Annotated in this window: 55 protein-coding genes (1 of these 55 cut by a window edge); 6 read left to right on the top strand and 49 right to left on the bottom strand. The window is 71.4% G+C overall.

The genetic code is table 11. From position 1 onward, the window contains the following. Positions 1-100 precede the first annotated feature (100 nt). The 4 genes from rsrA to ABZ192_RS24880 all read right to left on the bottom strand — a co-directional run bounded on the left by rsrA (position 101) and on the right by ABZ192_RS24880 (position 2834). A complete protein-coding gene (rsrA, locus tag ABZ192_RS24895) occupies positions 101-412 on the bottom strand; it encodes a mycothiol system anti-sigma-R factor (RefSeq protein WP_033314427.1) in 312 nt (103 codons plus the stop codon). Continuing rightward, positions 409-1095, bottom strand: coding sequence for an RNA polymerase sigma factor SigR (gene sigR, locus ABZ192_RS24890; protein WP_356926659.1), 687 nt, complete (start codon positions 1093-1095; stop codon positions 409-411). Before sigR ends, rsrA begins: the two co-directional genes overlap by 4 nt. Before the next feature lie 256 nt (positions 1096-1351). After that, positions 1352-2017, bottom strand: coding sequence for an alpha/beta family hydrolase (locus tag ABZ192_RS24885; protein ID WP_356926658.1), 666 nt, complete (start codon positions 2015-2017; stop codon positions 1352-1354). Position 2018: 1 nt separating this feature from the next. Beyond that, complete coding sequence (locus tag ABZ192_RS24880) at positions 2019-2834, bottom strand: SOS response-associated peptidase (RefSeq protein WP_356926657.1); 816 nt, start codon at positions 2832-2834, stop codon at positions 2019-2021. A 1100-nt stretch (positions 2835-3934) separates the two neighbouring features. Here ABZ192_RS24880 and ABZ192_RS24875 point away from each other — a divergent pair. Beyond that, positions 3935-4645 carry a response regulator transcription factor gene (locus ABZ192_RS24875; protein ID WP_356926656.1) on the top strand — a complete coding sequence of 237 codons (711 nt, stop codon included), beginning with the start codon at positions 3935-3937 and terminating at the stop codon, positions 4643-4645. A 24-nt stretch (positions 4646-4669) separates the two neighbouring features. Here the strand turns inward: ABZ192_RS24875 and ABZ192_RS24870 are convergent, their stop codons facing one another. From ABZ192_RS24870 to ABZ192_RS24855, 4 genes are all read right to left on the bottom strand, one after another. Further along, positions 4670-5446: a class I SAM-dependent methyltransferase gene (locus ABZ192_RS24870; RefSeq protein ID WP_356926655.1), complete on the bottom strand. Its 777-nt coding sequence runs from the start codon at positions 5444-5446 to the stop codon at positions 4670-4672. Positions 5447-5563: 117 nt separating this feature from the next. Beyond that, complete coding sequence (locus ABZ192_RS24865; RefSeq protein ID WP_356926679.1) at positions 5564-7306, bottom strand: ABC transporter ATP-binding protein; 1743 nt, start codon at positions 7304-7306, stop codon at positions 5564-5566. Positions 7307-7407: 101 nt separating this feature from the next. Then, entirely contained in the window at positions 7408-9129 is a 1722-nt protein-coding gene (locus ABZ192_RS24860; protein WP_356926678.1) for an ABC transporter ATP-binding protein, read from the bottom strand. Positions 9130-9209: 80 nt separating this feature from the next. After that, a complete protein-coding gene (locus tag ABZ192_RS24855) occupies positions 9210-10067 on the bottom strand; it encodes an NAD(P)H-binding protein (protein ID WP_356926654.1) in 858 nt (285 codons plus the stop codon). Positions 10068-10187: 120 nt separating this feature from the next. Between ABZ192_RS24855 and ABZ192_RS24850 the strand changes: the two genes are divergently transcribed. After that, positions 10188-10949, top strand: coding sequence for a TetR/AcrR family transcriptional regulator (locus ABZ192_RS24850; RefSeq protein ID WP_356926653.1), 762 nt, complete (start codon positions 10188-10190; stop codon positions 10947-10949). Between the two features lie 18 nt (positions 10950-10967). On the opposite strand, the gene ABZ192_RS24845 is transcribed toward ABZ192_RS24850, so the two are convergent. The 28 genes from ABZ192_RS24845 to ABZ192_RS24710 form a co-directional block, all read right to left on the bottom strand. After that, positions 10968-11765 (bottom strand): SDR family oxidoreductase, encoded by a 798-nt coding sequence (locus ABZ192_RS24845; RefSeq protein ID WP_356926652.1) that lies wholly within the window; start codon positions 11763-11765, stop codon positions 10968-10970. Beyond that, positions 11762-12730, bottom strand: coding sequence for an NAD(P)-dependent oxidoreductase (locus tag ABZ192_RS24840; RefSeq protein WP_356926651.1), 969 nt, complete (start codon positions 12728-12730; stop codon positions 11762-11764). The genes ABZ192_RS24845 and ABZ192_RS24840 overlap by 4 nt, the downstream gene beginning before the upstream one ends. Before the next feature lie 47 nt (positions 12731-12777). After that, on the bottom strand, positions 12778-13824 hold the full coding sequence (locus ABZ192_RS24835) for an NAD-dependent epimerase/dehydratase family protein (protein WP_356926650.1): 1047 nt from the start codon (positions 13822-13824) through the stop codon (positions 12778-12780). A gap of 44 nt (positions 13825-13868) precedes the next feature. Then, positions 13869-15131: a nucleotide disphospho-sugar-binding domain-containing protein gene (locus tag ABZ192_RS24830; protein WP_356926649.1), complete on the bottom strand. Its 1263-nt coding sequence runs from the start codon at positions 15129-15131 to the stop codon at positions 13869-13871. A 63-nt stretch (positions 15132-15194) separates the two neighbouring features. Beyond that, on the bottom strand, positions 15195-16358 hold the full coding sequence (locus ABZ192_RS24825) for a nucleotide disphospho-sugar-binding domain-containing protein (RefSeq protein ID WP_356926648.1): 1164 nt from the start codon (positions 16356-16358) through the stop codon (positions 15195-15197). A 59-nt stretch (positions 16359-16417) separates the two neighbouring features. Further along, on the bottom strand, positions 16418-17602 hold the full coding sequence (locus ABZ192_RS24820) for a nucleotide disphospho-sugar-binding domain-containing protein (RefSeq protein WP_356926647.1): 1185 nt from the start codon (positions 17600-17602) through the stop codon (positions 16418-16420). Then, positions 17587-18846 (bottom strand): nucleotide disphospho-sugar-binding domain-containing protein, encoded by a 1260-nt coding sequence (locus ABZ192_RS24815; RefSeq protein WP_356926646.1) that lies wholly within the window; start codon positions 18844-18846, stop codon positions 17587-17589. Before ABZ192_RS24815 ends, ABZ192_RS24820 begins: the two co-directional genes overlap by 16 nt. After that, positions 18831-20171, bottom strand: coding sequence for an activator-dependent family glycosyltransferase (locus ABZ192_RS24810; RefSeq protein ID WP_356926645.1), 1341 nt, complete (start codon positions 20169-20171; stop codon positions 18831-18833). The genes ABZ192_RS24815 and ABZ192_RS24810 overlap by 16 nt, the downstream gene beginning before the upstream one ends. A gap of 70 nt (positions 20172-20241) precedes the next feature. Continuing rightward, on the bottom strand, positions 20242-21075 hold the full coding sequence (locus tag ABZ192_RS24805; RefSeq protein WP_356926644.1) for a hypothetical protein: 834 nt from the start codon (positions 21073-21075) through the stop codon (positions 20242-20244). A gap of 94 nt (positions 21076-21169) precedes the next feature. Next, on the bottom strand, positions 21170-21919 hold the full coding sequence (locus ABZ192_RS24800; RefSeq protein ID WP_356926643.1) for a class I SAM-dependent methyltransferase: 750 nt from the start codon (positions 21917-21919) through the stop codon (positions 21170-21172). Then, positions 21916-23454, bottom strand: a complete 1539-nt coding sequence (desII, locus tag ABZ192_RS24795; RefSeq protein WP_356926642.1) for a dTDP-4-amino-4,6-dideoxy-D-glucose ammonia-lyase — start codon at positions 23452-23454, stop codon at positions 21916-21918. The genes ABZ192_RS24800 and desII overlap by 4 nt, the downstream gene beginning before the upstream one ends. Then, positions 23451-24650, bottom strand: a complete 1200-nt coding sequence (locus tag ABZ192_RS24790) for a dTDP-4-dehydro-6-deoxyglucose aminotransferase (protein WP_356926641.1) — start codon at positions 24648-24650, stop codon at positions 23451-23453. The genes desII and ABZ192_RS24790 overlap by 4 nt, the downstream gene beginning before the upstream one ends. Further along, a complete protein-coding gene (locus ABZ192_RS24785; RefSeq protein ID WP_356926640.1) occupies positions 24647-25639 on the bottom strand; it encodes a Gfo/Idh/MocA family oxidoreductase in 993 nt (330 codons plus the stop codon). Before ABZ192_RS24785 ends, ABZ192_RS24790 begins: the two co-directional genes overlap by 4 nt. Continuing rightward, entirely contained in the window at positions 25636-27042 is a 1407-nt protein-coding gene (locus ABZ192_RS24780) for an NDP-hexose 2,3-dehydratase family protein (protein ID WP_356926677.1), read from the bottom strand. The genes ABZ192_RS24785 and ABZ192_RS24780 overlap by 4 nt, the downstream gene beginning before the upstream one ends. Next, positions 27042-28034 carry a dTDP-glucose 4,6-dehydratase gene (gene rfbB / locus ABZ192_RS24775; protein ID WP_356926639.1) on the bottom strand — a complete coding sequence of 331 codons (993 nt, stop codon included), beginning with the start codon at positions 28032-28034 and terminating at the stop codon, positions 27042-27044. The genes ABZ192_RS24780 and rfbB overlap by 1 nt, the downstream gene beginning before the upstream one ends. 105 nt (positions 28035-28139) lie before the next feature. Further along, on the bottom strand, positions 28140-28745 hold the full coding sequence (locus ABZ192_RS24770; protein WP_356926638.1) for an NAD(P)H-dependent oxidoreductase: 606 nt from the start codon (positions 28743-28745) through the stop codon (positions 28140-28142). Positions 28746-28748: 3 nt separating this feature from the next. Next, positions 28749-29984, bottom strand: coding sequence for an MFS transporter (locus ABZ192_RS24765; RefSeq protein WP_356926637.1), 1236 nt, complete (start codon positions 29982-29984; stop codon positions 28749-28751). Between the two features lie 14 nt (positions 29985-29998). Further along, on the bottom strand, positions 29999-31975 hold the full coding sequence (locus tag ABZ192_RS24760; protein WP_356926636.1) for an SDR family oxidoreductase: 1977 nt from the start codon (positions 31973-31975) through the stop codon (positions 29999-30001). Positions 31976-31977: 2 nt separating this feature from the next. Next, positions 31978-32916: an aromatase/cyclase gene (locus ABZ192_RS24755; protein WP_356926635.1), complete on the bottom strand. Its 939-nt coding sequence runs from the start codon at positions 32914-32916 to the stop codon at positions 31978-31980. A 49-nt stretch (positions 32917-32965) separates the two neighbouring features. Continuing rightward, positions 32966-33751 (bottom strand): 3-oxoacyl-ACP reductase FabG, encoded by a 786-nt coding sequence (gene fabG / locus ABZ192_RS24750; protein WP_356926634.1) that lies wholly within the window; start codon positions 33749-33751, stop codon positions 32966-32968. Beyond that, positions 33744-34025 (bottom strand): acyl carrier protein, encoded by a 282-nt coding sequence (locus ABZ192_RS24745; RefSeq protein ID WP_356926633.1) that lies wholly within the window; start codon positions 34023-34025, stop codon positions 33744-33746. Before ABZ192_RS24745 ends, fabG begins: the two co-directional genes overlap by 8 nt. After that, positions 34022-35305, bottom strand: coding sequence for a ketosynthase chain-length factor (locus ABZ192_RS24740; protein ID WP_356926632.1), 1284 nt, complete (start codon positions 35303-35305; stop codon positions 34022-34024). The genes ABZ192_RS24745 and ABZ192_RS24740 overlap by 4 nt, the downstream gene beginning before the upstream one ends. Further along, complete coding sequence (locus ABZ192_RS24735; protein WP_356926631.1) at positions 35302-36573, bottom strand: beta-ketoacyl-[acyl-carrier-protein] synthase family protein; 1272 nt, start codon at positions 36571-36573, stop codon at positions 35302-35304. The genes ABZ192_RS24740 and ABZ192_RS24735 overlap by 4 nt, the downstream gene beginning before the upstream one ends. Beyond that, positions 36570-36896: a TcmI family type II polyketide cyclase gene (locus ABZ192_RS24730; RefSeq protein WP_356926630.1), complete on the bottom strand. Its 327-nt coding sequence runs from the start codon at positions 36894-36896 to the stop codon at positions 36570-36572. Before ABZ192_RS24730 ends, ABZ192_RS24735 begins: the two co-directional genes overlap by 4 nt. 53 nt (positions 36897-36949) lie before the next feature. After that, on the bottom strand, positions 36950-38434 hold the full coding sequence (locus tag ABZ192_RS24725; RefSeq protein ID WP_356926629.1) for an FAD-dependent monooxygenase: 1485 nt from the start codon (positions 38432-38434) through the stop codon (positions 36950-36952). A gap of 213 nt (positions 38435-38647) precedes the next feature. Then, on the bottom strand, positions 38648-39568 hold the full coding sequence (gene rfbA, locus ABZ192_RS24720; protein ID WP_356926628.1) for a glucose-1-phosphate thymidylyltransferase RfbA: 921 nt from the start codon (positions 39566-39568) through the stop codon (positions 38648-38650). Then, complete coding sequence (gene rfbC, locus ABZ192_RS24715; protein WP_356926627.1) at positions 39565-40197, bottom strand: dTDP-4-dehydrorhamnose 3,5-epimerase; 633 nt, start codon at positions 40195-40197, stop codon at positions 39565-39567. Before rfbC ends, rfbA begins: the two co-directional genes overlap by 4 nt. 83 nt (positions 40198-40280) lie before the next feature. Continuing rightward, a complete protein-coding gene (locus ABZ192_RS24710) occupies positions 40281-41390 on the bottom strand; it encodes a DegT/DnrJ/EryC1/StrS family aminotransferase (protein WP_356926626.1) in 1110 nt (369 codons plus the stop codon). A 412-nt stretch (positions 41391-41802) separates the two neighbouring features. Here ABZ192_RS24710 and ABZ192_RS24705 point away from each other — a divergent pair, with 412 nt between their 5' ends. Continuing rightward, positions 41803-42654, top strand: coding sequence for a hypothetical protein (locus ABZ192_RS24705; protein ID WP_356926625.1), 852 nt, complete (start codon positions 41803-41805; stop codon positions 42652-42654). Between the two features lie 62 nt (positions 42655-42716). On the opposite strand, the gene ABZ192_RS24700 is transcribed toward ABZ192_RS24705, so the two are convergent. The 10 genes from ABZ192_RS24700 to ABZ192_RS24655 form a co-directional block, all read right to left on the bottom strand. Beyond that, the gene (locus ABZ192_RS24700) at positions 42717-43685 is read right to left on the bottom strand and encodes a PDR/VanB family oxidoreductase (protein ID WP_356926624.1); all 969 of its coding nucleotides are present in this window, start codon (positions 43683-43685) and stop codon (positions 42717-42719) included. Next, positions 43682-45148 carry a cytosine permease gene (locus ABZ192_RS24695; RefSeq protein WP_356926623.1) on the bottom strand — a complete coding sequence of 489 codons (1467 nt, stop codon included), beginning with the start codon at positions 45146-45148 and terminating at the stop codon, positions 43682-43684. The genes ABZ192_RS24700 and ABZ192_RS24695 overlap by 4 nt, the downstream gene beginning before the upstream one ends. Continuing rightward, positions 45145-45426, bottom strand: coding sequence for a Rieske (2Fe-2S) protein (locus ABZ192_RS24690; protein WP_356926622.1), 282 nt, complete (start codon positions 45424-45426; stop codon positions 45145-45147). The genes ABZ192_RS24695 and ABZ192_RS24690 overlap by 4 nt, the downstream gene beginning before the upstream one ends. Then, positions 45426-46283, bottom strand: coding sequence for an iron-containing redox enzyme family protein (locus tag ABZ192_RS24685; protein ID WP_356926621.1), 858 nt, complete (start codon positions 46281-46283; stop codon positions 45426-45428). The genes ABZ192_RS24690 and ABZ192_RS24685 overlap by 1 nt, the downstream gene beginning before the upstream one ends. Continuing rightward, positions 46280-47068: a dihydrodipicolinate synthase family protein gene (locus ABZ192_RS24680; protein WP_356926620.1), complete on the bottom strand. Its 789-nt coding sequence runs from the start codon at positions 47066-47068 to the stop codon at positions 46280-46282. The genes ABZ192_RS24685 and ABZ192_RS24680 overlap by 4 nt, the downstream gene beginning before the upstream one ends. Positions 47069-47079: 11 nt before the next feature. Then, complete coding sequence (locus ABZ192_RS24675) at positions 47080-47583, bottom strand: DUF6190 family protein (protein WP_356926619.1); 504 nt, start codon at positions 47581-47583, stop codon at positions 47080-47082. Then, entirely contained in the window at positions 47573-48784 is a 1212-nt protein-coding gene (locus tag ABZ192_RS24670) for an aminotransferase class I/II-fold pyridoxal phosphate-dependent enzyme (protein ID WP_356926618.1), read from the bottom strand. The genes ABZ192_RS24675 and ABZ192_RS24670 overlap by 11 nt, the downstream gene beginning before the upstream one ends. Positions 48785-49042: 258 nt before the next feature. Then, positions 49043-49735, bottom strand: a complete 693-nt coding sequence (locus ABZ192_RS24665) for a DsbA family protein (RefSeq protein WP_356926617.1) — start codon at positions 49733-49735, stop codon at positions 49043-49045. Positions 49736-49826: 91 nt separating this feature from the next. Continuing rightward, positions 49827-50627, bottom strand: a complete 801-nt coding sequence (locus ABZ192_RS24660; RefSeq protein ID WP_356926616.1) for an MBL fold metallo-hydrolase — start codon at positions 50625-50627, stop codon at positions 49827-49829. Positions 50628-50648: 21 nt separating this feature from the next. Beyond that, the gene (locus ABZ192_RS24655) at positions 50649-51587 is read right to left on the bottom strand and encodes a DMT family transporter (protein ID WP_356926615.1); all 939 of its coding nucleotides are present in this window, start codon (positions 51585-51587) and stop codon (positions 50649-50651) included. Positions 51588-51691: 104 nt separating this feature from the next. On the opposite strand from ABZ192_RS24655, the gene ABZ192_RS24650 reads away from it, so the two are divergent. Then, entirely contained in the window at positions 51692-52321 is a 630-nt protein-coding gene (locus ABZ192_RS24650; protein WP_356926614.1) for a helix-turn-helix domain-containing protein, read from the top strand. A gap of 74 nt (positions 52322-52395) precedes the next feature. Here the strand turns inward: ABZ192_RS24650 and ABZ192_RS24645 are convergent, their stop codons facing one another. The 3 genes from ABZ192_RS24645 to ABZ192_RS24635 all read right to left on the bottom strand — a co-directional run bounded on the left by ABZ192_RS24645 (position 52396) and on the right by ABZ192_RS24635 (position 54622). Continuing rightward, positions 52396-53064: a TetR family transcriptional regulator gene (locus ABZ192_RS24645; RefSeq protein ID WP_356926613.1), complete on the bottom strand. Its 669-nt coding sequence runs from the start codon at positions 53062-53064 to the stop codon at positions 52396-52398. Positions 53065-53287: 223 nt separating this feature from the next. Beyond that, complete coding sequence (gene thyX / locus ABZ192_RS24640; RefSeq protein WP_356926612.1) at positions 53288-54064, bottom strand: FAD-dependent thymidylate synthase; 777 nt, start codon at positions 54062-54064, stop codon at positions 53288-53290. A gap of 69 nt (positions 54065-54133) precedes the next feature. After that, positions 54134-54622, bottom strand: coding sequence for a MarR family transcriptional regulator (locus ABZ192_RS24635; RefSeq protein WP_356926611.1), 489 nt, complete (start codon positions 54620-54622; stop codon positions 54134-54136). Positions 54623-54978: 356 nt separating this feature from the next. Here ABZ192_RS24635 and ABZ192_RS24630 point away from each other — a divergent pair, with 356 nt between their 5' ends. Both ABZ192_RS24630 and ABZ192_RS24625 read left to right on the top strand, forming a co-directional pair. Next, positions 54979-55872, top strand: a complete 894-nt coding sequence (locus ABZ192_RS24630; protein WP_356926610.1) for a UbiA family prenyltransferase — start codon at positions 54979-54981, stop codon at positions 55870-55872. Between the two features lie 132 nt (positions 55873-56004). Continuing rightward, on the top strand, positions 56005-56248 hold the start of the coding sequence (locus ABZ192_RS24625) for a response regulator (protein ID WP_356926609.1). The gene runs 1466 nt beyond the window's last position; only the first 244 of its 1710 coding nucleotides appear in the window; its start codon is at positions 56005-56007; the stop codon falls past the right edge of the window.

Genomic DNA, 56248 nt, shown 5'->3' with positions numbered 1-56248 from the left:
CGGATTAGCACGTTCGAGTGATGCGTTCGAGGATGACTACACCCTCGGGAGACAGGGGACTACCCCCTCGAAGAAGGGGTAGTTGAAACGCGCGGGAGTCTCAGGACTCCTGCGGCGTGGCCGGCGAGGCCGTGACGTCCTGCTCGGGGACGGCCTGGCCGGAGCGGATCAGCTCGATCCGCCCCATGACCTTGTCGCGCAGATCGCCCGGCACGTCGTCATGCCCGCAGCAGCGCTTGACCAGCTTCTTCACGGCCTGTTCGAGCCCGTACTTCTCCAGACAGGGCGAGCACTCCTCGAAGTGGTGCTCGAACTTCACGCAGTCCGAGTCCGGCATCTCACGGTCGAGGAACTCGTAGAGATGATCGAGGATTTCGCTGCAATCCGTCTCGTGCGGCTCTCCGCAGCTCATGACCCCGAGCCTTTCGCTTCGTTCGACTCTCCGGCGCCGGCCGGGACCATCCCGCGGTCACGGGCGTAGTCCTCCAGCATGCCGCGCAGCTGGCGGCGGCCCCGGTGCAGCCGGGACATCACCGTACCGATGGGTGTCCCCATGATGTCGGCGATCTCCTTGTAGGCAAAGCCCTCGACATCCGCCAGATAGACGGCGATGCGGAACTCCTCGGGGATCGCCTGGAGTGCTTCCTTCACGTCCGAGTCGGGCAGGTGGTCGAGCGCCTGCGACTCCGCGGAGCGCAGACCCGTCGACATGTGCGACTCGGCGCGGGCGAGCTGCCAGTCCTCGATCTCCTCGGCCGCCGAGCGCTGCGGTTCCCGCTGCTTCTTGCGGTACGAGTTGATGAAGGTGTTCGTGAGGATCCGGTACAGCCACGCCTTGAGATTGGTGCCCTCGCGGAACTGGTGGAAGGACGCGTACGCCTTCGCGTACGTCTCCTGCACCAGGTCCTCGGCGTCGGCCGGGTTGCGCGTCATGCGCAGCGCGGCCGAGTACATCTGGTCGAGGAACTCGAGCGCGTCCCGCTCGAAGCGCGCGTTGCGCTCCGTGGCCGTCTCCGCGCCCGTGCCACCCTGGCCCTCGGGCTGCTCCGCCTGGCCGTGTTCGGTCCCTGCGTCGGTCCCTGTGACCGGACCCACCTCCTCCAGTGTTCTCGTGAGACCGAGACCGGTCTCACCCGAATCGGAGGATAGACGACGATCCGGTCCGCCCGCCGCCCGAATGGGGGCGGTCTTGGCCGCGTGCAGCACCGTCCAGTCCAGGTCGGCACGGCTGCTGCGACTCGGGCAGTAGATCGAACCCATGCGGCGGACTCCCTCTCCTACGGCGTCGGTGCTGGTCTCCAGCACGTACGTCCCGCACAACAGTGCTCGCCGCCCCGGCATTCCCGGAGCTTTACCCGAGTGACCCGGTCCACTCCACGACCGCGTCCGTGATGACCGCCACTGCCTCCTCCTGCGTGATCTCCGCCCGCTTGGGGACGGCGAAGCCGTGATCGCCGTACGGCACCTCGACGAGCTCGTACGGCCCCTCGGGGAACTCCCCGGGCCTGCCGAAGGGGTCGTTCCCGCCCTGGACGACCAGGGTGGGCACCCCGGAACCCAGCAGCTCGGCGGCGCGGGACTTCTCGGGCTTGCCGGGCGGGTGGAGGGGAAAACCGAGGGCGAGGACCGCGCGGGCGCCGAGTTCCGTGGCGGTGCGGCAGGCGACCCGGGCCCCGGCGCTGCGGCCGCCGGAGACGACCGGCAGGCCGGGCCCGGCCAGCGCGGGCCAGATGCCCCGCCAGCCGAGGTCCAGGGTCCTGGGCGCGGGCGCGAGCTTCTTCCCGGCCACTCGCCAGGGCTGCTCCACCCGGGCCACGGTGACGCCGTGGGTGGGCAGGACGGCGGCCAGGGCCTTCAGGTCGCGGGCCTCGATGCCGCCACCCGCGCCGTGGCTGACGGCGAGCACGAGCCGGGCCTTCCTCGCCGGGTGCCAGGTGATGCGAGCGGGGCCGGCTTCGGTCTCGACGGTCTCGACGCTCTCACTGGTCGCGTCGGACCCTTTCGTCACATTGCTCACGTCAGAAGAGTGTGCCCTCTTCGGGCCCTTCCAGCTCCTTCAGCAGCTCCGGCCCGTTGTTGCGGACGTTGCTGACGGCCGTGGTGACGGGGTAGGCGCGCATCAGCCCGGCGGGCGGCGGGGCGAGCAGCTCGCGCAGCTCGTCCGGGTCCGTGCGGGACGGATCGAGCCAGGCGTCCCAGCGGTCGGGCGTCAGCATCAGCGGCATCCGGGGGTGGATCTCGGCCAGGGCCCGGGGGCCGTCCGCCAGGGAGACCGCCAGGGGGCTCGTCTCGGCCTCGGTGGTGATGACGGAGCACGTCACCCACCAGGCCTGCGGGTGGTCGTCCGGCAGCGTCTTGTCACGCCAGAACTCGTACAGGCCGGCCATCGCGAAGACCGACCCGTCCGCCGGGGTCACGAAGTAAGGCTGCTTGCGGGGCCGCTTCTTCTTGCCCTCGACCTCCAGGTCGCGTTCCTGCTTGCCGGTGACCCACTCGTAGTAGCCGTCGGCGGGCAGGATGCAGCGCCGGGAGGTGAAGGCGCGGCGGTAGGACGGCTTCTCGTGGACGGTCTCCGCGCGGGCGTTGATCATCCGGGCGCCGCCCTCGGGGGTCTTCGACCAGGAGGGGACCAGCCCCCACTTCAGCGTGCGCAGCTGCCGGACCGGGCGCGGCTCGTCCGCATCCTTCAGCGGGCGGTCGAGGACGGCGTAGACCTCTTTGGTGGGCGCCACGTTGTAGTCGGGCTCCAGGGTCTCCTCGGGCTCCCACTTCTCGATCTCGAAGATCCCCGCGAGATCCTCCGGCCTACGACTCGACGCATACCGTCCGCACATATGCGATCACCCTCCGACCTGCGAAACGGCCACTTCAGTCAGCGCCAGACCAGGGGGCGAGTCGGCGCCGTGGCGTACCAGTGTCGCAGGTCGTGCGTCCCGCCCAAGGCGCGGGAGGCGAACGGCGCCGGACACGACTGGATCGTGGGGGACGGTCGGCATTCCAGGCTCCCCTCGACGCGCCTGTTCACCCCGCATTCCTTGGCCGGATCAACCGCATTTGCAGGCCTGCCGCCATGGCTGCAATCGCCACTCAATATGACCCATTTCAGAGAGTGGTCTATTCTCAAAGGGAGAGAATTCTCTCGCGCGGAGATATGCGAACCCTCATCACGCGCCCGCCGGGATCGCAATAGTCCAGTCAAAGCGGAGGCGCTATTCAACCCACTCGCGAAGCCTCCGCCGGTCATACCCGACCCACGCCGCTCCCGATCACCGACGTGACGGTGCGCCCGCCATAACTTCGTCGCCTTGGCAGCTTACGTCCAGATCAGCCCACTCGCGGTTGCTTTTCGGCCAACCCTCGGCGCGCTCGGCGCCCCGCAGCGGAACACAGGGAGAACCGGGGCATTCCCCACTCCGCACCCGACCCTCCACATGCAAAGCATGAGTAAAGTCACAATCAACCCATCACGCTGCGTCGAGCGTCCGCAGCCGGTCTTACACGCACAGCGATCATGGTGCCCATGGAGGCCGACCCGGCCCGCTGGACTCACCCTTGATTGATAGCGAAACCTTGCTTAGATTCGTGTCACCAGCGGGAGCCGGCTGACCTTCGGCACCCGCTCGACCGGAACGGGGAAATCGCAGTGCGAATCAATGGCAATCCACTGGTTTGGCAGAGAGCTCTCCCCGTTGACCACTCCAGGCACTCAGGGGTCGCGGCCCTGCCAAGCCCGCCCGGATCTCGGGCACACCCCTGAGACGACGAGCGCTGAGACCTGGACATCCGAACGACTCACCGCGGCCATGGGCCTGGCGACGCCCATGGTCATTTCGCGGTGAGGTTTCGCTGATTGCGTGAGAGCGGGCCCGCGGGCTCCAGCGGCCGGGTGCGGCGCCCCCGCCCGGCCGAATGCCAACTGGGGGAAGACTTTTTCATGCGCATACTCGTGGTGGAGGACGACGACCAGCTCGCCGAGACGCTGGTGCACCGGCTCGGCGAGGCAGGTCACGAGACGATCCGTGTCCGTACCGGGGCGAGAGCCCTGGAGCTGTTCGAGGACGTCGAACTCGTCATGCTCAGCCTGGAGCTCGAGGACCTCGACGGGCTCGACGTCTGCCGCCGGATCCGGGCGGCCGGTGATCTGCCGATCATTGCGTTCACCGACCGCGGCTCCGAACTCGACCGGGTGCGCGGACTGCGGGCCGGCGCGGACGACTGCCTCGGCAAGCCGTACACCTTCCGGGAGTTGATGGCCCGTGTCGACGCCGTGATGTGGCGAGTGCGTTTGTCCGCCCCGCACGCGAGGCGGGAGGCGAGCAGCACGATCACCTGCGGGCCGCTCGCCATCGACACGGCCACGCGGGAGGTCCGCCTCGACGGCACGGTGATCGAGGTCACCCGCAAGGAGTTCGACCTCCTGCACTATCTCGCCAGCCGGCCCGGTACCGTCCTCACCCGGCAGCAGTTGATGGCCGAGATCTGGGACGACCCGATGACCCACGTCTCCGGACCGCAGGCCAGCCGCACCATCGACACCCACGTCAGCGCACTGCGTGGCAAGCTCGGCGACAACCGCTGGATCCGCACGGTGCGCGGCGTCGGATTCCGCTTCGAGGAGCCCGTGGGCACCGCCCGACGGGCCTGAGCCGACCGGACCGGCCCGAGGCGCTCAGTCCTCGCCCCACACCAGATAGAGAATCGGATTCTCCCGGCTGGCCAGCTGGTGCAGCCGGACACTGCCGAGGTCCAGGAAGTCGCTCAACGCCTTCGTCTCACCGGGCCACTTGGGATGGGCGAGCTCGTCGAAGGCCAGGATGCTGCCCTTCGCCAGGTGCGGGCGGATCGCCTCCAGCGTGTCCCGCGTCGGCCGGTACAGGTCGAGGTCGAAATAGGCGAGGGCGATGACGGTCTCCGGGTTCTCCTGGAGGTATTGGGGAACGGTCTCACGTACGTCGCCCTGCACCACGAAAGTGCGCTGCGTGTGCCCGAACGGCTCGCCCACCTCGTGCGCGGCCAGCACCGCGCGCAGGTGCTCCACCTCGCCGTCGGGCACCGCGAACCGGCCGACGGCGGCGCTGGGCGTCGCCCGGTCGATCTCGGCGGTGTCGGGGAACCCCGTGAACGTGTCGAAGCCGATGACCCGGCGCAGCGAGTTGTAGGGCTCGTAGATGCTGCGCAGGGCGGTGAAGGCGGCGAGGTGACGGCCGTGCAGGACGCCGAACTCCATGATCACGCCGGGTACGTCGGCCAGCATGCGGTACAGGGTGTCCATGGCCAGAAGGTCGGCGAGCTGGTGCCGGCGCAGATAGACCGGAAGGTTGTCGATCAGGTATTCGGGCGGCATCGGCGTCTCGGTCAGCAGCTTGGTCAGACGGAGCCGGGAGTCACGTTCCTGCGCCGACTCGTGGGGTACGACCAGCGGGTCCCGGAACTGGCTGTCACTCATGAGGTTGTCCCTTTCTGGTGATCGGCGGCCCGGCCGCGCACCCGTGCGCGGCCGGGCCGTGCGGTGCGCACGGCGAGTGGAAGGGGCTCGGGGGCCGAAGGCGGTTCGGCGGGAAGGTCACTCCACGGACTGCGCCACCGGTTGAGCGAACTGCGTCGCGTACAGGCGGGCGTAGGCACCGTTCGCGGCCAACAGCTCGTCATGGCTGCCCTGTTCGACGATCCGTCCGGCCTCCATCACGACGATCGTGTCGGCCTCACGGACCGTGGACAGACGGTGGGCGATCACGAAGCAGGTGCGGCCTTCGCGCAGTCTCCGCAGTGCCCGTTGGACGAGCAGCTCCGTCCGGGAATCGACGAGACTGGTGGCCTCGTCCATGGCGAACACCGGTACGGGGGCGAGAAAGGCGCGGGCGATGGTGATCAACTGCCGCTCCCCGGCGCTGACGTTCTCCCCCTCCTCGCCGATGAGGGTGTCGTAGCCGTCGGGGAGGGTGCGGACGAAGTGGTCGACGTGGGTGAGCACGGCCGACTCGACAACCCGCTCACGCGGTGTGCCCGGGGCACCGTAGGCGATGTTCTCGGCGATGGTGCCGTTGAAGAGCCAGGGGTCCTGGGGGACGAGGCCGATGTGGCAGCGCAGTTCGGCGCGCGGGAGCTCGGCGATGTCCCTTCCGTCCAGCGTGATCCGACCGCCGTCCACCTCGTAGAACCGCATCAGCAGGTTCACCAGCGTGGTCTTGCCCGCTCCGGTCGGACCCACGATGGCCACGGTACTGCCGGGTTCCACGGTGAGGTCCAGTCCCTCGATGAGCGCAGGGCCGCCCGGGTATCCGAAGCTCACGTTCTCGAAGACGACCCGCCCGGCCGGGCGTTCGGCCACGGTGCGCTCCGCCGGGTCGGGCGACTGCTCCTCCTCGTCGAGCAGTTGGAAGACCCGCTCGGCCGAGGCGAGGCCGGACTGGATCAGGGCGGCCATCGAGGCCACCTGGCCGACCGGCTGGCCGAGTTGCTGGGAGTAGTGGAAGAAGGCCTGCACGTCGCCGATGGACAGCGAACCGGAGACCACGCGCAGACCGCCGATCACCGCGATCAGGACGTAGTTGAGGTTGCTCAGCAGTGCGATGGCGGGCCGGATCAGTCCGGAGCGGACCTGGGCCTTCGAACTCGCCACCGTCAGCGCCTCGTTGTGCCGCCGGAAGTCCTCCTCGGCCTCCTGGCTCCGGCCGAAGCCGCGAACCAGCTCGTGGCCGGTGAACATCTCCTCCACATGCCCGTTCAGCCGGCCCGTGGCCGCCCACATCTCACTGAAGTACGGCTGTGAGCGCCGGCCGATGACCTTGGCCACCAGCAGTGAACCCGGCACGACGACGGCCGCGATCAGGGCGAGCTGCGGCGATATCCAGAACATCATCGCGAGCACGCCGACGAGGGTGAACAGGGCCGTGGCGGCCTTGGCGACGGTCTGCTGGACGAACTCGTTGATGTTGTCGGTGTCGTTGCTGATCCTCGACATCACCTCACCGCGCGACCGCCCGTCGAAGTACGCCAGGGGGAGTCGGGCGAGCTTGGCGACCGCACGGGTGCGCAGCCGGTGGGTGAGGGACTCCGCGATCACGGCGGTGGCCCGTTCCTGGAACAGGGTGAGCCCCGCTGCGACCCCGACGAGGAGCAGGGTGCCGAGCAGCAGCCGGCCGACCGCCCTGAAGTCGACGCCGGTCCCGGCCGTGATCCCGTCGGCCACCACGTCCGTGGCGCGGCCCAGCAGCAGGGGCACCAGGGCGTAGACCCCGACACCGATCGCCGCCAGAGCCATGAGTCCGGCCAGCCGGGCACGCTGGGGCCGGAGCAGACCGAGCAGGCGCCGCCAGGCGTGACGCGGGTCCGTGGCCCGCTCCGTCGGGTGCGTGTCGGCGGGCCCGTCGGCCTCCGCGGCCGCGGTGCCGGTGGACTGGTCTTCGCTCACGGTGTCTCCTCCCCGGTCAGCTGGGAGGACACGATCTCCCGATAGGTCCGGTCCGAGGCCAGCAACTGGCTATGGCTGCCGGCGGCCGCGACCCGGCCCTGGTCCATCACGACGATCCGGTCGGCGTCGCGGACGGTGGCCACCCGCTGGGCCACGAGGACGACGGTGGCGTCCCCAGTCGCCTCGGCCAGCGCCGCCCGCAGAGCGGTCTCGGTGGCGTGGTCCAGGGCCGAGAAGGCGTCGTCCAGGACGTAGACCAGGGGGCGCGCCACCAGGGCGCGGGCGATGGACAGGCGCTGGCGCTGGCCGCCGGAGAAGTTGCCGCCGCCCTGCCCCACAGGGGCGTCGAGCCCTCCCGGCAGGTCCGCCACGAAGTCCCGTGCCTGGGCGATCTCCAGGGCCCGCCACAGCTCGGCGTCCGACGCCCGCGGATTGCCGTAGCGGAGGTTGTCGGCGACGGTGCCGGAGAACAGGTACGAGCGCTGCGGTACGACGGCCACCGTCGCGGCGAGAGCCGCAGGGGACAGGTCGCGCAGGTCCACGCCGTCGATCGACACCGTCCCCCGGTCGGGGTCCAGTTGGCGGGAGAGGAGGCCGAGCAGCGTGGACTTGCCGCTGCCCGTGGATCCTACGACGGCCGTCGTCCCGCCCGGCCGCGCGGTGAAGTCCACGCCGCGCAGCACGAGTTCGTCGGCACCGGGGTATCCGAAGTCGACGTCGCGCACCTCCACCAGGCCCCGCCTGTTCACCGGAGTGACCGGCGTGGCCGGCGGGGCGAGGCCGGGTTCGGTGTCCAGGACCTCCTGGACGCGTTCGGCGCAGACCCGGGCCCTGGGCAGCAGCATCAGCATGAAGGTGGCCATCACGGCGGCCAGCAGCAGCAGTTCCAGGTAGTGCAGGAAGGCCACGAGGTCGCCGAGGTGCATGTCGCCGCCCGCGACGCGGTGGCCGCCGAACCAGACCACGGCCAGGTTGGCGAGGTTGGGGACGAGCATGCACAGCGGCAGCAGCACCGCCGTGCCCCGGCCGATCCGCACCGACAGGTCCCTCAGGCCGGCGCTGGCCTCGGTGAACCGCTTCTGCTCGTGATCCTCGCGGCCGAAGGCCCGGATGACCCGGACGCCCGTGATCTGCTCACGCACGATCCGGTTGACGGTGTCGACGCGGCCCTGGGCGTCGGCCATCCACGGCACGAGGCGGCGCAGCACCAGCCCGACCGGCACCATCAGCAGCGGCAGGGAGGTCAGGACCAGCAAGGACATGGGAACGTCCTGGCCCAGGGCCATCACCAGTCCGCCGACTCCCATGATGGGCGCGGGCACCACGAGGTTGAGTGTGGCCGCGAGGATCTGCTGGACCTGCTGGACGTCGTTGGTCACCCGGGTGATGAGCGTGGCGGTGCCGAAGCGGTTCATCTCCCGCCGGGAGAAGCGCTGCACCCCCTCGAACAGGGCGGCCCGCAGATCGCGTCCGACCTGGGCGGCGAGACGTACGCCGCACCAGACGGCGGCCCCGGCGCACAGCACCTGTAAGAGGGTGACGGCCAGCATGAACCCGCCGACGGCCAGGATGTACGCGGTGTCGCCGCGGGCCACGCCGTTGTCGATGATGTCGGCGTTCAGGGTGGGCAGCCACAGGGTGGCGAAGGTCTGGACGAGTTGCAGCACGACCAGCAGGGCGACCGTGCGGCGGTACGGCCGCAGGCGCTCGCGCACCATCGCGACGAGGACGGACCGGCCCGGACCGCGCCGCACGGGGGGCGCGGTCCGGGTGTCGGCGGGGCCGACCGGCGCAAGCGTCACCGAAAGTCCTGGGCGTGGTCGGCGACCCACTGACGGAACGTGCGGGCCGGCCGGCCGGTGACCTCCTCCACGGTGTTCCACACCGGCTGGTCCATCGTGGCCATCGTGGCGTAGGCGGCGAACATTCCGTCGATGTCCGGGTCCGTCCAGCCCTCGGCACGCATCTGTTCGCGCAGCGTGTCCAGCGGGATCTCCTCGAACCGGACGGGCCGGCCGAGGACCTCCCCGATGATGCGGACCTGCTCGATCTGGCTGATCGGCGCGGTGCCGCTGAGCATCAGCTTCCGTCCCACGTAGGCGTCCTCGGTCAGGGCGCGCACCGCTACGGCGGCGAGGTCGGCCTCATGGACGAGGGTCCTGGTGGCCTCGCCGAACGCTTCGCGGACCACGCCCTCGCGCACCTGGTCGGCCCACTCCAGCAGTGACGCGGCGAAGCTGGTGGAGCGCAGGAACGTCCATTCGGCACCGGACTTCTCGATCAGCCGCTCCAGGCCGGCGTGGAACTGGTTGATCGGGTCGCCCTGGTCCTCCTTGTCCTCCTCGACGCCCGCAGAGGACAGGTACACGATGCGGCCGGTGCCCTCCGCGAGGACGTCGACGACCGCGGGCGCGTCCGCGAGCGGCAGGGAGGGCCAGACCAGGAAGGCCGCATCCACCCCGGCCACAGCCGGACGCAGGGTTTCGGGGGAGGTGAAGTCGCCCTGGAACACCTCGGCCGCGTCGGGGAGCCCGGCGGTGTCCGGGTTGCGGACCAGGGCCCGCACGGCACGCCCCTCGGCCAGGAGTTGATGGACGACCTGCCTGCCGACGTTCCCGGTCGCTCCGGTCACCAGGATCACGTCTTGCTGCGCCATGGAGGGGCTGCCTTTCCATCTCGTGAGGGATGCGTACGTCGTACGCTTGCGTACATCGTACTCATGGATACACTGTACGCAACGGGCTTCGGTGCACAACGACGAGCAGGGGAACGGAAATTGGCCACGTCAGGAAGAGCAGAGGCGACCGGGCCGTCGGACGCTCTGTGGCTGCGACCGCAGCGTGCCAAGCGCGCACCGCAGGTGGCCCTGTCGCGGGACGAGATCGCCCGCGCCGCGCTCGCCATCGCCGACACCGAGGGCGCCGAGGCGGTGACCATGCGCCGCATCGCGCAGGACCTCGGATGCGGCACGATGTCGCTCTACCGCCATGTCCGCACCAAGGACGAGGTGTTCGAGCTGATGGTGGACACCGCCCTCGGCGAGGAGGACCGGCCGGCCACGGCCTCCGGGGACTGGCTGGAGGACCTGCGCAAACTCGCGATGGCCAAGCGGGCGGTGCTGCTCGCCCATCCCTGGCTGGCCCGGCTCATCGCCGGGCGCCCCGTGCTGGGCCCGAACGTTCTGGCCTCCACGGAGTTCGCGCTGTCCGTGGTGGCAGGCCTCCCGCTGTCGACGAACGACCGGGTGCGCGTCGTCAACACGCTGCACTCCTTCGTCAACGGCTTCGTACAGACCGAATTGGAGGAGCGCGCGTGGCGCCGGCCGGCCGCGTCGACGGGCGAGGACCGCGCCGGGAACGATCCCGGGGACTGGCGCACCCGCACGTTGCCCTATCTGCGCCACGTCATCGACAGCGGCGACTACCCGCACTTCACCCGCATGGTGAACGAGGCCGACTCCTACCCCGACACCGACGCGGACTTCGCCTGGCAGCTCCAGCGCGTACTGGACGGCCTGTCCACCCTCGCCGAGCGCTGACGGGCCACCGGGCAGCGCTCAGGGGACCAGACCGGGGGCGATGCCGCCATCGACCCGCAACGCTCCGCCGGTGGTGGCCGAGGACCGGTCGGAGGCGAGATAGACGATCAGGTCGGCGACCTCCTCGGGCCGGATCAGCCGCCGCACCAGGGAGGTCGGCCGTACCTGAGCCACCACGGCCCGCTCGGCCTCCGCGAAGGACGAGTCGCTCTCCCGCGCCCGCTGGGCCACGTACCGCTCGATGCCCTCGGTGCACGCCGGGCCCGGCAGGACCGCGTTGACCGTGACGCCGGTTCCCGCCATCTCCTGCGCCATTCCCCGGGACACGGCGAGCTGGGCGGTCTTGGACACGCCGTAGTGGACCATCTCCGTCGGCGGCAGCACCGCCGACTCGCTGCTGACGAACACCACCCTGCCCCAGCCGCGCTCGGCCATCCGCGGCACATAGTGGCGGGCCAGTCGGACGCCGGCCAGCACATTGACCTCGAACAGCCGCCGCCATTCCTCGTCGGGGACGTCGAACAACGGGATCGTCGTGTACACACCGGCGTTGTTCACCAGCACGTCGGCCTCGGGCACCGACGCCACCAGCCGGCCGACGTCGGCCTCGCGGGAGACGTCCGCCGCTACGCCCGTGATGTGCGCGTCCGGCAGCTCGGCCCGCAGGTCCGCGACGGCCCGCTCGACGCGCTGCTCCGTACGCCCGTTGACCACCACGCGGGCGCCGGCCCGGGCCAGTGCCGCGGCCGTCGCCCGGCCCAGGCCCGAGGTGGAGCCCGTGACCAGCGCGGTGCGTCCCGATAGATCGATCCTCATCGGCTGGTGCTCCCCTTGTCCCACATGTCCTGCAACGATTCCTTCAGTGAGATGCGCGGCTCCCACTGAAGCCGCTCCCGCGCGCGCCGGATGTCGGCCTGGATCCAGTCGGCGCCCAGACTGCGCACCGGCGCCGCCTTCTCGGTCACGGCCGCCGGGGACAGCCCAGCCGCCGCCAGGCAGAGGGCGACCACCTCGCGCATCGGTACGGCGACACCGCTGCCGATGTTGAAGACCTGGCCGGCCACGGGCAGTTCGGCCGCCCGCACCGCGGCCTCGGCGACGTCGCGCACATCGATCCAGTCGCGCATCGCGTCCGCGATGGCCAGTTCGAGAGGCCGGCCGTGCACCGCGTCCCGCAACAGCGGCAGCAGCTTGCCCGGGAAGCTGGCGGGTGAGGGGTCCGGGCCGCAGGTGTTGACCAGGCGCAGGACGACGCCGTCGACCGCGCCCGCTCGGGCGGCCCGCAACACCACCTGCGATCCGGCCAGTTTGGAGCGGGCGTAGGCGTTCACGGGCCGGGGCTCCACGTCCTCGTCCAGGGGCACGCCGGCCGCTCCCGGTCCGTACTCGTGGATGGTGCCGATGTGGACCAGGCGGCGCCTCCCGGGGAGGGTGTCCATCGCCTCGACGAGCCGTTCGGCCACCGCCACGTTCGCGCTGGTCAGTTCCTCCTCGTTGCGGTCCCAGCCGTCGGTGGCGTTGGCCGCGTCGGTGGCGTTGACCACGACCTCGGCGTCCGCCTCGGCCAGCAGCCGCACGATCGCCTCCGTGGCCGCCCGGGTCAGGTCCACGGACCTGAAGGCGAAGCCCGCCAGATGGGCGGCCGGGGTGCGGGCCACGGCCAGCACCCGGTAGCCGCGCCGGGCGAAGGCGGCGCAGACGTGCCGCCCGATGCATCCGGTGCCACCCAGCACCAGGACACCGGGCCGCCTCTCGGGCGCCGACAACGTACCTTCCTGCATCGATCCTCCGGGTGTGCGGACGGGAGTGGATGGACGGGCGGGGCGGTTCAGCGGGGCACCCCGCCGGTCAGACCGGTGCTGTGGTGCCCCCGCTGTTCGGCCAGGGTCCGGACGGTCCGGGCCAGCCCCTCGGTCAGCGCGATCCGCGGCCGCCAGCCGGTGATCTCACGAAACGCCGAGGAGTCGACCTCGTAGCTGTGGAAGTCGGTCGCCTCGGCCTTCTCGGGCGGCCGCACGCTGACCACGGGCACCGGAGGCAGCCCGGTCTGCCTGGACACCAGTTCGGCGATCGTGGCGAACACCTCGCCCAGGTGTGTCGTGTTCCCGCCGCCGATCAGCCAGTGCCCGCCGGCCAGTGCGTCCGGATGGCGCAGGGCCGCGGCGAAGGCCCGCGCCACGTCGTCCACATGGATCAGGTCGCGCAGCACGGTGCCGTCGTGCCACAGCGTGAGCCGTTCACCGGCCAGCGCCCGGCGGATCATCGTGGACACCACGCCCCGGTCCGGTGCGTGGGACTCCGGCTCGTGCCCGAAGACCGTCGGCATGCGCAGGGAGATTCCCCGCAGCAGCCCTTGTGCCGTGGCGTGCTTGAGTGTCTCCTCCGCCGCGAGCTTCTGGCGGTCGTACGCGCCCGCCGGGGCGTCGTGCTCGCTGCCGTCGATGCGGGTCCGGCCCGCCAGGCCGACTTGGGAGATCGTGCCGGCGAACAGCACGACCGGGGCGGGACCGCGGCGCGGGGTGCCGGCGAGCGCGTCCACCAGGTCGGTCATCAGCCCCCGGTTGACCCGCTCGGCCAGCGCGTCGTCGGCCTCCAGCCGCCACCGTGTCGTGCCGACCATGTGCGCGACCAGATGCACCACCGCGTCGGAGCCCTCCACCGCCCGTGCCAGCTCACCGGGCGCGAGCAGGTCCGCCGTGCGCACGTCGACATCCGCCACGGCGCCCGCGGGCACCGGCGTAGGACGCCGGGCCACCGCTCTGAGCCGGATCGGGAGACGGGCCAACCGACGGGTCAGCGCGCATCCGATCAGGCCCGACGCGCCCAGGACCGTCACCCGCGGGACCCCTTCGACGCTGGTCTCCCCTATTCGCATCGTGCCCTTTCCTGCATTCGGTAGCGATGTCGCGGCACGCCGGCTCAGCCTCGGAACTCGGCGGTGAGCCGTTCGAGGACCGGTACGACCTCGGCCGGGCCGGGGGCGGACAGCATGTCCCGGTGGATCTCCGCCGCGCCCCGCTGGAAGGACGGCTCCTCAAGGATCCGGGCGAGTTGGGCGGCGATCCGCTCGGGGGTGGCCTCGGAGCGTTCGGTGAACAGACCACCACCGGCACCCGCGACGTACCGTGCCAGGGCCAGGTGGTCGCCCATCGTCGACGGCATGATCAGCTGCGGGACCCCGTGCGCGGCGGCGGCCGCGAAGGTACTGGTGCCGCCGTGGTGGACGATCGCCGCGCAGTCGGGCAGCACCAGGTCGAGCGGTACGTAGTCGATGGCGCGCACGTTGTCCGGCAGCGTGTAGGAGGCGTCGAACTGCTCAGCCGTCACCGTCGCCACCACCTCGACGTCGAGGGCGGACACCGCGGCGAGCAGCCCGGTGATCAGCTCCTCGTCGTCCTTGAAGTACTTGCGCAGGCTCAGCCCCATGGTCAGGCACACGCGAGGCCGCTGCGGTTTGTGCATCAGCCACTGAGGAACGACGCCCGGGCCGTTGTACGGGACGCGGCGCAGCGGGACGTAGCGCAGTGCGGACGGCAGCCGCATCCGCTGCGGCATCAGGTCCACGCTCCACTGGCCGGTGATCAGTTCGTGGTCCTGAGGACGGCCGAGCCGCCGCAGCGCCCCCGCCATGGCGTCGAGCGCGAGAGCCGGGTCGGGGCCCTCGGCCGCGCCGAGGAGTGCGGCCGTCTCCTCGGCGAACCAGGCGAAATGGTCCAGGCCCCACAGGACGCGGGCCTGGGCGGCACCACAGGCGCGGGCGGCGAGGGCGGCCCCGAAGCACATCGGGTCCCACAGGACCAGGTCGGGGCTCCACGCGCGGGCGAAATCCATGAGGTCGTCCAGCGCCGGGGGTGTGCCGGGCTCCGGACCGTGGCCGAGTGCGATCGTCGAGATCAGGCGGTAGCGGACCGCTTTGCGCACCTGGGGGTCGGTGGCGTCGACGCCCAGGCGCGCGGCGAGGCGCTCCAGCCGGTCGTCGCCGGCGACCTCGGGCAGCACTGCCCCGAGGTCCGCCGTCCGGCCGACGGGCACCGCCTTGAGGCCCACGGCGGTGATCTCGTCGGCCATGTCCGGCGCCGCCGCCACGCAGACGTCGTGTCCCATGGCCTGGAGGGTGTGCGCGAGCGGGACGACGGGATACAGGTGGGCCGTGGCCGGGAAGATCGAGAACAGGACGCGCATCGCTTCTCCGGTGTGTGCGGTTCGGGTGGTCGGGGGCGCCGCTCGCGCGGTGTCGCGCGCGGCTCAGCCCGCGGCGAGCGCGGTCATCCGGGGAACCAGGGCGGCCGGTGCGGGCAGGGCGGCGATGTCCGCGCTGACCTCGGCCGCTCGCGCGCGTGGGGCGGGATCGGTCAGCAGCCGCTCGCAGGCGGCGATGATGTCCTCCTGCGTGGCCTGCGCGGCCGGGATGGTGACGCCGGCGCCGTAGTCGGAGATGAGCCGGGACTGGAGCACGGAGATGTGCATCTTGGCGATGTTGAGCTGCGGCACTCCCGCGTTCAGCGCCACCATGCTGGTGTTGGTGCCGCCGTGGCTGACGATCAGGTCGCAGGTCGGCGCGACCACGTCCAGCGGGGTCCAGCCGGCCCTGACGTCCGGCAGCTCGGCCCGGATCGGCGCGGCGATCTCCTCGGGGGCGGCGACGACGAGTTCCGCGTCCAGCGTGCCCGCGGTCTTCACGAGCTGCCGCAGGAAGTCGGAGCCGCGGCCCAGGGCGTCGAAGGTCTTCTCGTCGGTGACCCGGGTTCCGGTGGTCACGCAGATCCTGCGACCGGCGCCCCGCGTGTACATCCAGGGCTCCACGCGGCGTTGCAGGTTGGCCGGGATCCATCGCATCAGCTCCCCGCCCTCACCACCGCCCGTGCGCCCGCGCAGGAGCAGGGGCGGGCAGAAGTCCAGGACCAGGTCGGGGCGGGGCAGCCCGTCCAGGCCCAACGCGTCCAGTTCCGCCCGCAGTTCCTCCTCGCCGCCCACGTCGTAGCCCTGCCACTCCCCCAGGCCCCAGGGGTGGCGCACGTAGGGCACCCCCAGTTCGAGCGCGAGGAGCTGGGCCGCGTAAGCGAGCCTGCCGCCGACCACGACGTCGGGACGCCACCCGGCGGCCACCTCGCGCAGGGTGGGCAGGCTGCCGCGGCTCAGCCGCGCGTACCAGCGGCCCACCAAGCGCATCTGCTGGGCGGGGTCCTTCAGCATCTCATCGGGGCGTTCGGAGCCGTCGGTGGAGAGGATCTCCAGCTCGGACGTCCTGGCCATGGACAGCGGGGGCAGGCCGAGCCCCTCCACGTAGGGGAGGTTCTCTTCGAGAGTGGCGACGAGCACCTCGTGTCCGGCGCCCCGTACGGCGCCGGCCAGCGGGGCGAAGGCGAATACGGTGGCGGGGCTGCCACCGGTGACGAACAGGAACCTCAACGGTCCTCCCTGGTCGGGGCCGGCGCCGGGCGCCGGCGATGTCTGCGGCACGGGGCGGGTCAGGGACGGGCGGCGAGCTGTTCGAGGCCCTCCACGACCGCCGCCGTGCTGGGCATGCGCTCCGCCTCGCGGCGCAGTCCGGCGGCCACTTCGCGGTACGACGGCTCGGTGACGATCCGTACGACGGCGTCGCGCACCCGGGCCGGGTCGTCCTGGGCCTCGGCGGTGTCGAGGGTGATGCCCGCGCCGACCTCGGCGAGGCGGTCCCCGTTGGCCCACTGGTCGGCCGCTTGGGGCAGGGCCAGTTGGGGCAGGCCGTGGACGGTGGCCGTGGTGACGGTGCCGGTACCGCCGTGGTGGACCATCGCGTGGCAGCTGTCCAGGAACAGGTGCAGCGGGGTGGGGCCGATGACGCGGACGTTGTCCGGGACGTCCCCGACGCGCTCGGCGTACTCCGGCTCGATCGTAGCCACCGCCTCGGTGCCCGTCAGCCCGTCGAAGGCGTGCAGCACGCGGCGCATCAGGGGCACGCCGTTCAGCGCGAGGGTCCGCGCACCCATGGACACCACGACCCGGCGCCGAGCGCCGTCGCCCGGCGGGGACAGCCATTCGTCGGACAGCCAGGACGGCAGCGGTCCGTTGCCGTTGAACGGGACGTTCCTGATCGTCCGTGCCGGTTCGGCGTCGGGCAGTTGCAGCGAGGGCGGGCACGGGTCCAGCACGACGGTGGGATCAGGCAGCGCGGGCAGGCCCAGCTCACGGCAGAGTCCGGCCAGGCCCGGCCGGGCACCCTCACGCATGGCGCGGGAGAGGGGGTCGACGCCCCAACGGTGGTGCGCGACCGGCACACCGAGGACGCCGCCGACGACGAGCGACTTGAACTCGAGGGGGTCGGAGACGATCAAGTCGGGGCGCCAGGCGCGGGCGAAGCGCAGATACTCCGGGACCAGCCGCACGGTGTGCTCGATCCAGGTGTCGGGGTAGCCCGCGAGATCCTCCGGGGCGGGGCGGCCGTAGGTGTGGATGAGCCGCTCCTCGCCTCTCAGATGGCCCACGATGGTGTCGTCGGTGCCGACCCGCTCCCCGATCACGACGGCGTTCAGGCCCGCCGACCGCACGGCGGCCAGGATGTCGGGCTGCCCGAGCACCAGCACCTCGTGGCCGGCCGCCCGCAGCGCGCAGGCCAGCGGGACCAGGGGCAGGAAGTGCGTGGACAGGGGCGTGCTGGTCACGAGGACACGCACGGGGCCTCCTCCTTGTCCTCGGCCTTCTCGGCCCTCTCGGCCTTCTCGGCCCTCTCGGCCCTCTCGGTCTCCTGGCCCGCCAGCCGTTCCAGGCTCGGCACGACCCGGGCGGGGGTGGGCATGAGTTCCATCTCGCCGCGCAGCTGGTCGACGGCGGCGCGGTAGGCGGGCTCGGCGAGCAGGTCGGCCACCGCTTCGGCGACCCGTCGCGGGTCGTCCTGGGCCTCGGCCGTGTCCAGGGTGATCCCGACCCCGGCAGCGGTCAGCCGCTCGCCGTGGGCGAATTGGTCCGCCATCTGGGGCAGGGCGAGCTGCGGCAGCCCCGCCCAGGTCGCGGTCAGGGTGCTCGCTCCACCGCCGTGGTGGACCATCGCGTCGCACGTGGACAGCAGCAGGTGCAGCGGTACGGGGTCGACCATCCGCACGTTGGGCGGGACGGGCCCGACCCGGTCCCGGTAACCGGGGCCGACGGTGGCCACGATCTCGACGTCGCCCAGGGCACCCAGGGCGTGCAGCACGGTGCGCATGTGCGGGACACCGTTGAGGGCGAGGGTGCGTGAGCCGAGCGAGACGGCGACGCGGCGAGTGCCGGTCGGCCCGCGTTCGATGTCCTGCCGGAGCCAGTCGGGCAGGGCGCCGTTGCCGTTGTAGGCGACGTAACGCAGGGGCGCGCCCTCCTTCGTCCCGGGCAGGCGCAGCCCCGGCGGGCTGGGGTCGAGCAGCAGGTCGGGCTCGGGGAGTTCGGCCACTCCGGCGTCCCGGCACCAGCGGGCGAGATGGGGGCGCATCGCGGCGCGGGCCTCGTCCCCGAAGGGGTCGGCGCCCCAGCGGTGGTGGACCACCGGGACGCCGAGGGCCCCGCCGACGATGAGCGAGCAGTACTCCAGTGTGTCCGCGAGGACGAGGTCGGGCCGCCAGGCGCGGGCCAGTTCGAGGTAGCGCGGCAGCAGGTACCGGGCGTGGTTCATCCATGCCCAGCCGTGCTGCCCGGCGGTCTCGGGGGTGGCTCGCGGGATCGCCTCGATGGGGCGCCGCTCCTCTCCGAGGAAGGCGCGCACGATGTCGAGGCCGTGGAAGGGGTCGCCGACCGGTACGGCGTTGAGCCCGGCCGCGGCGATGTCGTCGAGGACGTCGGGCTGTCCGGCCACCAGGACCTCGTGGCCCGCGGCGCGCAGGGCCCAGGCCATGGGGACCAGCAGGGTGAAGTGGGAACCCGCCGGGGTGGTGATCATGAGTACGCGCATGCGGTGTCCTCACTCGGTGCGGTCGGGGAGCCGGCCGGGAGGGGCCGGAGGCGGTGCCGGGTCGTCAGTTCCTCCAGCAGCGGTACGACCTCGGCGGGGCCGGGAGTGGCCAGCAGATCCCGGTACAGTTCGTCCGCTCCGCGCGCGTACGCGGGGTCGTGTACCAGCGCGAGCAGCCCGTCCCGCAGGGCGTCCAGTGTGAAGGCGTCGCCGTCCAGGGCCAGTCCGGCGCCGCGTCGCTGCACGAAGTGGGCGGTGCCCGCCGAGATGCCGCTGTCCCAGGAGCTGAGCGCGCCGGTGACGAGCTGTGGGACGCGGTGGGCGGCCGCCGCTGCGAAGGTGCCGAAGCCGCCGTGGTGGACCATCGCGGAGCAGGTCGGGAGCAGCTGGTTCAGGGGGACGTAGTCGACGGTGCGGACGTTGTCGGGGACGCGGTGCGCCGCGCGCAGCTGGCCGGCGTCGAGGGTGGCGACGATGTCCAGGTCGATGTCGGCGAGCAGGTCCAGGACCTCCGGGATGGGGACGGTGCTGGCGATGTCACGCTCGCGGTTGGTGACGCCGAGGGTCAGGCACGCGCGGGGCCGGTCGGGTGGGTCGCGCAGCCAGTCGGGCAGGACGCCGACGCGCTGGTAGGGGATGGCTCGTACCGGGACGGTGCGGTTGGTCAGGGGGAGCCGCATGCCGGGCGGCATCAGATCGAGAGTCCACTGGCCGAGGAACATCTCGTCGTCGGCGTCGATCCCGAAGCGGCGCAGCATGGGCTCGGTCAGCAGGGTGAGGGGGTCGTCGACCGGGTCCGCGCCCGGGCGCCTGCTCAGCTCGGCGCAGGCGGCCCGGATCCAGCCGAAGTAGTCCAGACCCCACAGCAGGCGTGCGTGTGCGGCGCCGGACATGCGGGCGGCGACGGGGGCGGCCAGGAAGGCCGGGTCCCACAGGATCAGGTCGGGTTGCCATGTGCGGGCGAAGTCGACGAGGTCGTCGACCATCGCCCGCTGTCCGGCGGCGGGCGGACGTCCCGGGTAGTGGAAGGACAGCACGGGCAGCATGCGGTGCCGGAAGCACTCCCACAGGTGCGCCTGCTCGGGCCCCGGGTCGAGGTCGCGGGCGAGCCGGTCCAGCCAGGCTTCGTCGAGCGGCGCGGCCGGCGTCAGATCGACCTGCCGGCCCAGCGACACCGCGGTGAGTCCGGCGGCGACGGTGGTCTCGGCGAGGCCGGGGTAGCTGACGACGCGTACCTCGTGCCCGGCGTTCTGAAGGGCCCAGGCCAGCGGCACGATCGGATAGAGGTGGGTGGTGGCGGGCCAGGTGGCGAACACCACTCGCATGGGAGCGCACTCCTTCGCTGTTCGCGCGCGCGGCTCGGCCGCGCACGGATCGGGACGGCCCGGGTGTCGCTCAGCGGACCTCGACGATTTCGAACTGGCCCTGCTGGGCGAGCAGTTTCCCGCTCGCGTCGCGGACCCAGGTCACCAGGACGTGGCGGCCCTTGCCGAGGGGCACCTGGATGTCCGCGGACCGGCCCGGGGACAACGGCAGACAGCCCAGGCCCACGGAGGTGTCGAAGGGCGGGGTGGGCGAGGCCCCGTCGTTCAGGGCGTCGAAGAACTCCTGGAGTTCGGCGCGGGTGACGTCCTTGTCGAGCGGGAAGAGGACGGCCTCGTTGTACTGGCCGGCGAGCGTGTTGACGAAGCGGAAGGGCCGGTCGGCGCGCAGGGTGCCGCGCACCTCGAACCGGGGTCCGGCGCCGGTGTCGTGCGAGACGATGGTGGCGCTGGGCCGGACGGCGCGGCCCGAGGCGGACCCTGAGACGGTGAGCCGCTGTTCACGCGGCTGGGCTCCCTCCAGCGTGTGGAGGTAATCGAACAGCAGGTACTGGCCGGGTTCGAGGGTCTGGGTGAACAGGCCGGGCCGGCCGGGGTGGACGACCGCTCCCCCGAGGTACGTCAGTGCCCCGCCGTCACCGATCCGGGCCAGGCCGACCCATCCGGAGCCCTCGTGGGTGGTGGTGGAGCGGAAGGTCGTCGGTCCGGGCGTGGCGGTGGCCGGTGCCGTCATCGCCTTGTCGGTCGAGGTGATGTCCAGGATCCGCGCGTCCCGCGCCGCGGACGCCGCGATGGCTCGTGGGCCGGCGTCGGCCGCGTCGGCGACGGCCGGAGCCACGCTGCCGGCCAGCAGCAGGAGGGCGACGGTCGTGGCGGTGGCGGTCCTGCGGGCCAGGGGGCTGTGCATGAGGTGCTCCCGGTGGTGATCGGTGGATGCGGGCCGGGGATCCGAGGCGCCCTGCCGGGCCGGGCGTCGGCGCTCCGGTCGGAAGGGAATCCGGTCAGGCCGCGCTCGCCCGCGCGGGTCGCACCGCGACGAACAGACCGGGCCCTGCCTTCTCGGCGGGCAGGTAATGCCCCATCAGGCCGCTTCGTTCGATGGCGGCTTCGTAGTCGGCGCGCTCGAACAGCGTCATCCGGTGGGTGTCGGAGAAGTGCCGGATGCCGTCCTCGGGGTCGGCGATGACGTAGTGCACGTCCATTCGGGTGGCACCGGCGTCGGACGTGGAGTGCGAGATCCTGGCGATGGTGCGGCCGTCGACCGTGATGACGTCGGCACCGACGTGGCCGTCGAGGAAGTCCTCGGGGAACCACCACGGTTCGACGACGAGGAGTCCGCCGGGGTTGAGATGGCGGGCCATGCAGCGCAGGGTGGCGTCGAGTTCGTCGGTCCGCGTCGCGTAGGCGATGGAGCTGAACAGGCACAACACGACGTCGTAGGTGGTCCCCGTGTCGAAGGCGCGCATGTCGCCCTGGTGGAAGCGCAGTCCGGGTGCCCGGGTGCGGGCGACGCGCAGCATGTCCTGCGACAGGTCGATGCCCTCCGCACGGTCGAAGTGGGGTGCGAGGTGGACGAGATGGGACGCGGGGCCGCACGCCACGTCGAGCAGGGAGGTGGCGCCGGGGCGGTACTCGGTCACCAGGTCGACGATGCGGGCCGACTCGGCCGCGTAGTCCTTGCCCCGCCCCCGGTAGATGGCCTCATACACGTCGCCGTGGTCGAAGAGGCTGGTGGCAGTGGTGTCGGTCATGTTCCGCCTTTCGTGTCCAAGTGGGGAGCCAATGACGTGCGGGGCGAGTCGGCGGGGGCGGGTGGCCGGGTGTTCAGGAAGCCGCGCCGGTCGCCCCAGCCCGCCGCGGTGTCGGCGGCCATCTGGTTCAGGCGGGCCGCCACGACCTGGTCGAAGCCGTCCATGAAGTACTCGTCGCCGGGCCGGGGGTCGACACCGGGACCGGAGGCGAATCGCTCGGCCACCTCACGGAGTGTCGTGCCGGGGCCGACCCGTCCGGCCACATAGCGCTCGGCGCCGGCCAGGCCGGGGAAGCCGGCCTCCCGGTAGAGGTAGACGTCGCCGAGGAGGTCGATCTGCGCGGCCACCGGCAGATGGCCGGCCGGCCGCATGTCCTCGGGGCGGATACGGGGGAGCACGGCGCCCGCCCCGGCCTTCAGGCCGTGCAGGGCGTAGCCGAGGTCGACGCGCAGGGTGGGGGTCAGCCGGGCCGCCTTCTCCTCGAAGGCGTGGAGTACGTCTCGCAGTTCGCTTCTCTCCCGCTCGGTGAGCCGGCCGTCGGGACGGCCGCTGTAGTCCTCACGGAGGTTCAGGAAGTCCACGGGGCGGTCGGGGGCCCCGGCGTCGAGTTCGGCGATGAAGTCGACGAGCCCCAGCAGGCGGTGGGCCCGGCCGGGCAGCACGATGTGGTTCAGACCCAGCCGCACGGGGTGCCCTTGTGCGGAGCGCAGCCGCTGGAAGGCCAGGAGGTTGTCCCGCACCCGGGTGAAGGCGCCCTTCTTGCCCGTCGTCGCCTCGTACTCGGCGTCGTCGAGTCCGTACAGCGAGGTGCGCACGGCGTCCAGGTCCCACAGCCCGGGCTGCCGCCCGAGCGTCTGCGCGGTGAGGGAGAAGGCGTTGGTGTACAGCGTCATGCGGAAGCCACGGGAGGCGGCGCGGGCGACCAGGGCGCCGAGGCCGGGGTTGGTCAGGGGCTCCAGCCCGCCGGAGACGTACAGGGCGTGCGGGTTGTGCGTGGGCATCTCGTCGATCACCGAGGCGAGCACTGCGTTGCCCTCGTCCAGCGCGGACGCCGCATAGCGCGCGCCGGTGACGCGGACACAGAAGTGGCAGCGGAACATGCAGGTGGGGCCGGGATAGAGCCCGAGGATGTGGGGCAGGGCGGGAGTGCCGGTCAGGGCCGCCTGCAAGGCGCCCGCCTCCTCCAGCGGCAGAACGGTGTTGGACCAGTACTTGCCGGCGGGCCCGGCGAGGACGGCCGCGCCCAGTTCGGGCACGCGCCGGGACAGCTCCAGCAGCCGCCCGAAGGCGCCCTTGTCGGTCCCGAGCCGGCGGCGGACCTCCTCCAGCGGCGTGAACGGCTCGTTGCCGTAGTGGCGGCACAGCTCGATCAGAGGGGGAGCCACCCGGGCGGCCTCGTCGGTGGCGCAGTGCCCGTCCTCCACCAGGACGGCGGCCAGCGCCGGCACGGCCGTCGCGGGGTCGGCGCCGGGCAGGGCGCAGCGTTCGACGGCCTCCCGGGCCCGGCCGGTCGTCGACGTCGTTCCCGGGATCATGCTCCGGCTCCTTTCTGCCGGCGGGCCGACACTTCGTGGCCGTGCGTCACGGCGAGCCGGATCACGTTGCAGATCCGGCGGATGTCCTCGCGGGAGACGACGGAACCGGTGGGCAGGGCCAGGGCGCGGGCCGCCAGCCGCTCGCTGTGCGGCAGCCGTACCGAGCGGCGGGAGCGGTAGGGCTCCAGCTCGTGGCAGGCGGGTGAGAAGTACGGCTTCGCCATGGCGTTCTCGGCGCGCAGCACCCGCATCAGCAGGTCGCGTCCGATGCCGGTGCGTTCCTCGTCGACCAGCACGACGACGTACTGGTAGTTGTGCGCCTCGCCGGGCTCGTGCGGTACGACCGTGATGCCCGGCAGATCGGCCAGTTCGGCCCGGTAGAAGGCGAAGTTGTCGTGGTTGTGCCGGACGGCCGCGGGAAAGGAGTCCAGGGACGTCAGCGCCATGGCCGCCGAGGCCTCGCTCATCTTGCCGTTGGTCCCGCCGGCCGGGTGTCCCTCGGGCAGGCCGATGCCGAAGTTGTGCAGGGCGCGCACCCGCCGCAGGAGTTCGTCGTCGTCGCTGACGATCGCCCCGCCCTCGAATCCGTTGACCACCTTGGTCGCGTGGAAGCTGAAGACCTCGGCGGTGCCGAAGCCCCCGACGGGCCGGCCGGCGTGGCTGCACCCGATGGCGTGCGCCGCGTCGAAGAACAGCGGCAGCCCGTGCTCGGCGGCGAGTTTCTCCAACTCGTCGACGGCGCACGGCCGGCCCCACAGGTGGACGCCGACGATCGCTCCGGTGTCGTGTCCGATCCGGGCCGCGACCTCGTCGGGGTCGACGCCGCCGGTCAGCGGGTCCACGTCGACGAACACCGGCTCCAGGCCGATCCAGCGCGCCGCATGGGCCGTGGCGGCGAAGGTGAGCGACGGCATGATGACCTCGCCGGTCACCTCGGCCGCGTGGAACAGCAGTTGCAGGCCGGTGGTGGCGTTGCAGGTGGACACGCAGCTGCGGACACCCGCGATCTCGGCCACGCGGTCCTCGAACTCCAGGGCCAGCGGGCCGCCGTTGGTGAGCCACTGGTTGTCCAGCGCCCAGTTCATGCGGTCGAAGAGCCGGGCGCGGTCGATGTGGTGCGGGCGCCCGACGTAGACGGGCTGGAGGAAGGCGGAGCGGCCGCCGAAGAGCGCGAGGTCGCCGACGGCTCGCTTCATGTCGTCCCCCAGGTGGATGTCGGTGCGGCGACGCGGTACACCTCGTCCAGGAGATGCGCCTGGCGCAGACACTCGGAGTGGTCGGGTGACGTCCCCGAGCGCACCGCCGCGGCGAACGCGCTGAGCGTGTTGCCGACCTGGTCGTCGGCGGGCAGGACGATCTCGCGGCTGCCGCCCGTGCGTCCGTCGACGACGAGGACGGGGCGGTGGTCCGCGGGCGGTGTGAAGGCCCGGTCCAGCGTGATCCGGCCCTCGGTGCCCCACAGCTGGTAGCGGCAGCGGTAGGCGTGGTCGAGGCCGAAGGTGAGCTGGATCGAGACGCCGTCGGGGCGGGTGAGCAGGGCCGCTCCCGAGGTCTCCACGCGGCGTCCGGGGCCGGCGCGCAGCACCGCTCCGACCACCCTCAGCTCGGCGCCGAGCAGGTGCAGGGCGGCGCGGATGGGGTAGACCCCCAGCTCCCGCAGGGCGCCGCCGCCGAGCTCGGCGTCGTAGCGGATGTCGTCGGGCGGCAGTGCCGGGATGGCGAAGGAGGCCTGGAAGTCCTGGAGTTCTCCGATGGCGCCCTCGTCGAGCAGACGGCGTACCGCGGTGTGCTGGGAGTGATGGACGAACATCATGTTCTCCATCAGCACGAGCCCGAGGCCGTCGGCGAGGGACAGCAGGTCCCGTGTGCGGTCCGTCCGCGTCGTCAGCGGCTTCTCCGACAGCACGTGCTTGCCGGCCTTGAGCGCGGCCTCGACCCACCGGGCGTGCAGGGCCGCGGGCACGGGCGCGTACACGGCGTCGACGTCGTCACGGGTGAGGAGTTCGTCGTAGTCGTACACGGCACGGCAGCCGTACTGTGCGGCCACGGCGTCGGCCTTGGCGGGGCTGCGGCTCGCCGCCGCGGTGAGCCGCAGCCCGGGATGCGTCGCGATGACGGGCAGCAGGCGGCGCCGGGCGATCTCGGCGCAGCCGAGCAGCCCGATGCGTACCACGGGGTCCGTCACGACACCGCTCCGGTGGTCAGGCAGGCGAGCAGCGTGCGCGCCTGCACGTTGAGGTAGTGGCCGTGCCGCACGAGCGAGGCGAGCTGCGCGGGGGTCACCCAGCGGTAGCCGGGCGGGCAGTCCAGCGGCACCTCGTCCTCGGTGACGTCCACGACGGAGTAGACGCTCTGGGCGGCCATGAACCGGCCGCCCTCCTCGGAGTGCAGCGCGGCGTAGCGGATCCGGGCGGGGTCGGCGGCGTTGACCAGCTCGAGGTAGCGCGGTCGGTCGGCCTCCGGCAGGTGCCCGTAGTTCTGGGGGGTGCACTGCACGGTGGGGCCGAGTTCCACGGTGTCGCGGAAGCCGCCCTCCACCCGGGCGTGGACCAGCAGATGCGGCACGCCCTCGATGGTCTGCCGCAGGAAGGCGGTGACGCCGGTGCCGTGCGGGCGGAACAGCGGCTGGGTCCAGGCGGCGATCTCGCGGTCCGCCGCCTGGACCGCCACGGCCATGACGCTGAAGTACCGCCCGTCTTCGTGGTCGATGGTGTGCCTGCCCCGGGTCCAGCCGGTCACCTCGCGTAGCGGGATGCGCTCGGCGCGCACCTCGTGCCGCGCCCGCTCGCCGGTGATCCAGGAACGCAGGGAGGTGTCGTCGTGCAGGGCGCGGTCGGCGCCCTGGACCGGTGGCAGGGGCAGACAGGACAGGACGGTGCGGGAGTCCATGTTCACCACGTTGTCCCGGCGCAGCAGACGGGCGATCTGCCCGAGGGTCAGCCAGCAGAAGCCCTCGGCGGCCGGGACGTCGTCGAAGGTCTCGACGATCATGTTGCGGTTGCGTTTGTGGTGGAACCAGGAGCCGTGTTCCGACTGGAGGCTGTCCACGAGCACCGCACCGCGGCCGGCCTGGGTGAAGTGCTCCAGGTACCGGACGTTCGTGCCGCGGTGCACCTTGGTGTAGTTGCTGCGGGTGGCCTGCACCGTCGGCGACAGCTGTACCAGGTTGGGGTTGCCGGGTTCCATCTTCGCCTGCATCAGGAAGTGCAGGACGCCGTCGATCTCCCGGGCGAGGATGCCCAGGATCCCGATCTCGGGCTGTTCGATGATGGGCTGGCTCCACTGCCGGAACTGGCCCTCGGCACCGCTGACCCGCAGTCCCCCCACGCTGAAGAAGCGTCCGCTGCGGTGTGCCAGGTTCCCGGTGTCCGGGACGAACGACCAGCCCTCCAGCTCGTCGAAGGCGATGTCCTCCACACGGTGGCCGCGGGTCCGCTCGGCCAGCCAGCCGACGATGTCCTCGGTGCGGGGCCCGGCGCCCACCGCCGCCGCGGCGGAGCGTGCGACGCGTGCGGGCAGGGTGGTGTCCTCGCGCGACCGCAGGGCACCGGGGGCGCGGTGAACGGTCGGGGCGACTTTCGACAGCATCATCCAGCTCCGTGTCGTGTGAAGGGCTCGGCGGCCCCAGCGAGCCGCCACCATTCGGGGTTGTCGCGGTACCAGGCCACCGTTTCGGCCAGGCCCTGGTCGAAGTCCTTGCGCGGGCGGTAGCCGAGTTCGCTGCGGATGCGGGTGTCGTCCAGGGCGTAACGGCGGTCGTGGGCCTTGCGGTCGGCGACGTGGCGGATCAGCCCGGGATCGGCGTCCAGCAGCTTGACCAGTCGCTCGGTGAGCTCGGCGTTGGTCCGCTCCGTGCCGCCGCCGATGTTGTAGACCCGCCCGGCCCGGCCGCCGGTGAGCACCAGGTGCACCGCTTGGCAGTGGTCCTCGACGTGCAGCCACTCCCGGCGGTTGAGGCCGTCGCCGTAGAGGGGCACCGGGCGCCCGCGCAGCAGCCGGGTGACGAACAGCGGGATGAGCTTCTCGGGGTACTGGCGGGGGCCGTAGTTGTTCGAGCAGCGGGTGATCGAGGCGTCGAGCCCGTGGGTCTTCCAGTACGCCCGCACGACCAGGTCGGAGGCCGCCTTGGACGCGGCGTACGGCGAGTTGGGCAGCAGCGGGCTGTCCTCGGTCCAGGTCCCGGTGTCGATGGAGCCGTACACCTCGTCCGTGGAGACGTGCAGGAACCGTGCGACGCCGGTGGTGACGCAGGCCTGAAGGAGGGTCTGGGTGCCGGTGACGTTGGTGGTCATGAAGTCGGCGCCGTCGGTGACGGACCGGTCGACGTGCGACTCGGCCGCGAAGTGCACGACCGCGTCGTGCCCGGGCAGCAGTTCGCGGACCAGTGCGGCGTCCGCGATGTCGCCGTGGACGAAGTCGAGGCGTGGGTGGGCCGGGATGTTGTCCCGTCGTCCCGCGTAGGTGAGCCTGTCCAGGACGGTGACGCGGGCGTCCTCGTATCCCGGGTAGCCCCCGTCGAGCATGGTCCGTACGTAGCAGGAGCCGATGAACCCGGCGGCTCCGGTGACCAGTAGCCTCATGCCCGCACCTGCGGGGCGTCCGCATTCCTCACGGCTGTCGTTCTCCTCGTCGTCATGCGGTCGCGGCGGCGGCCGTCGTCGGGGCGCGCCGGACCGGTACGGGTCTCAGGCCGGGTAGGGCGTTCGGGCGCGTGCCTCGGTCAGGGCGCCGGCCCACCAGGCGAGCTGGTCGAGCATGGTCTTGGCCGCGACCCCGGCGCCCATGGCGCCGTGCGGCGCTTCCTCGCCCGCCCCCTCCTGCCACGGCGTGTGGAAGCAGACCGTGTCGCGTACGGCGGTGGCGTGCAGTTCGGCGAAGACGTGCCGCAGATGCTCGACGGCCCGCAGGCCGCCGCTGACGCCGCCGTAACTGACGAATCCGACGGGCTTGGCGCGCCACTCCTCCAGGTGCCAGTCGATGGCGTTCTTCAGGGCGGCGGGGAAGCTGTGGTTGTACTCGGGGGTGATCACCACGAACGCCTCGGCGGCGGCGAGCCGCGGCGACAGCGCCGCCAGGGTCCGTTCGGTGAGCGGGTCGACGTCGTGGCCCAAGGAGGGCATGGTCAGCGACAGCGGCTCGTCCTTCAGGTCGATCAGGTCGGCGGTGAAGCCGCCGTGCCGCTCCACCTGGCGGACGAACCAGTCGCTGATCACCGGTGCGAAGCGGCCGTCGCGGACGCTCGCCACGATCACGGCGAGGCGCACGGGACCGTTCACGGTCGGGGTCGTCACTCGTCATCTCTCCTTGCCGCTCGCTCGAGTTCGCGGTGCCCGGCTGAGGAAGGCCGGGAGCAGACCGGCCAGGGCTACGAGGAGGCCGGTCGCGCCGGCTCCCGTGATCAGGTACAGCGCCGACCGGTGGCCGCCGGCGGCGAGCAGGGCGCCGGTGGTGGTCGGCAGCAGGACGGCGCCGAGTTGGACGCCGGTCTGGTACAGCGGGACCGCGGCGGCGCGGTCGTCGGCCGCCAGGCCCGAGACGCCGTGCAGGTGCAGGGCGGTGAAGGACAGCACGAACGCGAGCCCGACCAGCGTCAGCGTCGGGAACTGCCCGCTGAGGTAGCCGCCCGGCTCGCCCCGGACGAGCAGCAGGGCGTACCCGGTGGTGGCGGCGGCCGCGCCGAGCGCGATCAGCGGCGGGGCGCCGCAGCGCTGGACGAGTCCGGCGCCGGCCGGTGCGGCGAGGGCCAGGGGCAGACAGGCGGGCAGCAGGGCGAGGGCGCACTGCCACGGGCTGAGTCCGCGGCCCTCCTGGAGGTGCAGGACCAGTACGAGCATCAGGCTCAGATGGGTGCCGTTGAGCGTCGCCGCCCCGATGGCCGAGCGCAGCAGCGGTCCGTGGGCCAGCAGCGCGGGGCGTGGGCGCGGTGCGGGGCCGGCGCCGTCCCGGGGGAGGACGCGGTGGGCCGGCAGGAGCAGGGCCAGGGCTACGGGCCCCGGCAGGAGGAGGGCGGCGCGCCAGTCGCCGAGCGCCCCTGACAGCAGCAGCCCGACGGTGAATCCGGCGGCGCCCACCAGGGTGTAGACCGATACGGCGCGGCGCCGTGCCGGGCCCTCGGGGAAGGCGGTGGTGATGATGGCCATGCCCAGGGGGGCGGTGAGTGCGGCGCACGCTCCTTTGACCACGCGGGTACCGATCAGCAGGGCGGCGCTGTGGGTCAGGGCGCCCACGACACTGGCCGCGGCGAAGACGGCCAGGGCGACGAGGTAGGCCCGGCGTCGGCCCCAGCGTGCCGTGCATCCGGGCCCGAGCAGCAGCATGGCGGCGAACCCGGCTGCGAAGCCGCCCAGCAGCCACGGCGCGCCGACCGGGGACAGGCCCAGCTCCCTGCCGATGGCCGGTAACGCGGGCAGGACCAGGGACACTTCGAGCGCGTCGATCAGCATGCTGCCCGTCAGCACCAGCAGCAGAGTCCGGGGGCGGCGCGTGGGCCCGGCGGTGTCGGGCTGACCCGGGGAGAGGGAGGTCGTCACGGTGGACGTCCGTCTCAGCCCAGGAGGGTGCCGCCGGTGGCGTCGATGAACGCTCCGGTGATCCAGCGGGCCTCGTCGGTGGTGAGGAAGGTGACCACGTCGGCGACGTCCCCGGCCTCCCCGACCCGGCCGAAGGCGGACAGCTGCGCCATCTGCGCCACTGCGTCCGGGTCGTCGAAGACCGGGCTGCCGTTGTCGGTGATGCCCGGGGCGACGGTGTTGACCGTGATGCGGCGCGGGCCGAGGTGCTTGGCGTAGTGCAGCGTCAGTTGCTCGACGGCGCCCTTGGTCATGGCGTAGGCCACCTCGCCGGGGTTGGCGAAACGGGTGAGCCCGGAGGAGATGTTGACGATGCGGCCGCCGTCGGGCATGAGGGTGAGGGCGCGCTGCACGATGAAGAACGGGGCCCGTGCGTTGACCGCCATCAGCCGGTCGAAGTGCTCGACGGTGACGTCCTCGGGGGCGCTGCCGCCCATGATGCCGGCGTTGTTGACCAGGATGTCGAGCCGGGTGTGCCCGGTGCGCTCCTTGAGGCCGCGCTCCAGGCCGAGGAAGAGCTCGTGGACGTCTCCGGCGGCGCCGAGTTCGGCCTGGACGGTGAAGGCCCGGCCGCCTTCCTTCTCGATGGCGGCGACGGTCTCGGCGGCGGCCTCGGCACCGGTGGCGTAGTGGACGGCGACGAGCGCTCCCTCGCGGGCGAGGCGGACGGCGACGGCCCGCCCGATGCCGCGGCTGGCGCCGGTGACGAGTGCCGTCCTGTCGGTGAGTCGCTCCATGGTGGTCCTGGTCCTTCCGTCCGATATCGGGTGGGCTTCCGGTGTCCGGGGGGCGGACCGCGGGGCCGGCTCCGGGCGGGTGTCCAATCCGCTGACACGGTCCGCGAGGTGACGTCGCGCCGGCGCGATGCCGAGGAGTTCGCCGAAGACGGCGCGCAGGGGTTCGACGCGGGCGCCGCCGAACAGCAACTCGGTCTGTGCGCGGATGTTGGTGAGCGTCCGGGCGCCGGCGCGGTGCCGTTCGGTGAGGCAGGTGTCCAGCTGGTCGAGGGCCGCCCGGCCGCTGAGGTGCGCGGCCAGGGCGGGTCCCAGCGCGGCCGCGTCCTGCAGTCCGAGGTTGAGTGCCTGGCCGCCCACGGGCAGTTGGACGTGGGCGGCGTCCCCGGCGAGCAGCACACGGCCACGGCGGTAGTGGGTGACCTGGCGGCAGGTGTCGTCGAAGGCGTTGAGCCACAACGGGGTGGCGGCGCCGATGTCCTCGCCGGTCACCCGCTGCCAGGCCGCCGCGAACTCGGCGAACTCCACGCCGCCCGGACGCCGCCGGGGGGCGCTGCCGTGGGCGTGGACCATGACCCGGGTGGTGCCGTCGGGGCCGCGGGCGGCGATGGCCAGGCCGTTCGGCAGCCGTTCGAAGCGCCGGTCGGACACCTGGACGCCGGTGATGTCCGCACGCAGCAGTTCGCGGGTGCCGTCGAGGCCGGGGAAGCCGAATCCGTGCAGGCGCCGGACGTCGCTGTGCTGGCCGTCGCATCCGACGACGAAGCGGCCGGTGACGGGGCAGGGTCCGGCGGCACCGTCCGTCGTGACGGTGACCCGGTCCTCCCGCTCGTCCAGGGCGGTGGCCCGCCGGCCGCGCAGCACCTGGGCACCGAGTTCGCGGGCCCACTCCTCCAGCGCGGCCTCCAGCCGGGGCTGCGGCACCTTCCACAGGCCCGGGTGGGAGGTGGCACCGGCGGCGGTCAGGTCCAGGGGCAGGCCCGCGAAGTGGCCGGTGCCGCCGGGGCGTGGCGGGCCGAGGCGGTCCAGCAGGCGCAGGTCATCGAGGATCTCCATGGACCGTGCGTGCAGCGTGGAGGCCCTCGACTCGCCCGTCGGTTCGGTGTTGCGCTCCACGACGGTGACCTGTGCGCCGTGCGATCGGAGCGTTCCGGCCAGCAGCAGTCCCACGGGTCCCGCGCCCACGACGACGACGTCCGTGTGCGGTGTGCCGCCCACGGTCAGCGTCGTGCTTCCGCGTGCGCCTTGGCGTGACCCAGCGTCGCCCGGCTGTTGGCTCCGAGGGCGTCGCGCAGATGGCGCCGGGCATCGGCGACCGACGCCGTGGGGCCGAGTACGGCGGTGATGTTCTCCTCGTCGACGACCACGGTGTGCCGGGAGGTGACCGTCGTGCTGCCCGGGGTGTCCTCGCGCAGCACCCAGGCGCCGGTGTGCAGGCTCATCAGGGCGGGCAGCGTGGTCTGCTTGTAGACGATGAGGCGGTGCGGCGAGCACACCCGGACGGACTCGGTGGTGTGGGTGGAGCCGTCCTTGGCCTTGGTGTCCATACGAAGGATCTGGATGCCCGGCGTCTCCTCCTCCAGCGTCACGGCGGCGACGTGCGGAAGCCGCTCGCTCCAGCGGCCGGCGTCGTTGAGGAAGTCGTAGACGTCGGCCGCGCTGCCCTGGACGTGGACGCTGTCCTCGAAGGAGAGGGTCGACTCGCGGGCGCCCAGGGCGAGTTCCGCGTTGGCCTTCAGTGCCGCGAGCTCCGCGCGGCTGTTGCGGTCGACGGCCTGGTCGATCCAGGCGAGGTGCGCCGGGTCGTCGTCGACGGCACGGTAGTCGTGGAGCAGCCGGACCCGGCACTCCCCCGCCCCGGCCGGTTCCACCAGCCAGGCGCCGCCCATGGCGGCGACCGGCGGTGCGCTGACCTCCTGGCGGAAGCCGATCCGCAGCCGGTCGTCGTCCAGGGTGCGGCGCGAGGTCCAGGTCTTGGGCCGGCCGTTCGCGGTGGCCCAGATCCGGATGCGTTCGTCGTCGGCGCCGCGCTCGAGGTGTTCGACGTGGACGGTGGGCGGGAAGAGGGTGGGCCAGTTCTCCACCTCGGCGATCAGCCGGTAGACGGCGTCGGCGGCGGCACGCACGGTGATCTCGTGCTCGACCTCACGGGTCGTCATCGTCAGCGCTCCTCAACTGGTCGGCGTCGTGTGCCGGTCGGTCGGCGGATCAGTAGGTGCCGAGGCCGCCGCAGACGTTGAGGGCCTGGGCGGTGATGGACGCGGCCGCGTCGGTCACCAGGTAGGCGACCAGGCCGGCGACCTCTTCGGGGGTGGAGTAGCGGCCGAGCGGGATCTTGGCCTGGAACTTCTCCAGGATCGCGTCCTCGGTGGTGTCGTAGGCGGCGGCGTATCCCTGTCGCACCCGCTCGGCCATCGGCGTCTCGACGTAGCCGGGGCACACGGCGTTGACGGTGATGCCGGTGGGCGCGAGTTCGTTGCCGAGGGCCTTGGTGAAGCCGACGACGCCGTGCTTGGAGGCGGAGTAGGGGGCGCCGAGGACAACGCCCTGCTTGCCCGCGGTGGAGGCGATGTTGATGACGCGGCCCCGGGACTTGTCCCGCATCCCGCCCGCCACCAGCACTTCCCTGGTCATCCGGAACACGCTGGTGAGGTTGGTGTCGATGACGTCGGACCACAGTTCGTCGGTGATCTCGGCGGTGACGCCGCCGCCGCTGCGGCCGGCGTTGTTGACGAGCACGTCGATGGTGCCGTAGCGGTCCACGGCCCGTCGTACGAAGGCCTGGACCGCGTCGGGTTCCCGTACGTCGCAGGGGACGCCGTCCACGTCCAGGCCGTCCGCGCGCAGGTCCTTCACGGTGCGTGTGACGTCGTCCTCGGTGCGGGCGCAGAGGAACACCCGGTGGCCCTGGTCGGCCAATGCCCGGGTGACGGCCAGTCCGATGCCGCTGGTGCCCCCGGTGACGAGGGCGGTGAGCGGAGCGTGGTCAGTCACGGAGCGCTCCTTGCGGGTCGCGGTGCAGCAAGGCGTTGACGTCCCCGATCAGGGCCCGTGGGGTCCGGGTGACGGCCAGGTCCGAGTCCTGGAGGGTGATGCCGTACTCCCGCTCGATGCGGGTGCCGGTCTCCAGCAGAGCCAGGGACTCGTAGCCGAGGTTCTCGAAGCTGATGTCGTCGATGTCGCCGTCGAGGTCGACGCTCTCGTCGGCTCCCGCGCCCTCGCGCAGAATGCGTTTGAGGTCGGTGAGGGTGAACTCGGTCGCGGTCATGGCGTCCTCTCTGGATCTCGGTGGCCGGCGGGTCCGGTGCCACCGCCGGTGTGCGGGGCGTGCTGCCGGAGCACCAGCGCGGAGTTGAAGCCGCCTCGGCCCCGGGCGAGCACGACCGCCGTGCGCAGCCGGGCCGGGCGCGGTCGGTCGGTGACGAGGTCGAGGTCGTAGCCGGGGAAGGGCGTGACATGGGCGGTCGGCGGTATGACGCCGTCGCGCATCGCCATCAGCGCCATGGCGACGTCGAGCGGTGCGGCGCCGGAGTACAGCCGCCCGGTCGTCGTCTTGGGCGCGGTCACGGGCACCCCGTGAGGGCCGAAGACCTTGCCGACGGCCTCGGCCTCGATGAGGTCGCACTCCGGCAGTCCGGCGGCGTCGGCGAAGACCACGTCGACCTCGCCGGGCTCGGTTCCGGCGTCCCGCAGGGCCGATTCCAGGGCTCGTTGGAGGCCGGGTGGGCGTCCGCTGCCGGGGGCGGGGTCCATGGTGGCGGCGTATCCGGCGATCTCCCCGTAGATCCGGGGCGCACCGCGCCGCCGTGCGCGTTCCGCGTCCTCGACGACGAGCAGCGCCCCGCCCTCGCCGGCCACGTGGCCCGCCGCCCGCTCGTCGAAGGGCAGGTAGGCGCCCTCGGGGTCGTCGGACGTGCTGAGCCGGCCGCCCGCCAGGTGGGCGACCCAGCCCCAGGAGCACAGCGCCGAGTCGACGGCCCCTGCCATCATCACCGGTGTGCCGCCCCGCAGGTGGCGTGTGGCCTGGGCGATGGCGCCGAGGCCACCGGCCTGGTCGGCGACGAGGACACCGCTCGGGCCGCGCAGTCCGTTGCGGATCGATATCTGGCCGCTGTTGACGGCGTAGAACCAGGCGAAGGACTGGTAGGCGCTGACGTACCGGCTGCCCTTGCTCCACAGTGCGGCCAGCTCGCGCTGTCCGAAGGCGAAGCCGCCGGAGGAGGCGGCGGTCACCACGCCCATCGCGTACTCGGCAAGTTCCTCGGCATCGATTCCGGCGTCGGCGAGGGCCCAGTCGGCGGCCACCAGCGCGATCCGGGTCATCCGGTCGGTCTGCGGCAGGAGCCTGCCGGGCAGGTGCTCGGCGGCGTCGAACCCCTTGATCTCGCCGGCGAGCCGGGAGGGGTAGTCGCGCGCGTCGAACAGGGTGACGGGGCCGATGGCGTTCCGGCCGGCGCGCACGGCGGCCCACCAGTCGGCCAGGCCGAGACCGTTGGGCGCGGCGACGCCGAGTCCGGTCACCACGGCGGCGGGCCGGTCCCCGGTCATGCGGCGTACCTCTCGGGTCGGGTGAGGACCACCGCGCTCTGGAATCCGCCGAATCCGCTGCCGACGGTGAGTACGGTGTCGCAGCGTCGTTCGCGGGCGGTGCGCGGCACGTAGTCGAGGTCGCACTCCGGGTCCGGGGTGTGGAGATTGGCGGTCGGCGGCACGACGTGGTGTTCCATGGCCAGCGCGCAGGCCGCGATCTCGATGGAGCCGATGGCGCCGAGCGAGTGGCCGACCATCGACTTGATGGAGCTGACCGGTGTGGTGCGCGCGTGTTCGCCCAGGGCGCGTTTGAAGGCGGCGGTCTCGTGCCGGTCGTTCTGCTTGGTGCCGGAGCCGTGCGCGTTCACGTAGTCGATGTCCTCGGGCGCGACTCGGGCCTCGGCCAGCGCGGTGCGGATCGCCTCGGCCATCTCCCGGCCGTCCGGCCGCAGCCCGGTCATGTGGTAGGCGTTGCTGCGCGTGGCGTGGGCGGCGATCTCGGCGTAGACGTGTGCGCCGCGGGCCCGCGCCCGGTCGAGTTCCTCGAGGACGAACACGGCGGCCCCCTCCCCCAGGACGAACCCGTCGCGCGTGGCGTCGAAGGGGCGTGAGGCGTGCCGGGGGTCGTCGTTGCGGGCGGTGGTCGCCTTGATGGCGTCGAAGCAGGCCGCGGTGATCGGGGAGATCGGGGCGTCGGTGGCGCCGGCGATCATGATGTCGGCGGAGCCCTCGCGGATCAGTTCGGCGGCGTGGCCGACCGCGTCCAGGCCGGAGGTGCATCCGGTGGAGACGACGGTGCCGGGTCCCTCGGCGCCCACCGCCCAGGCGACCTCGGTCGCGAAGGAACTGGGGACGAAGTAGTCGTACAGGTGCGGCAGGGCGTAGGTGTGGTCGACGGGGTCCAGCCGGCCGCCGTCACTGACCGTGCGGTACTCGCGGTCCAGAGCGGTGGTGGCGCCGACGGCGGTGCCGATGGACACCCCGACGCGGTACGAGTCGGTGGTCGCGAGGTCGAGGCCGCTGTCGGCGACCGCCTCGCGTGCGGTGACGACGGCGAACTGGGCCGCGCGGTCCATTCTGCGGATCTCCTGCGGCCCGAGGCCCGCGGCTTCGGCGTCGAAGTCCACCTCCGCGGCCACCCGGGAGCGGAACGGTGACGGGTCGAACAGCGTGATGTCGCGGGTGGCGGTGCGGCCCTCGGTCAGCAGCTGCCAGAAGGCCGGGGCGCCGATCCCGCCGGGTGCGGTGACCCCGAGGCCGGTGATGGCCACGCGACGCCTGCTCACCGCGCACTCCACAGGTAGAAGCGACGCGCCATGGCGTCGGCGGGACCGCGCCAGGTGTCGGGGTCGTAGGCGGTGATGTGCGGCTTGAGGTCCTCACTGATGGTGACGAAGCGCGGATCGGTGCGGGCCCGCTCGATGCGGTCACCGCCGTCGGCGGACTCGAAATCCTGCAGGTGGAAGTACAGGCCGCGGTACGTGAACAGCTGGCGGCGCACGGTTCCCATGGTGTGCGGCATCTCGGTGCGGTCGAACTCCGCGAAGAGTCCCGCCACTTCGGCCTCGGACGCGGTGTTCATCCGGGCCACGATCAACGTACTGTGCATCTCTCCTCCTTCGAAGGACGGCCTCGTGCGGGAGTGGGCCGTCCGTGGCCGGCTCAGCGACGTGCGGGACCGAACCAGCGGTCCAGTGCCATCGGCAGGTCGTGATCGGATCCCGGGGCGGCCCAGGCGACATGGCCGTCGGGACGCAGCAGCGCGGCCGCCGTGCCGGCGAGTTCGTCGCCGGGCTCCACGCCATGCGCCTGGGCCGTGACCACGTCGATCCGGTCCTGCCAGGGGGCGGCCCGTCTGCGCAGCACCGCGTTGTCCTCCAGGTCGAGCAGCACGCCCCGCCCGCTGCGCAGCAGATCGGCGGTGGTGGTCTTGCCGTCGTCGTGGACGAGTTCCAGGCGCGGCATGCGCATGCCCAGCAGGGGGTGCCGGCCGCCGCCGACGTCGTAGCGGATCTCCAGCCCGGAGACCATGCCGGCGAGGTGGCGGGCGACCTCGTCGTATCCGATGAGTTCGCGCAGGACGTCGCGCAGGGGCTGCATCTCCTCGCCGCTGAGGAAGAGCAGTCCCTGGGCCCGTGTGTTCATCAGCAGCCGCTCGCCCACCCTGTGACGTTCCGTGTGGTAGGTGTCCAGCAGCGTCTCGGGGGCACTGCCCCGCACCACGGCGGCCAGCTTCCAGCCGAGGTTGACCGAGTCCTGGATGCCGGTGTTCATGCCCTGGCCGCCGGCCGGGAGATGGATGTGGGCCGCGTCGCCGGCCAGCAGCACCCGGCCGCGCCGGTACTCGGTGACCAGGCGGGTCGCGTCGCCGAAGGCGCTGATCCAGACCGGCTCGGCGTGCGAGATGTCGATGCCGGTCAACCGCTGCCAGGCCGCGGCCACTTCGGCGAAGGGCGGCGGCTCGGTACGGCGCCGGGGCGGGGCTCCCCGCTCGCAGACGATGAGCCGGGTGACGCCGTCGGGCAGCGGGCCGACCATGACCATGCCGCCCGCCACGGTCTGGCCGATCATGCGGGGCTCCAGGTCGACGCCCTTCACATCGGCCAGGAACATCTCCATCGTGGCCGCCGTGCCGGGGAAGTCGAAGCCGGCCGCCTTGCGTACGGTGCTGCGGCCGCCGTCGCAGCCGACCAGATAGCGGGCGCGCAGCCGTTCGCGGGTCCCGTTCGGGCGGCGGACCTCGGCCTCGACACCTTCGTCGTCCTCGACACCGGTGCGCAGGGAGACGAGTTCGGTGCCGCGCCGGATGTCGGCACCGAGTTCCCGCGCCCAGGACTCCAGGAGGGCCTCGGTCTGTGACTGCGGCACGGTCTTGGCGGCCCGGTGCGCACCCCCGAGCACGCTCAGGTCCAGGGGGAGCCCGCCGAAGTGCCCCTGGCCGTGGGTGTCGATGTCACCCAACCGCTCCAGCAGTCCGCGCTGTTCGAAGATCTCCAGGGTGCGCGCGGTGAAGCCCAGTCCCCGGGACTCCCCCGTGGGCTCGGGCAGGCGTTCCAGTACGACGACGTCGACGCCCGCGAGACGCAGTTCCCCGGCGAGCATGAGGCCCGCCGGTCCCGCACCGGATATGACGACCGAAGCGTCCACGCGCTTCCTCCAAGTCACCGATAGAGGCTGGATTTCCCCGCGCAACAGAAATGCGGAACTTCCGGGGAAAAGAAAAGCGACCAGCGAAGGAGGGGAAAGACGCCGACCGTGCCGCACGATATCCGAAGGCTGTTTCCGGCACGGCTCTGGCGAATCTAGAACCCAGCTTCTTCGCTGGCCGATCGTTTTTCAAGTCCCTTTTCCGCAGCTGCGTCACAAGGTTTTGTGAAGGGAGTGAAAAACGGGGGCCGCGCCCGGGCGTTCCCGGCTCTGCTCAACCAGGCCGACGAGATAGTCCCCGTATTCCGTGCCCGCCTGCTCGTGCGCGAGCCGCAGGCAGTCCTCCGCGCTGATGTAGCCCATGCGGTAGGCGATCTCCTCGACGCAACCTATGCGTACCCCTTGGCGCTGTTCGAGGATCTGCACGTACTGGCCGGCCTCCAGCAGCGAGTCGTGGGTGCCCGTGTCGAGCCAGACGAAGCCGCGTCCGAGCTGCACCAGCCGGGCCCTGCCGCCCTCCAGGTAGGCACGGTTGACGTCGGTGATCTCCAGCTCGCCCCGGGCCGAGGGGGCGAGGTCGCGGGCCAGGTCGACCACGTCGTTGTCGTACATGTACAGGCCGGTCACCGCGAGGTTGGAGCGGGGTGCGCTCGGCTTCTCCGCCAGGGACAGCAGCCGGCCGTCGGCGTCCACCTCGGCGATGCCGTACCGCCAGGGGTCCTGGACCGGATAGCCGAACAGGGCGCAGCCGTCGAGGTCCGCCGCGGTGGTGCGCAGCAACTCGGAGAAGCCGTACCCGTGGAAGACGTTGTCGCCGAGGATGAGGGCGACCTCGTCGGACGCGATGTGGTCGGCGCCGATGACGAGTGCCTCAGCGATGCCCCTGGGTTCCTTCTGCTCGGCGTAGTCCAGGGTGAGGCCCAGCCGGGAGCCGTCGCCGAGCAGGCGCTGGAACATCTCCAGGTGGGCGGGGGTGGAGACGACGAGGATGTCGCGGATCCCGGCGAGCATGAGGACCGACAGCGGGTAGTACACCATCGGTTTGTTGTAGACGGGCAGGATCTGCTTGGAGACGACGCCGGTGAGCGGCCGCAGCCGGGTGCCGCTGCCCCCGGCCAGGACGATCCCCTTCATGACCGCGGCCCCGTGCGCGCCTGGTCCTCGGTGCCCAGCAGGGCCTCCTGTTCCAGACAACGCTCGTAGTCGGGCAGCAGGCCCTGGCGCTCGGCCTCGGCGAGGGTGGGGGCGGCGATGTCGCGCTGGGAGAGGATCGGCTCGATGTCCTCGGGGATGGGCAGGCCGAGCCGGGGGTCGAGAACGGACAGGGCGAGTTCGTTCCGCGCGACGTAGGGCCCGGAGATCAGGTACGACATCACCGTGTCGTCGGTGAGCGCCACGAAGGCGTGGCCGACGCCGATGGGCAGGTAGACGGCGCGGAAGTCGACCGGGTCGAGGACGACGGCGTCCCAGCGGCCGTAGGTCGGCGATCCGACCCTGGTGTCCACGACGATGTCGAGCGACCGGCCGTTGGCGCAGTAGACGTACTTGGCGGTGCCGGGGGGTGTGACCGTGTAGTGGATGCCCCGGACCACGCCGCGCCGTGACTTGCTGTGGTTGCTCTGCGCCGTCTTGAACAGGGGGCCGCCGTGGGCGGTCTCGAACGGCTGCTGCTGTAGAGGGGAGACGAACAGCCCGCGATCATCGGCGAAAACCGGTGCGGTGAACTCCAGAGCGCCTTCGACGGCGAGCTTCCGCGTCTGCATAGGGTCCCTCCGGTCAAGGGTGAGGGTGGCGAGCGCCCCGGCCCTGCGGGGCGTACGGGTGGGTGCGGCGGTGGGCTGCCAGGTCACAGGGTGGCCATGACCTCGCGCACCGCCTCGATGACCCGGTCCTGCACGTCGGCCGGCAGGGACGGGTACATCGGCAGCGAGAAGATCTCGTCGGCCAGCGCCTCGGTGACGGGCAGGTCGCCTCGGCGGTGGCCGAGGTGCGCGAATCCCGACATCGTGTGCACGGGCCACGGGTAGCTGATGTTGACGTGGATGTCGTAGGACTTGAGCCGCTTGATGATGTCGTCGCGGCGGGGGTGGCGTACCACGTAGACGTAGTAGACGTGCTCGTTTCCGGGAGTGATGACGGGCAGGCGCAGCCCGGTGTCCGCCAGGCCCTCGGCGTAGCGCCGGGCGACGGACCGCCGGCCGTCGGCGTACGTGTCGAGCCGGCCGAGTTTGCGGCGCAGGATCTCGGCCTGCACCTCGTCCAGCCGGCTGTTGTGCCCGGGGGTGCGCACCACGTAGTAGGTCTCCTCCATGCCGTAGTAGCGCAGGCGGCGGAGGTTGTCGGCGGTCTCCTGGTTGTCGGTGATGACGGCTCCGCCGTCGCCGTAGGCGCCGAGGACCTTGGTGGGGTAGAAGGAGAAGGCGGCGGCGTCGCCGAACGTACCGGCCGGGCGGCCGTGGTGGCGGGCGCCGTGCGCCTGGGCGCAGTCTTCGAGGATTTTCAGCCCGTGCCGGTCGGCGACGGCTCGCAGCGGCGCCATGTCGACGCACTGCCCGTACAGGTGCACCGGCAGCAGGCACCGGGTGCGTTCGGTCACCGCGGCCTCGACCTGGTCGGTGTCCATGAGGTGGTCCGCTTCCCGTACGTCGACGAAGACCGGGGTGGCGCCCGCCTCGTCGATGGCCACGACGGTGGGCGCCGCCGTGTTGGACACCGTGATCACCTCGTCGCCGGGGCCGATGCCGAGCGCTTCGAGGCCGAGTTTCACGGCGTTGGTGCCGTTGTCGACGCCGACGGCGTGGCCGACCCCGTGGTAGGAGGCGAACTCCCGCTCGAAGGACCGGACGCTTTCGCCGAGGACGAGTTGTCCGGAGGAGAAGACCTTCTCCACGGCGTCGAGCAGATCGGCCCGTTCGGCCTCGTACTCGCGCAGGTAGTCCCAGACTCTGATGGGCACGAGATCCTCCAGTTCGCGACGCCGACGAAGCGCCCGCGTCCGCTGCACACGTGGTTGATGCGTCCCTGTCTGCGCGAGGGGGAAGGATGCGCAAACGACCGCGGAAATGCCGTCGTCCTTCGGATGCTCTCAAGAAAGCGCCGGCCGTGAACTGGCTCCGGAGACAAGGACCGCGAACGATAGGGAACGCTATCTTCGGATCCCGTGGAGGGTCAACGAAATCACTCTCAGAAGATCTACAAGGAATTGTGAGGAGAATTCCAGGAGGTCGGCCGGCGCCCCCCTCGGGGCAGCCGCGACTGCAAGCCGGTCTACAACTGTCTGCCAATTCTTCGGACTCCGCTTGCCCGCCCCGCGCCCATGACGTGGGCTGCTCCCGTCCGCTCGGGAACGGTCAGGAAGTGGGGTTCGCATGGGACGTACGACGATGCCGGTGGGCGCCTCGGTCACGCTGTGCGCCGGTGGCGGTTGCCGCGCCCGGGAACGGTCGGGAGAGCCTCGGCTGCCCGCGTCCGCGGGGGCGTTGCTCTGCCGGTGGTGCCAGGAGAGACTCGACCGTGATCTGGGCCGGCTGCCCTCCCTGTACGAGGAGTGCGGGCAGGCGCTCGGCGGTCCGGCGCCCCGTCCGTGGGGCCGGAGGTCGGGCACGCCGCGCCGGGGCATGCCGTTCAACACGGCGGCGGCCGAGTGCCGCGCCACGATGCTCGCAGTGCTCGCGTCCTGGGCGGAGTTGGTGGCCGAGGAGCGGCGCGTGGGCCCGCCGGAGCGGACCGTGCCGGCGCTGTGTGCCTTCCTCCGGCTCCATGTGCCCTGGCTCGTCGGGCATTCGTCGGCCGAGGACGCCTCTGGCGAGGTGGCCGCGCTGGTGCGTTCCGCGCTGCGGGCGATCGGCCTGTCACCGTCCCGCCGCATCCAGGTGGGTTCGTGTGTCGAACCGGAGTGTCCGGGCAGCCTGGATGCCCACGTACCCGAGGACGGCCGACGGCCGTCCGTGATCCGCTGCACCGCGGACAGCACGCATGCCTGGCCGGGCTCCGCATGGACGGAGCTGGAGGCGCGCATGACCCGCGCGGCAGCGCGTGAGCCCGCTGCCGCGGCACGCTGGATCACCCCCGACGGCGTGGCCCGCCTCTGGGACTTGCCACGCGGCAGCGTCTACCGGCTGGCCAGCGAGCGCGGTTGGCGACGGCTGCGCAGGAACGGCCGTACGTACTACGCCGAGACCGACGTTCGCGAAACGATGAGGGAGCGGCACAGGGAATAGCCGGGGGCAGCGGCGTCGATTTGCGGGCGGTCATCACCGACGCCGTGCCCCGCGCGGGAAGCTCACAGGTCCAGGACCAGGCGGCTGGTCCTGGAGCGGCCGACGCAGATCATCATGCTCGTGCCGGACCGCTTCTCGGAGTCGGACAGGAAGGTGTCGTGATGCTCCGGAACGCCGTCGAGGACCTTGGTCTCGCAGGTTCCGCACATCCCCTCCTCGCAGGAGAAGGCCACGGAGGGAACCGCTTCACGCACCACATCGAGCAGGCTCCGACCGGGCGGCACGTTCAGGACCTGGCCGCTGCGCCGCAGTTCCACCTCGAAGGCGCCCGTGTCGCCGCGCGGTCCGGCGGCGGGTGCGGTGAAGCGTTCGACGTGCAGGGAGCCGGCGGGCAGGAGCCGGTCGCAGCGCTCCTGCACGGCCTGGATGAGGCCGCCCGGGCCGCAGCAGTAGACGGCTGTGGTGTCCGGGAGGCCCTCCAGGGCGTGATCGAGGTCGAGCAGCCCATGGCTGTCCTGCGGAACGATGCTGACGTTCCGCCCTCCCAGGGCCGCGAGTTCGTCCCGGTAGGCCATGGACGTGAGCGTTCTGCCGCCGTACAGCAGCGTCCAGGGGACGGGGCCTGCGGCGAGCTGCCGGACCATGGGCAGAATCGGCGTGATGCCGATGCCACCGGCGATGAGGACGTAGCGGTCGGCGGGGACGAGAGGGAAGCGGTTGAGCGGACCGCGTACCTCCAGCAGGCGGCCGGCGAGCGGGGCGGTGTGGATCTCCTCGGATCCGCCCCTTCCGTCCGGCTCGCGCAGCACACCCAGCCGGTAGGTGGTCCGGTCCGCGGGATCGCCGCTGAGGGAGTAGTGCCGTATCCGTCCGGACGGAAGGCACACCTCCAGGTGGGCGCCGGGGCCCCACGCCGGAAGGTCCGCGCCTTGGGGATCGGTGAGCACGACACCCAGGACGCCGTCGGCCTCGCGGACGGTCTCGCGGACCAGGAGCTTGCGCGCTGGCCGTGCGCGGTCCTCGTACGTCATCGGGCCACTTCCTTCGTCATCGGGACCTCCTGCGCGGAGCGCTCGGGCCGGGCGCGGCACAGCAGGCCGTACACCGCGGCGGCGAGGGCGAAGGAGGCGGGCAGACCGAGGTCGACCCCGCCGGTCAGCTCCGCCAGCGGGCCGACGTAGAGCGGGTTGTTGACCCAGAGGACGCCCACGGCCGACCCGGTCGTGAACGCGGTCACGGCCCGGTGGTTCACCCCGTGGGTGTACCAGTAGCGCCCTCCCCCGCCGGAGGTGAAGACCCGCAGGTCCTCGGGCCGGTACCGGCCGCCGTGCAGTCGGTGTCCGACGGTGAGCACCGCGGCCCACGGGGCTGTCACGGTCAGCAGCAGCGTCACGAACGCGCCCATGGAGTCCATGGCGTCGTAGCGCACCGCGCCCAGATACAGCACGGCCAGCGCCAGCACTGCGGTCACGGCGGTCACCGCGGAGCGGGGCGCGCGCCAGACCATCGAGTTCGCCGACAGGCCCGCCGCGTACAGACACAGGGCGCCCTGCGGCAGCGTCCCGGCGAAGCCGAAGACCACCACCACCGCGGCGAACCAGCCCGGAACCGCGTCGGTGAGCCCTTGCAGCCAGGGGGTGTCGGGGCTGGAGAACAGGGTGCTGACATACGCGCCCGTGCCCAGGGCGGCCACGGTGCTGAGGAACATCGCCACGCCCGAGGACCACATCAGTCTGCCCGGCGGGGTGCCGGCGGGCATGTAGCGGGTGTAGTCGCCCTGGAACGTGGCGTAGGACAGGGGCACGGTCGCCGAGGCGGTCGCCGCCAGCAGCCAGGTGTGCAGGGAGCTGCCGAGCACGTGGGCGCCTCCCGCGTAGTCGGCGCTGAACCGTGGCGCGAGCACCAGGACCGTGCCGGTCAGCACCACGGCGCCGATCACCGCGGTGATCCGGTAGGTGCGCACCAGGACGGTGTGGCCGCGTACCGCGACGACGCCCACCGCCGCCGCCGTGGCGACCATGGCCATGGTCAGCGCACCCGGCCCGGTAGGGGTGGAGGCCAGCCGGTTGGCGGCGACCATGACGGCCGTACCGCCGGTCCACACGGCGATGGAGAAGAAACCCAGCGCGGTGACGATCGTGATGAGGTTGCCGATCACCCGGCCGCGCACCCCGAAGTGGGCACCGGACGATATGGGGTCGTTGGTTCCCGTGCGGGCGCCGAGGCCGGCGAGAGGAGCGAGGAGGACGGTGCCGACCGCGGTTCCGGCCAGGATGGCGCTCATCGCGCCCCACCAGCCCAGACCGAACGCGATGGGGAGCGCCCCCAGGACCACGGTGCCGAAGGAGAACTGGGCGGAGGGCCAGATCCAGCCGAAGTCCGCGGGGCGGGAGGTGCGCCGGGCTTCGGGGACGGGCGCGATGCCGTCGGCCTCGCGCGGGACGGGGCGGGACGGCGCCGCGGACGGCGCCGTCCCTTCGCGCAGCGTGCTCACGCCTCTCCCCGCCCCCTGTCGGGCCCGGTGTCCGCGGAGAGGGTGTCCACGATCCGCAGCGGGTCGCAGGCCGGCCCGGACGTGCGCTCCCCGGTGGTCAGGTCGAACGTCGAGTAGTGCAGGGGGCACTTGATCCGCAGCCGGCCGCCGTCGACGTGCGCGAACTTGAGTTTGCCCTGCCGGTGCGGGCATCGCGCGGAGGCAAGGATCTTGCGGCCCGCCACCTCGACGAGCACCAGGTCCTCGCTGATCTCCCGTATGGGGGCTTCCGCGTCCATCAGGAGACCTCCCGTGCCCGGTTGACGGCCGCCTCGGTGGCCTCCCCGACGATGAGACTGGCGAGCCGCACACCGGCCCAGATCTTCGCCGGGTCGGGGTCCTCGAGGGACCGGATCGCGGTGCGCATGTGGTTGCTGTGGTACGAGTCGATGTACAGGTGCTCGGTGTAGTACGCGTCCTGCCGGATGCCCAGCCGCCGGGCCGCGCGCGCGAAGCTCTGGAACCCGTACAGGACACTGGCCTCGAAGTAGGCGTAGGCGCCCAGGAAGTACTGCGGCGAGGGCGCACGGCTGGCCAGCCAGTGGAACATGTTGACGTACGCGTAGCTCTCCGGTCCGGTGACGTCGAGGTAGTCGTCGACGTCGGTGCTCATACCGAGCTCGCTCAGCAGGTTCCGGTAGAGCTGGGAGTGGGACTTGTCGTCGTTGCCGCACCCGAGTTCGTCGATCAGGACCCGGAAGACCGCCATGCCGGACCGGTAGGGCAGGCGGGGCACGACGGGCAGCAGCGACTCGGACTCGGTCAGGCCGTCGAGGGCGAACTCCCGCACGACGGCCTTGAACTGCTCCAGGGTCGCCTCGTTCGCCAGGAAGGTGTCGTTGGCCGATACCTGTGCCTCCTCCTCGGCGAGGAACTGCTTGAGGACCTCCAGCAGCTCCGCGGTGGAGGGGAAATCGGGCGCGTCGGCCTCGAACCGGTGGGCCAGCGGAAGGATCCACTGTTCCTCGATGTCGAGCATGGCCGCATAGCCCTCGGCGTCGGGCACCTGCCGGTACAGCTCGTACAGCTCGCGCTGTGCCTCGCCGCGGCGCCGCTTGTTCCGCCGTACGGTGGCGGCGACGGTGGTCGGGTTCACCGCAGCTCCTCGTGGATCGCGGGGTCGGCGATGATGCGCCGGGCGTGCAGTTCCTGCTTCACCCACCGGTACCAGTCGTCCTTGAAGACGCCGTAGCGCTCGCAGACGGCGTCGACCTCTGCCTGACGGTCGGGGCTCGGGTCGACCAGCACCGCGTTGCACAGCGCGGGGTCGAGGTTGGCCAGCGGGCCGATGAAGCCGTCGATGCCGGTCGCGGCGGTGATCAGGTTCTCCCAGCCTTCGAAGACGGGTACGCCGGTCTTCGCCTCGGCCAGCTTCCGTGTGAAGGACGCGTCGCCGCTGGACTCCTTGATGCCGACGACCCCGGGGAGCCGGCACAGGGTCAGCAGGGTGTCGTACTCGATGCGGTTGCCGGACAGGGCCTCCTCGTTGTAGAGGAAGATCGGGACGTCGGTGGTGGCGCGCAGGGCCCGGTAGTGCTCGACGATGGCGTCCTGGGTGATGTCCTTGCCGAACGGGGTGGTGACCACCACGGCGTCGACGCCCAGGTCCACCGCCCGGCGGGCTCGTTCGATGACGTGTGCCGTGTCGGGGAGCTGGATGCCGGCGAGCACCGGGAGGCCGCCGGCGTGACGGACGGTGCAGCCGACGATGGCCGTCCACTGCCGCTCGTCCAGCTTCCAGCCCTCGCCGGAGGTCAGGGCCGGCATGAGGGCGGTGACTTCGGGGCGGACGTGGTCGATGAGGCGGGCCGCGCTCTGCTCGTCGACGCTGCCGTCGTCCTTCATCGGGGTGACGAGGGGAACAATCGTGCCGGAGTACATGTCCGGGCTCCTCACAGCGAGTGCGATGCGACGGTCAGGACCAGGGAGTCCTGGTAGAGCCGTTCGAGATGGCCGGGGAAGGTGTCCTCGGTGTCTGCGACCGGGACGGTGGCGACCGGGAGATCCGTCCGGCCGGTGAGGCGGGGGCTTGCCGTGTACAGCACGCCCGAGTGGGACAGGACCTGCGCGAGCAGCAGCCGTTCGTGGGCGGGAAGCCCCTCCAGCTCCGGCGCCGTGAAGGCCCGGCGCGTGTCGTCCTCGCCGTAGCCGATGCGCTCGATGGCCATGTCGGTGTGCAGGTTGTCCATGAAGGGGTAGTAGGCGTCCTGCACGGATCGGCTGTAGTCCCACACGAGGTCGTCGCAGCGACCGACCTGCTCCCAGCTCATCGTGACGCTCTCGCCCAGCCGGCCGGCGAAGAAGCGCTTGCAGGTCCGCCGGACGGCCTGGTCGCTGCTGTGCATGCCCATGAACAGGGTGGCGTCGATGAAGACGCGCGAGGACTCACCGGGCATAGCGCTCGAGCACCTTCCTCAGGCGGTCCATCGCGGCGGCGAACATCTCCGGCTCGCGGGCCAGCGCCAGCCGGATGTACCGCTCGCCGCGCTCCGGGGAGTTCCAGTAGAAGAAGGTGCCGGGGAGGACGTAGACCTCCTCGTCGAAGAGCACGGCCTGGAGTTCGGTGGCGGTGACGGCGTCGGAGAGGATCTTGAACCAGGCCACGGAGGTGTTCACCACCGGCTCCTGGAACTCGAGGATGGTCCCCTCCATGGCCTTGCGCGCCGCCGCGCCGTTGGCGGTGATGACGTCCCGCACCGAGGCGAAGCCGTCGGCGATGGAGTCCTCCACGTACTGCGTGACCATGTTGAGGACGAACGGCGAGACGTTCAGCAGCACGCTGGTGTGGAGGTTGTAGACCTCCTCCTGGATGTCCCGGCTGGCGGTGATCATGGCGCACTTGGCGTCCTGGATCGGCCAGGTCTTCCCGGTGTCCTCCATCACCAGGTAGGTGACCCCGGACTCCTCCAGCAGCTGGTAGATGTCCACCCGGCCGATGGTGTCGTCGCACAGCGCGAAGGAGGCGAAGCAGAAGTCCATGACCAGGACCTTGTCGTGGTCGACGCAGTAGCGCACGACCTCGCGGAAGCCCTCGAGCCGCTGCGCCAGGAGGGTGAACCCGGTCGGGTTGTTGGGGTCGACCAGGTAGATCGCGTCGGCGGTGACGCTCTGTGCGAGCCGGTCGTAGATCTTGTCCGTCTCGTGCAGCGCCTGCTCGGGGAACGGCGATATCGGCACCTGCATGTTGCGGAGCAGATCGACGAGGTTGTCGAAGCAGGGCTCGACCAGGGCCACGGACTTGCCGCGGCTCTTGAGGTACATGCCGGCGACCATGGTGGACACGCTGGCGGAGTAGGACAGGAGGGTGCGGCCCATCGTGCGGGCCGTGGGCTGGCGGTGCAGCCGGAAGAAGGCGTCCAGGAACTGGGCCTCGAAGTGGGCCTGCTGCTTGGACTCGGACTCGTACCACAGTTCGGGGAGCCGCGAGACGATCGCGTCCTGGCTGGGGGACTGCCGCTGATGCGTGTGCGCGTCGGCGAGGTTGTACCGGGTCTTGAGCGCTTCGATCTCGTGCTGGGTCAGGTCGACGAAGGCGCTGACGTCCGCCTTCGGCGCATAGCTCACGGACGGCACGCCGCTGATCGTGCTCTCGGACATGAGAATTCTCCCTGTGTCTTTGGGGGCTTCCCGAAATACGCAGGAAATGCTACAGAAAAATTCCGGCAGCCTGAATCACACTCGGATCACCAATGCGGTAATCATCGTGATGTTTTCCGGCCCCGGAAGATAATCGCGATGATGTTTTCCGAATCGGGAAAAATAATAGCGGCAATGTTTTTTGCATCGCGAAAAGGCGGCCGGGGGATTTCGATGCTTCGAAATCCCCCGGCCGCCTTCGAGCCGGATGTCCTTGCGCTACTCGGTGGCAGCCTTCAGGAGAATGTCCTCGTAGATCTTGGGATCGTCGGACTCGATCACCGGGAACCCGATGCCGTAATCACCTTCCCAGCGCACTTCGATCCCCGGGTTCGGGTAGTCGGCGCCATCGGACAGGAACAGGTGCGGGCTGCAGTTGACCCGGTCCGTGCGGGAGACGGCGGCCTGCTCCATGAGGGCGCTGCGGGCACGGCCGTCGTCCAGGGCGGCGGCCAGCGCGGTCACGTCGACGCTGCCGGTCTCGGCGGCGACGTCCAGGATGACCTTGCGGTGGCTGACACACCGCGACTGCGCCCAGAACGCCTTGCGGAGGCCGAGGTCGAGCTGCTCCGAGGCCGACAGGGACTGTTCCTTGGCCGCCTGGATCGCCTCCAGCGCGGGCAGCATGGTGGACGGGTACAGCCAGTCCTTGTCCTGCCAGAGCTGCCAGCCGGCCTCGGGTTCCATGCTCGCCATCCGGCCCACTTCGCTGTCGGTTCCCGGGCGCGGGCTGGGGGCGTCGTTGAGGAGCTCCAGCGGGAAGGCACGCAGGTCGAAGCCGACCTGGTGCTCGAGACCGAGGCGCTTGCGGGTCGCGTGCAGGCGGTGGATCGCGATGTGCGCGAAGGAACACCAGATGTCGGAGAAGACGATGATGACGCCGGGCGGCGGGGTCAGGGACGCGTCGGTCATGAGTTGCTCCAGTGTGTGATCAGTGGGGCGGGGGATCGCGGGCCCGTGCCGGTGCATGCCGCAGGGCCGTGCCGGGAGGGGCGGGGACGCCTCAGGCGCTCGATGCTCCGTGCGCGTCCAGGACGGCTTCCAGATCGATGTCCGCGCCCGGCAGCCACTGCGGCAGGCTCGGAATGCGGGACATGGCCTCCATCAGGGCGTCGACCATGGCGCCCTCCACGGTCGGTCCGTGCGCGGACAGCAGGCGGGCGGCGGACAGGGAGGACACGCCTCGAACGGTCCGGTGGAACTTCTGGTCGGCCACCAGCGCCGTCCACGGGGAGATCGCCCGGTTCAGGATGTCGAATCCCTCGAAGAATTCCTTCACCTGGGCGTCACCGATATGCTGCACGGTTTTCGGCAGCACCGTGCCGAAACTGTCCGAACTGAAAAGCGTCCCGTCCTTGTGGTCGAACAGGGCCAGCGTCCCCGGCGAATCGAACGTGGGCGGCCGCAGGAAGGTGAGACGCCGGTCGCCTATCGACATCCGACTCCCGGGGTTCACCGTCACCACCCGTTCCCGCGGAATGCGGAACTCTTCGGACAGGCGGGTGAGCGATATCGCGTTGGTGATGACCTTCGCACCGGGAGCCCGGTCGAGAATGCGCGTCAGGCTTCCGGTGTGATCCCGGTCGTCGTGGGTGATGGCGACCCAGCGCAGATCCTCCGGGTCGACCAGCGACCACAGGGCCTCCTCGAATGCCGCGCGGTCGACGGGCATGCCCGAGTCCACCAGCATCGGTTCCTCGCCGCGCAGCAGATAGGCGTTGACCGGCTGCAGGCCGAGGTCGGGTATGGGTAACTCGGAGGGCAGGACATGCAGTTCGGGTCCTGCGGTGTAGGTCTCCAGCATCAGGTCAGCCTCCTGTCCCGGTCACACGAGCTGGATGGCCAGCGAGCCGGCGAGCAGCAGGCCGAGTCCCGACAGCCGGGGGGCGGTCATCAGCCGGGCGGGGAGCCGGAACAGGCCGCGGTGGTCGATCAGGGCGGAGGTCAGCTGCTGTCCGGTCACGGTCAGCGCGACCGTCACGGCGGCGCCGATCTCGGGAATGAGCAGGAAGGTGCCGGTGACGTAACCGGCGGCGCAGGCTCCTCCGAGCCAGCCCCACCACGGCATCGTCTTCAGCGGTGCCAGCTGCGGCTCGGGCGTCTTCCCCGTGATGCGCAGCACCAGCAGGACGACGGCGATGGTGAGCGTGGCCACCGCGAAGCTGAACGCCGCGACGGTGATGGGGGCGTCGAGCCCGTTGCGCAGCTTGGCGTTGACGGCACCCTGCACGGGCAGCACGCCGCCGGCGACGATGCCGAGCGCGATCCACCCGGTCCGGCCGGCACCGGACATCTTCGGGGCACCGGGGGGAGCGCTCGCCTTCTGTCCCCTGATGATCACGACGATGCCGACGAGCACGGCGAGGGCGCCCAGGGCGATTCCGGGGCTCAGGCTGCGCTTCTCCAGACCGAACAGTCCGCCCAGGTCCAGGACCAGGGAGGCGAACATCTGCCCGGTGACGAACAGTCCTACGGCTGCCAGCGCTCCCAGGCGGGGGAAGAGCAGGATGCCGCTGGTGATGTACAGGGGGCTGGCCAGGCCGCCGAGCAGGTGCCACCACTCGACGTCGGGGAGCTTCCCGAGCGCGCCGAGCGTGCCCGTCACCGCCGCCAGCACCACCAGGAGGCCGGTGGCCACGGCCAGTTGAATCGTGGAGGCGCCATAGGGCGTACCCACGGCCTTGTTCAGTTGCAGGTTCACCGACGCCTGGACGGCCAGTAGGCACCCGATCAGGAGGGCTGCGGCGAGCAGCGCGGCGTTCATGGTCTCTCCCGCTCTTCAAGTGGACGCTTGTCTCACTTAACATAGCGCCAGGGCAGCCAAATGGACAAGCTGTCCACTTAAGGGATCGAAGTAAGGTGAACCCCATGAGCAACGGCGACGAGATCCCGGCACCGCCCGTCGTCCCCCTCGGTGACCTCCAGGCCACCGCGCCGCCCAGGCAGCGCGCCGACGCGGTGCGCAACCGTGCCCGCATCCTCTCCGCCGCCGAACGGCTCTTCAGCGAGCACGACCCGCGCACCGTCACCATGGACCAGATCGCCAAAGCCGCAGGTGTCGGCCGCGCGACCCTCTACCGGAGCTTCCCCGACCCGTCCGCCGTCGCCACGGCACTCCTCGACGAGCACGAGCGCCGTCTGCAGGGACAGATGATCTACGGCCCCCCGCCGCTGGGGCCGGGGGGACCTCCCGCCGAACGCCTGGCGGCCTTCTACTTCGCCGTCCTGGACCTGCTGCAGCGGCATCTGCCGCTCGCCCTCGGCGCGGAAACCGGCCCGGCTCGCTACACCACCGGCGCCTACGCCTTCTGGCGCCTGCATGTGCGCACCCTGCTGGAAGCCGGCGGCGTCAAGGACCCCGACGCGCTCGCCGACATCGCCATGGGGCCGCTGGCCCCGGAGCTGTACCACCACCAGCGGCACACCCTGGGCATCCCGCACGAGCGCATCGCGCAGGCCCTGTCCCTGCTGGCCCGGCGCCTCCTAGGGGCTGCCTGACCAATCCCCGCCCGCTCCGCGACGCCCGGCACCCACTCCCCCGCACACCGGCGGCGGGGATGCGCCACAGGCGCCTAGACCGAGGGTGAGCCGATCTGCGAGCGCGGCCGCTCACCGCCCTCGCCCGCGGGCTCCAGAGCGGGAAGCACGAGGTGCCAGATCCGCTCCACCCTCACGTGCGCCGCCCCGTCCAGCGCTCCGGCCTCGCCGAGCCAGGGCTCGTCGGTGGGCAGCCTCGGCCGCCGCATCGCCAGCTCCACGCCGCTGACCACATAGCTGACCAGAGCGGCCAGCGCCATGGCGTCCACTCCCGGACGCAGCAGCCCTTCGGCGTCCGCGGCCCGCGACAGCCGCGCCACCTCGCGCCGCCACGGACACTTCTCCTCCTGGACCCCCTGCGGCGTCAGCTCCCGTGCGAGCCGCTCGGCGGCCCGCACCACCTCGTCGTTCTCCAGGAGGTCGATGAGCGTGCGGGTGACGGCCATCAGCTTGCCCACGGCGCTCGGACTGCCGCTCGTCGCCGACTCGATGGCTCTGCGGGTCACCGTCCGGGCCCGCTGCATGACCGCCTCGGCCAGGTTCGCCTTGGTACCGAAGTGGAAGACCACAGCTCCCGTCGTCACCCTGGCCCGTGCGCTGATACGGCTCAGCGAAGTCCGCTCGTAGCCGTCCGCGTCGAAGGCCTTGGCCGCGGCCCGCAAGACGATCTCCTTCGTGCGTTCGGCTCGCTGCTGGGTCGCCAAGAGTTCCTCCCCCGTTGAATCGCCGGCGCGATGTGCGACCAGGCGGGGCCGTCCGATCACCGCCCGGGCGCCGCCGGTGAGCGGGCCCGAGCGATCGGCCGACCGCGTAGTTGTGAGCAACTAGCCTTGCTATTCAGTGAGTTGAACTGACGAACGCGCTGGATCGTAGGTTACCGCAATGAACCTTGAGGTCTAAAATAGTTAACTCCTGAACCGGTTCCGCTCAGACCTTCCGCCAGGCCGGGGTCCAGGCGCCGTCCTCGACCACGTAGTCCCCGAACAGCGCGGGGGCCTCCTTGGCCAGGAGATCGGCCACCTTGCCGAACAGCAGGCGGATCTCCTCCTCGGCGCCGGATGCCGTACGGCTCTCGATGACGTGCCGCAGGGTGCGCACGTTGGCCGTCCACACCAGGCCCGTGGCCACACCCTCGGGGGCGAAGCGGCGCATGAAGGAGGTCTTGGCCTTCTTCTCACTGAAGGGCACGCCCTGATCGTCCAGGTGGAAGCGCTCGGCCATCCAGTGCTGGAACGCTTCCATCTGTTCCAGCAGCGCCGTGGCCCGTTCCATCAGCTCGGCGTCCTCCTGCGCCCAGTCGGGGAACCAGAACGGCAGATCGTCGAGGCGCACGAAGCGCAGCGACTCCTGGGAGACGGCGGTGCCGGCCCGGTGCCTGACGAGCTCGTGGGTGACGACCCGGCTCACACCGTGCAGGACGAAGGTGAAGTTCACGTGCTCCAGCACGGAACCGTGCGCGGAGGCCAGGATGTTGCGCAGATAGGCGTCCTGGTCGGTGCGCACGCGCCTCACGTTGGGGTTGAGGCCGGGCTCCCAGGACCGGTAGCAGATACGCCCGGCGAACTCCGCCAGGTTCTGCGCGTCGTCCAACTCACCACGGTCCAGGCGCTCGAGCCAGCTTTCCCCTCCCACCTCGGCAAGGTAGGCGGCCACTTCTTCGTAGTCGATCTGCGGGCGGGCGATGATCCGAACCTCGGGCTCCACACGGCGCAACGCGATTCTCCGTACTGGTCGGTCTGGTGCTGACGTGTCGTGGTCGCTCGTCTCAGCGCCTCACGGCGGGGGCGTCGGCCCGGGCCGCCGGCCCCGGCCTTCGAGGTGGTCGAGGACGCTGTCCAGGAGCTTCTCGAAGGCGACCGCGGTGTCGTCGGGCAGCCTCTCGCGCAGCCTGGCGTGCTCGGCTGCGGCCGAGTCCAGGACCGACCGCGTGAGGGCCTCGCCTTCCTCGGTGAGTTGCACCCAGGTGCTGCGGCCGTCGTGGATGTTCGCCTCCCGGTTGACGTACCCCGCCTGGGCCAGCCGCAGGACGACGTTGCTGGTGCCACCGGAGGAGAGCCCGCAGGCCGAGGAGAGGCTGGTCGGCCTGAGCCGGTGGTCCGGAGCGCCGGACAGGGCCAGCAGCACGTCCGCGTCGGCGTTCGTCAGGCCCGCGCCGGACGCGGCGGTCCGCGTGGCGGCGTTCACCACCTGCGCCAGACGAGCCGCCTTCTGGGCGATCCGTGCCAGCGAGACCGTGTGTCCGGCCGAGGCGAGGTTCTTCATCTCTCTCCTTCCGCGCCGCGAGGCAGCGCAGTCGCGCCTGTGAACCGCGCCGCACCGCGGCACCGCGCCGCCAGGATGCAGGAGGGGCCGCCCACGGGCAAAGCCCTGGCTCCCGCGTCACGGTTCGGTTGAGCACCCAACGCCTAGCGGCTATTCTCTCACAAGAAAGCTTTGAAGAAAGCTATCTGAGGGGTGGTGGCAGGTCCTTCCCCCTACCCGCGCAAGCGCGACGGGGCGCTCAGGGCTGCGGGCCCCGGTTGGACCGGCGCCGCCACCAGGCCTTGCCCCGGCCGGACGCTGTCGCCGACAGATGAGGAAACCGACAGAAGGGCACTGCCTTGAGGCCGGAGCACCGTGTGGAGAACAGCGGCTCCGTGATGCGTCTGCTGCTGCTCTGCTTACGGGAAGCACGGATAGCCGTTCAGGTCATGTTCGCGCTCCGCCTGGTGACGGCTGCCGCGCTGAGCAGTCCCGGCGGTCGGGGCCTGGCCTCCTGGCCGGCCCTGCTCGGCATCGCCGCCTGGAGTTGCGCCGTCTTCTTCGTCTACCTGCTCAACGGTGTCACCGACATCGACGAGGACCGGATCAACGGGTCGCAACGGCCCATCGCCTCCGGGTTGCTGACGCCCCGGCAGGCGATCGTCGTCGCCCGGGGCGCGGCTCTCCTCGCCCTGGTGTGCGCGGCGGTGCACGGGGTCGCCCTGCTGGTCCCGCTGGTCGCCCTGATGCTGCTGGGCTACGGGTACTCGGCACCGTCCTTCGCCTGGAAGTCCAGGACCGGCACCGCCATGGCCGTCGTCCTGGCGAGCGGGCTGCTGACCTACTTCGCGGGCTGTGTGGTCGCCCAGGAGGCGTCGAGCAGGGTGCCGGTGCTGGTGTTCGCCGCGGCGATGACGGCCTGGATGGGGCTGGTGGGCACGCTGGCGAAGGATTTCTCGGACGTCGAGGGGGACGCGGCGGCGGGACGGCGCAGCGTGCTCGTGACGCGTGGACAGGCCGTGGCCCGCACGCTGTGCGGCGCGAACGCCCTTGCCGTGGGCGCTGCCTTCGCCGTCTGTGCCGCGTTCCTGGCTCCCGTCCTGCTCTGGCCGGCGGTGATCGTGCTCCTGGGAGCCGTGTGGCTCGCCGGCACGCTGGCGTACGGCGAGAAGGGCAGCACGCGCCGTCCCTACCAGGTCTTCATGATCGTCCAGCACGCGGCACACACCGCGGCGCTCGTCCTCGCTGTCCAGGGCGAGCGTGTGGCTTGACCCGAACACCGCATGCTCAGGCACCGAGGGGGATCTCCATTGAAATCGATCACCAAGCCACGGAGTCGCGGGAATGCACTCGGTGAGTACTTGCAGGCCCATACGACGGGCATCCTGTCCAGGTACTGGGACATGCTCTACCGCTCCCAGAACCCCCTGGCGGACGACGATGCGTGGGAGATGTGCGCCGCACAGGCGCGCAGCATCATCTCGGAGTGCGTCCGGGCGCTGTCCGGAGACGAGGGCGCGGTGCGCACCGAGACCGCGGACCCGCGGGACGTCGGCGCACTCCGCGTCCGGCAGGCGATCCATCCCCTCCATTCCCTGCGAGCGGGCCGGATCCTTGTCGGCCTGGTGCTGCGCACCCTGGCGCAGG

This window comes from Streptomyces sp. NPDC006235 (assembly GCF_040613735.1).
In the GTDB taxonomy this organism is placed as follows: domain Bacteria; phylum Actinomycetota; class Actinomycetes; order Streptomycetales; family Streptomycetaceae; genus Streptomyces.
This window is presented reverse-complemented; position numbering and strand designations above follow the sequence as displayed.

What these genes read in the sequence shown, in the direction of transcription:
- ABZ192_RS24830 (WP_356926649.1), bottom strand. Translation starts at nt 15,131, where the DNA reads ATGCGCGTCCTGTTCTCGATCTTCCCGGCCACGGCCCACCTGTATCCC.
- ABZ192_RS24700 (WP_356926624.1), bottom strand. Translation starts at nt 43,685, where the DNA reads ATGACGTACGAGGACCGCGCACGGCCAGCGCGCAAGCTCCTGGTCCGC.
- ABZ192_RS24815 (WP_356926646.1), bottom strand. Translation starts at nt 18,846, where the DNA reads ATGCGCGTACTCATGATCACCACCCCGGCGGGTTCCCACTTCACCCTG.
- ABZ192_RS24855 (WP_356926654.1), bottom strand. Translation starts at nt 10,067, where the DNA reads ATGGCGCAGCAAGACGTGATCCTGGTGACCGGAGCGACCGGGAACGTC.
- ABZ192_RS24755 (WP_356926635.1), bottom strand. Translation starts at nt 32,916, where the DNA reads ATGACGACCCGTGAGGTCGAGCACGAGATCACCGTGCGTGCCGCCGCC.
- ABZ192_RS24690 (WP_356926622.1), bottom strand. Translation starts at nt 45,426, where the DNA reads ATGGACGCGGAAGCCCCCATACGGGAGATCAGCGAGGACCTGGTGCTC.
- ABZ192_RS24675 (WP_356926619.1), bottom strand. Translation starts at nt 47,583, where the DNA reads ATGCCCGGTGAGTCCTCGCGCGTCTTCATCGACGCCACCCTGTTCATG.
- ABZ192_RS24745 (WP_356926633.1), bottom strand. Translation starts at nt 34,025, where the DNA reads ATGACCGCGACCGAGTTCACCCTCACCGACCTCAAACGCATTCTGCGC.
- rfbC (WP_356926627.1), bottom strand. Translation starts at nt 40,197, where the DNA reads ATGCAGACGCGGAAGCTCGCCGTCGAAGGCGCTCTGGAGTTCACCGCA.
- ABZ192_RS24650 (WP_356926614.1), top strand. Translation starts at nt 51,692, where the DNA reads ATGAGCAACGGCGACGAGATCCCGGCACCGCCCGTCGTCCCCCTCGGT.
- ABZ192_RS24860 (WP_356926678.1), bottom strand. Translation starts at nt 9,129, where the DNA reads ATGGTGCGCGAGCGCCTGCGGCCGTACCGCCGCACGGTCGCCCTGCTG.
- ABZ192_RS24730 (WP_356926630.1), bottom strand. Translation starts at nt 36,896, where the DNA reads ATGCACAGTACGTTGATCGTGGCCCGGATGAACACCGCGTCCGAGGCC.
- ABZ192_RS24705 (WP_356926625.1), top strand. Translation starts at nt 41,803, where the DNA reads ATGGGACGTACGACGATGCCGGTGGGCGCCTCGGTCACGCTGTGCGCC.
- ABZ192_RS24740 (WP_356926632.1), bottom strand. Translation starts at nt 35,305, where the DNA reads ATGACCGGGGACCGGCCCGCCGCCGTGGTGACCGGACTCGGCGTCGCC.
- ABZ192_RS24880 (WP_356926657.1), bottom strand. Translation starts at nt 2,834, where the DNA reads ATGTGCGGACGGTATGCGTCGAGTCGTAGGCCGGAGGATCTCGCGGGG.
- ABZ192_RS24845 (WP_356926652.1), bottom strand. Translation starts at nt 11,765, where the DNA reads ATGAGGATCGATCTATCGGGACGCACCGCGCTGGTCACGGGCTCCACC.
- ABZ192_RS24875 (WP_356926656.1), top strand. Translation starts at nt 3,935, where the DNA reads ATGCGCATACTCGTGGTGGAGGACGACGACCAGCTCGCCGAGACGCTG.
- ABZ192_RS24840 (WP_356926651.1), bottom strand. Translation starts at nt 12,730, where the DNA reads ATGCAGGAAGGTACGTTGTCGGCGCCCGAGAGGCGGCCCGGTGTCCTG.
- ABZ192_RS24805 (WP_356926644.1), bottom strand. Translation starts at nt 21,075, where the DNA reads ATGCACAGCCCCCTGGCCCGCAGGACCGCCACCGCCACGACCGTCGCC.
- ABZ192_RS24810 (WP_356926645.1), bottom strand. Translation starts at nt 20,171, where the DNA reads ATGCGAGTGGTGTTCGCCACCTGGCCCGCCACCACCCACCTCTATCCG.
- rfbA (WP_356926628.1), bottom strand. Translation starts at nt 39,568, where the DNA reads ATGAAGGGGATCGTCCTGGCCGGGGGCAGCGGCACCCGGCTGCGGCCG.
- ABZ192_RS24870 (WP_356926655.1), bottom strand. Translation starts at nt 5,446, where the DNA reads ATGAGTGACAGCCAGTTCCGGGACCCGCTGGTCGTACCCCACGAGTCG.
- rsrA (WP_033314427.1), bottom strand. Translation starts at nt 412, where the DNA reads ATGAGCTGCGGAGAGCCGCACGAGACGGATTGCAGCGAAATCCTCGAT.
- ABZ192_RS24835 (WP_356926650.1), bottom strand. Translation starts at nt 13,824, where the DNA reads ATGCGAATAGGGGAGACCAGCGTCGAAGGGGTCCCGCGGGTGACGGTC.
- ABZ192_RS24780 (WP_356926677.1), bottom strand. Translation starts at nt 27,042, where the DNA reads ATGCTGTCGAAAGTCGCCCCGACCGTTCACCGCGCCCCCGGTGCCCTG.
- ABZ192_RS24660 (WP_356926616.1), bottom strand. Translation starts at nt 50,627, where the DNA reads ATGCTGGAGACCTACACCGCAGGACCCGAACTGCATGTCCTGCCCTCC.
- desII (WP_356926642.1), bottom strand. Translation starts at nt 23,454, where the DNA reads ATGATCCCGGGAACGACGTCGACGACCGGCCGGGCCCGGGAGGCCGTC.
- ABZ192_RS24655 (WP_356926615.1), bottom strand. Translation starts at nt 51,587, where the DNA reads ATGAACGCCGCGCTGCTCGCCGCAGCCCTCCTGATCGGGTGCCTACTG.
- ABZ192_RS24800 (WP_356926643.1), bottom strand. Translation starts at nt 21,919, where the DNA reads ATGACCGACACCACTGCCACCAGCCTCTTCGACCACGGCGACGTGTAT.
- ABZ192_RS24635 (WP_356926611.1), bottom strand. Translation starts at nt 54,622, where the DNA reads ATGAAGAACCTCGCCTCGGCCGGACACACGGTCTCGCTGGCACGGATC.
- rfbB (WP_356926639.1), bottom strand. Translation starts at nt 28,034, where the DNA reads ATGAGGCTACTGGTCACCGGAGCCGCCGGGTTCATCGGCTCCTGCTAC.
- ABZ192_RS24680 (WP_356926620.1), bottom strand. Translation starts at nt 47,068, where the DNA reads ATGTACTCCGGCACGATTGTTCCCCTCGTCACCCCGATGAAGGACGAC.
- ABZ192_RS24670 (WP_356926618.1), bottom strand. Translation starts at nt 48,784, where the DNA reads ATGTCCGAGAGCACGATCAGCGGCGTGCCGTCCGTGAGCTATGCGCCG.
- ABZ192_RS24665 (WP_356926617.1), bottom strand. Translation starts at nt 49,735, where the DNA reads ATGACCGACGCGTCCCTGACCCCGCCGCCCGGCGTCATCATCGTCTTC.
- ABZ192_RS24790 (WP_356926641.1), bottom strand. Translation starts at nt 24,650, where the DNA reads ATGAAGCGAGCCGTCGGCGACCTCGCGCTCTTCGGCGGCCGCTCCGCC.